39 protein-coding genes and 2 pseudogenes (1 of these 41 running past the window's edge) are annotated in these 57,671 nt (G+C 75.4%); 11 read left to right on the top strand and 30 right to left on the bottom strand.

The window, feature by feature from the left end:
• The 3 genes in view from ADK52_RS28120 to ADK52_RS28110 are tightly spaced (each overlapping or abutting the next) and all read right to left on the bottom strand, a layout consistent with a single transcriptional unit that may run on beyond the window.
• A protein-coding gene (locus tag ADK52_RS28120; RefSeq protein WP_053692646.1) for an amino acid adenylation domain-containing protein crosses the window boundary here: on the bottom strand, positions 1 to 878 show its 5' portion. 619 nt of this gene lie to the left of the window's left edge; the window shows 878 of its 1,497 coding nt (coding positions 1–878); its start codon is at positions 876 to 878; its stop codon lies off the left edge, out of view.
• On the bottom strand, positions 875 to 4,192 hold the full coding sequence (locus ADK52_RS28115; protein ID WP_053692645.1) for a non-ribosomal peptide synthetase: 3,318 nt from the start codon (positions 4,190 to 4,192) through the stop codon (positions 875 to 877). The genes ADK52_RS28120 and ADK52_RS28115 overlap by 4 nt, the downstream gene beginning before the upstream one ends.
• Positions 4,189 to 9,714 carry a non-ribosomal peptide synthetase gene (locus tag ADK52_RS28110; RefSeq protein ID WP_053692644.1) on the bottom strand — a complete coding sequence of 1,842 codons (5,526 nt, stop codon included), beginning with the start codon at positions 9,712 to 9,714 and terminating at the stop codon, positions 4,189 to 4,191. The genes ADK52_RS28115 and ADK52_RS28110 overlap by 4 nt, the downstream gene beginning before the upstream one ends.
• A 239-nt stretch (positions 9,715 to 9,953) precedes the next feature.
• Between ADK52_RS28110 and ADK52_RS28105 the strand changes: the two genes are divergently transcribed.
• Entirely contained in the window at positions 9,954 to 11,294 is a 1,341-nt protein-coding gene (locus ADK52_RS28105; RefSeq protein WP_053692643.1) for an MFS transporter, read from the top strand.
• Here ADK52_RS28105 and ADK52_RS28100 read toward each other — a convergent pair.
• The 13 genes from ADK52_RS28100 to ADK52_RS28040 form a co-directional block, all read right to left on the bottom strand.
• A complete protein-coding gene (locus tag ADK52_RS28100; protein WP_053692642.1) occupies positions 11,264 to 12,508 on the bottom strand; it encodes a tryptophan 2,3-dioxygenase family protein in 1,245 nt (414 codons plus the stop codon). The two genes, ADK52_RS28105 and ADK52_RS28100, sit on opposite strands and share 31 nt — an antisense overlap.
• A complete protein-coding gene (locus ADK52_RS28095) occupies positions 12,505 to 13,371 on the bottom strand; it encodes a tryptophan 2,3-dioxygenase family protein (protein WP_063783954.1) in 867 nt (288 codons plus the stop codon). Before ADK52_RS28095 ends, ADK52_RS28100 begins: the two co-directional genes overlap by 4 nt.
• Before the next feature lie 13 nt (positions 13,372 to 13,384).
• Positions 13,385 to 15,073, bottom strand: coding sequence for a condensation domain-containing protein (locus ADK52_RS28090; protein WP_053692641.1), 1,689 nt, complete (start codon positions 15,071 to 15,073; stop codon positions 13,385 to 13,387).
• Between the two features lie 8 nt (positions 15,074 to 15,081).
• The gene (locus ADK52_RS28085) at positions 15,082 to 18,456 is read right to left on the bottom strand and encodes a non-ribosomal peptide synthetase (RefSeq protein ID WP_053692640.1); all 3,375 of its coding nucleotides are present in this window, start codon (positions 18,454 to 18,456) and stop codon (positions 15,082 to 15,084) included.
• 36 nt (positions 18,457 to 18,492) lie between these two features.
• Complete coding sequence (locus ADK52_RS28080) at positions 18,493 to 19,854, bottom strand: M20/M25/M40 family metallo-hydrolase (protein ID WP_053692639.1); 1,362 nt, start codon at positions 19,852 to 19,854, stop codon at positions 18,493 to 18,495.
• Between the two features lie 16 nt (positions 19,855 to 19,870).
• Complete coding sequence (locus tag ADK52_RS28075) at positions 19,871 to 20,974, bottom strand: acyl-CoA dehydrogenase family protein (RefSeq protein ID WP_053692638.1); 1,104 nt, start codon at positions 20,972 to 20,974, stop codon at positions 19,871 to 19,873.
• Positions 20,971 to 22,137 carry an acyl-CoA dehydrogenase family protein gene (locus ADK52_RS28070; RefSeq protein ID WP_053692637.1) on the bottom strand — a complete coding sequence of 389 codons (1,167 nt, stop codon included), beginning with the start codon at positions 22,135 to 22,137 and terminating at the stop codon, positions 20,971 to 20,973. Before ADK52_RS28070 ends, ADK52_RS28075 begins: the two co-directional genes overlap by 4 nt.
• Positions 22,134 to 25,580 (bottom strand): non-ribosomal peptide synthetase, encoded by a 3,447-nt coding sequence (locus ADK52_RS28065; RefSeq protein WP_053692636.1) that lies wholly within the window; start codon positions 25,578 to 25,580, stop codon positions 22,134 to 22,136. The genes ADK52_RS28070 and ADK52_RS28065 overlap by 4 nt, the downstream gene beginning before the upstream one ends.
• A gap of 5 nt (positions 25,581 to 25,585) precedes the next feature.
• Positions 25,586 to 26,455, bottom strand: a complete 870-nt coding sequence (locus ADK52_RS28060; protein ID WP_053692635.1) for a [LysW]-aminoadipate kinase — start codon at positions 26,453 to 26,455, stop codon at positions 25,586 to 25,588.
• 156 nt (positions 26,456 to 26,611) lie between these two features.
• Positions 26,612 to 27,637, bottom strand: a complete 1,026-nt coding sequence (gene argC, locus ADK52_RS28055; protein WP_053692634.1) for an N-acetyl-gamma-glutamyl-phosphate reductase — start codon at positions 27,635 to 27,637, stop codon at positions 26,612 to 26,614.
• Entirely contained in the window at positions 27,638 to 27,862 is a 225-nt protein-coding gene (locus ADK52_RS44000) for a lysine biosynthesis protein LysW (protein ID WP_324615947.1), read from the bottom strand.
• 52 nt (positions 27,863 to 27,914) lie between these two features.
• The gene (locus tag ADK52_RS28045; RefSeq protein WP_053692633.1) at positions 27,915 to 28,967 is read right to left on the bottom strand and encodes a BtrH N-terminal domain-containing protein; all 1,053 of its coding nucleotides are present in this window, start codon (positions 28,965 to 28,967) and stop codon (positions 27,915 to 27,917) included.
• Positions 28,957 to 29,538, bottom strand: coding sequence for a hypothetical protein (locus ADK52_RS28040; RefSeq protein ID WP_063783953.1), 582 nt, complete (start codon positions 29,536 to 29,538; stop codon positions 28,957 to 28,959). The genes ADK52_RS28045 and ADK52_RS28040 overlap by 11 nt, the downstream gene beginning before the upstream one ends.
• Before the next feature lie 21 nt (positions 29,539 to 29,559).
• Between ADK52_RS28040 and ADK52_RS28035 the strand changes: the two genes are divergently transcribed.
• Complete coding sequence (locus ADK52_RS28035; protein ID WP_234344280.1) at positions 29,560 to 30,417, top strand: GNAT family N-acetyltransferase; 858 nt, start codon at positions 29,560 to 29,562, stop codon at positions 30,415 to 30,417.
• Between the two features lie 136 nt (positions 30,418 to 30,553).
• On the opposite strand, the gene ADK52_RS28030 is transcribed toward ADK52_RS28035, so the two are convergent.
• Genes ADK52_RS28030 through ADK52_RS28000 form a run of 7 tightly spaced genes read right to left on the bottom strand, consistent with a single transcriptional unit; the run spans position 30,554 to position 36,966 of the window.
• On the bottom strand, positions 30,554 to 31,576 hold the full coding sequence (locus ADK52_RS28030; protein ID WP_234344278.1) for a transketolase family protein: 1,023 nt from the start codon (positions 31,574 to 31,576) through the stop codon (positions 30,554 to 30,556).
• Entirely contained in the window at positions 31,573 to 32,505 is a 933-nt protein-coding gene (locus tag ADK52_RS28025; protein WP_234344276.1) for a transketolase, read from the bottom strand. The genes ADK52_RS28030 and ADK52_RS28025 overlap by 4 nt, the downstream gene beginning before the upstream one ends.
• Positions 32,502 to 33,857: a DegT/DnrJ/EryC1/StrS family aminotransferase gene (locus ADK52_RS28020; protein ID WP_053692630.1), complete on the bottom strand. Its 1,356-nt coding sequence runs from the start codon at positions 33,855 to 33,857 to the stop codon at positions 32,502 to 32,504. The genes ADK52_RS28025 and ADK52_RS28020 overlap by 4 nt, the downstream gene beginning before the upstream one ends.
• Complete coding sequence (locus tag ADK52_RS28015; protein WP_053692629.1) at positions 33,854 to 34,213, bottom strand: hypothetical protein; 360 nt, start codon at positions 34,211 to 34,213, stop codon at positions 33,854 to 33,856. Before ADK52_RS28015 ends, ADK52_RS28020 begins: the two co-directional genes overlap by 4 nt.
• The gene (lysX, locus tag ADK52_RS28010; protein ID WP_234344274.1) at positions 34,210 to 35,082 is read right to left on the bottom strand and encodes a lysine biosynthesis protein LysX; all 873 of its coding nucleotides are present in this window, start codon (positions 35,080 to 35,082) and stop codon (positions 34,210 to 34,212) included. Before lysX ends, ADK52_RS28015 begins: the two co-directional genes overlap by 4 nt.
• Entirely contained in the window at positions 35,079 to 36,179 is a 1,101-nt protein-coding gene (locus tag ADK52_RS28005; protein ID WP_053692628.1) for a M20/M25/M40 family metallo-hydrolase, read from the bottom strand. The genes lysX and ADK52_RS28005 overlap by 4 nt, the downstream gene beginning before the upstream one ends.
• Positions 36,180 to 36,195: 16 nt before the next feature.
• Positions 36,196 to 36,966: a 2OG-Fe dioxygenase family protein gene (locus ADK52_RS28000; protein ID WP_159046044.1), complete on the bottom strand. Its 771-nt coding sequence runs from the start codon at positions 36,964 to 36,966 to the stop codon at positions 36,196 to 36,198.
• A 150-nt stretch (positions 36,967 to 37,116) separates the two neighbouring features.
• On the opposite strand from ADK52_RS28000, the pseudogene ADK52_RS45110 reads away from it, so the two are divergent.
• From ADK52_RS45110 to ADK52_RS27990, 4 genes and pseudogenes are all read left to right on the top strand, one after another.
• Positions 37,117 to 38,574: pseudogene (locus ADK52_RS45110) on the top strand (condensation domain-containing protein); the annotation flags it as partial.
• Positions 38,554 to 39,243, top strand: a pseudogene (locus tag ADK52_RS45105) (AMP-binding protein); the annotation flags it as partial. The pseudogenes ADK52_RS45110 and ADK52_RS45105, both read left to right, overlap by 21 nt.
• Positions 39,232 to 42,387 (top strand): MupA/Atu3671 family FMN-dependent luciferase-like monooxygenase, encoded by a 3,156-nt coding sequence (locus ADK52_RS45100; RefSeq protein ID WP_420714940.1) that lies wholly within the window; start codon positions 39,232 to 39,234, stop codon positions 42,385 to 42,387. The pseudogene ADK52_RS45105 and the gene ADK52_RS45100, both read left to right, overlap by 12 nt.
• Positions 42,384 to 42,905: a flavin reductase family protein gene (locus tag ADK52_RS27990; RefSeq protein WP_053692625.1), complete on the top strand. Its 522-nt coding sequence runs from the start codon at positions 42,384 to 42,386 to the stop codon at positions 42,903 to 42,905. Before ADK52_RS45100 ends, ADK52_RS27990 begins: the two co-directional genes overlap by 4 nt.
• A gap of 116 nt (positions 42,906 to 43,021) precedes the next feature.
• Here ADK52_RS27990 and ADK52_RS27985 read toward each other — a convergent pair whose 3' ends face one another.
• Positions 43,022 to 44,026 carry a helix-turn-helix domain-containing protein gene (locus ADK52_RS27985; protein WP_053692624.1) on the bottom strand — a complete coding sequence of 335 codons (1,005 nt, stop codon included), beginning with the start codon at positions 44,024 to 44,026 and terminating at the stop codon, positions 43,022 to 43,024.
• A 315-nt stretch (positions 44,027 to 44,341) separates the two neighbouring features.
• Here ADK52_RS27985 and ADK52_RS27980 point away from each other — a divergent pair, with 315 nt between their 5' ends.
• A complete protein-coding gene (locus ADK52_RS27980; protein ID WP_147420151.1) occupies positions 44,342 to 44,551 on the top strand; it encodes a hypothetical protein in 210 nt (69 codons plus the stop codon).
• 46 nt (positions 44,552 to 44,597) lie between these two features.
• The gene (locus ADK52_RS27975; protein WP_053692622.1) at positions 44,598 to 45,521 is read left to right on the top strand and encodes a LysR family transcriptional regulator; all 924 of its coding nucleotides are present in this window, start codon (positions 44,598 to 44,600) and stop codon (positions 45,519 to 45,521) included.
• A gap of 7 nt (positions 45,522 to 45,528) precedes the next feature.
• Here the strand turns inward: ADK52_RS27975 and ADK52_RS27970 are convergent, their stop codons facing one another.
• From ADK52_RS27970 to ADK52_RS27945, 6 genes are read right to left on the bottom strand one after another with little or no spacing between them, the layout of a single operon-like run.
• Positions 45,529 to 46,566, bottom strand: a complete 1,038-nt coding sequence (locus ADK52_RS27970; RefSeq protein ID WP_199828560.1) for an oxygenase — start codon at positions 46,564 to 46,566, stop codon at positions 45,529 to 45,531.
• A gap of 5 nt (positions 46,567 to 46,571) precedes the next feature.
• Positions 46,572 to 47,675 (bottom strand): aspartate kinase, encoded by a 1,104-nt coding sequence (locus tag ADK52_RS27965; protein ID WP_053692621.1) that lies wholly within the window; start codon positions 47,673 to 47,675, stop codon positions 46,572 to 46,574.
• Positions 47,672 to 48,712, bottom strand: coding sequence for an aspartate-semialdehyde dehydrogenase (locus ADK52_RS27960; protein ID WP_053692620.1), 1,041 nt, complete (start codon positions 48,710 to 48,712; stop codon positions 47,672 to 47,674). Before ADK52_RS27960 ends, ADK52_RS27965 begins: the two co-directional genes overlap by 4 nt.
• Positions 48,713 to 48,734: 22 nt before the next feature.
• Entirely contained in the window at positions 48,735 to 49,730 is a 996-nt protein-coding gene (locus tag ADK52_RS27955) for a transporter substrate-binding domain-containing protein (RefSeq protein WP_063783952.1), read from the bottom strand.
• The gene (locus tag ADK52_RS27950) at positions 49,727 to 51,115 is read right to left on the bottom strand and encodes a methylaspartate mutase (RefSeq protein ID WP_053692619.1); all 1,389 of its coding nucleotides are present in this window, start codon (positions 51,113 to 51,115) and stop codon (positions 49,727 to 49,729) included. Before ADK52_RS27950 ends, ADK52_RS27955 begins: the two co-directional genes overlap by 4 nt.
• Positions 51,112 to 51,564 (bottom strand): cobalamin B12-binding domain-containing protein, encoded by a 453-nt coding sequence (locus ADK52_RS27945; protein WP_053692618.1) that lies wholly within the window; start codon positions 51,562 to 51,564, stop codon positions 51,112 to 51,114. The genes ADK52_RS27950 and ADK52_RS27945 overlap by 4 nt, the downstream gene beginning before the upstream one ends.
• Before the next feature lie 410 nt (positions 51,565 to 51,974).
• Here ADK52_RS27945 and ADK52_RS27940 point away from each other — a divergent pair, with 410 nt between their 5' ends.
• Genes ADK52_RS27940 through ADK52_RS42580 form a run of 3 tightly spaced genes read left to right on the top strand, consistent with a single transcriptional unit; the run spans position 51,975 to position 56,694 of the window.
• Positions 51,975 to 53,162: an ATP-grasp domain-containing protein gene (locus ADK52_RS27940; protein ID WP_053692617.1), complete on the top strand. Its 1,188-nt coding sequence runs from the start codon at positions 51,975 to 51,977 to the stop codon at positions 53,160 to 53,162.
• Positions 53,159 to 55,345, top strand: coding sequence for a phenylacetate--CoA ligase family protein (locus ADK52_RS27935; protein ID WP_159046043.1), 2,187 nt, complete (start codon positions 53,159 to 53,161; stop codon positions 55,343 to 55,345). The genes ADK52_RS27940 and ADK52_RS27935 overlap by 4 nt, the downstream gene beginning before the upstream one ends.
• Complete coding sequence (locus ADK52_RS42580; protein ID WP_053692615.1) at positions 55,345 to 56,694, top strand: MFS transporter; 1,350 nt, start codon at positions 55,345 to 55,347, stop codon at positions 56,692 to 56,694. The genes ADK52_RS27935 and ADK52_RS42580 overlap by 1 nt, the downstream gene beginning before the upstream one ends.
• Positions 56,695 to 57,671: the final 977 nt, after the last annotated feature.

Raw genomic sequence — 57,671 nt, 5'->3', positions numbered from 1 at the left:
GGCCCGTACTGGTTGTTGACGATCCGCGTCGGCGAGGACCAGCGGTCCGCCTGGAAGCGGCTCAGCTGCTCCCCGCCCACGTTGAGCACCCGCAGCTCGGGCAACCGCTCCGGGTCCAGCAGCGGCAGGATCGCCGTGGTGAACACCCCGATCGTGACGCCCTCGTCGTGCATCAGGGCGCCCAGCGCCCGCGGGTCGAGCAGGGTCAGCGCCGAGCCCTGCACCAGGCAGGAGCCCGTGGTCAGCGCCCCGAAGATCTCCAGGACGCTCACGTCGAAACAGGGCGTGGTCAGCTGGAGCCAGCGGTCGCCCGGCCCGATCGTGAACTGCCGCGCCATGTGCGAGGTCAGGTTGACCACTCCCCGGTGCGGCAGCAGCGTCCCCTTGGGGCGGCCCGTCGACCCCGAGGTGTAGATGACGTACGCCAGTTGGTCCGGGTGCGCCGGCAGCTCCGGGTCGGCCGCGGACAGCCCGGTCAGCATGTCCGCCGTGAACGGGTCGTCGACGCAGACCGCCGCCGCCTCCTCGGGGACCTGCCCGGCCAGGGCGGTCGTGGTGACGACCAGCTCGCAGCCCGCGTCCCCCATCAGGTAGCCCAGCCGGTCCACGGGCTGCGCCGGGTCCATCGGCAGGTACGCCCCGCCCGCCTTGAGGATCGCGAGCATCGCCAGCGGCAGCTGCGGGCCGCGCTCCATGAGCACGCCCACGACCGACTCCCGGCCCACGCCCATCCGGCGCAGGTGCGCCGCCAGCCGGTTGGCCCGCCCGTTCAGCTGCCCGTAACTCCACTGCTCGCCCTCGAAGCGCAGCGCGGGCGCCTCGGGGATCCGCCGCGCCCAGTCCTGCACGAGCTCGTGCAGGCATGCCTGTCCGTTCATTCCCGACCGCCTCCAGCGTCCGTGTCCGCCGGCCCGGATCCGTCCCGGCCGGCCAGCAGTTCCTCCACCTCGTCCTCGCTGAGCTCGCCGATCTCCAGGGCCAGGCGCGCGATCGCCGCGACGTCCACGCCCTGGTCCCGGCCGGCCGCCTCCACGAGGGCCGCCTGGCTCTCCACGTCGGTGGCCGCGAAGACCTCCCGCAGCGGGATCTCCACCCCGAACACCTCCGCGGTCAGCGCGGCGATCCGGGTCGCGGCCAGCGAGTAGCCGCCCAGCTCGAAGAAGTCGTCCCGTACGCCCACCCCGTCGACGTGGAGCACGCTGCCCCACACCTCGGCCAGCAGCGACTCCACCGGGGTACGGGGGGCCAGCCGCCCGGTGTCCAGGGCCGGCCGGGCGCTGCCGACGGGCGGCAGGGCCCCCCGGTCGGCCTTGCCGCTGACCGCGAGCGGCAGCCGCTCCAGCGCCACGAAGTGCGCGGGCACCATGTGTTCGGGCAGGGTCCGGCGCAGCTGCTCCCGCACTCCGCCCACCGGCAGTTCTCCGCCGCCCTCCGGTACGTAGTAGGCGGCGAGGGTGGTGTCGCCGGTCTCCCGCACCGCCTTGACCACCGCCTCCCGGATCCCGGGCAGGGCCGCCAGGGCCGCCTCGACCTCGCCGAGCTCGATGCGGAACCCGCGCACCTTGACCTGGTCGTCGATGCGGCCGAGGTAGTCCAGGCCGCCGCCGGCCGTCCAGCGGGCCAGGTCCCCGGTGCGGTACATCCGCTGCCCGGGCTCCCCGAAGGGATCGGGCAGGAACGCGGAGGCGGTCAGCGCGGGCCGCCCGTGGTAGCCGCGGGCCAGCCCGGCGCCCGCCACGTACAGCTCGCCCGCCACCCCGACCGGCACCGGCCGCAGCGCGCGGTCCAGCACGTACGCGCGGGAGTTGGCCATGGGCCGGCCGATCGGGACCGGGCCCGGGGCCAGCACCTCGCCGGGGCCCACCCGGAGGGCGACACAGCCCACGGTGGCCTCGGTGGGCCCGTACTCGTTGGTGACCACCGCGCCGGGGAAGCGCGCACGCCACTGGTCGAGGACCTCGGAGGTCAGCATCTCGCCGCCGATGACCAGGTCCCCGGTGGGCGAGTACGCCTCCGGCAGCCCCAGCAGGATCGGCAGGTGGCTCGGCGTGACCTTCAGCAGGGACAGCCGGCCCTCCCCGCCCGGCAGTTCGTCGGTGCGGCCGTCGAGCCCGCCCAGCACGATCCGGCCGCCCGCGGTCAGCGGCCCCAGCAGGGTGGTCACCGACAGGTCGACGGAGACCGGCGAGTGCAGCAGCGCCGACCCGGCCAGGCCCGGGTAGTCCCGGCGGCAGGCGGCCAGGTAGTCGGCGAGCGCGCGGTGGCTGATCAGGACGCCCTTGGGCTTTCCGGTCGAGCCCGAGGTGTAGATGGCGTACGCCAGGTGGTCGGGGCGCAGCGGGGCCCGCCGGTCGGCGTCGGTGACGTCGCCGGCGGCGCAGCGGGCCAGCGCGGCCCGGGTGCCGGGCGCGTCCAGGTCGAGGCGCTCGGCCGCGCCCGTCGCCGCCGCGGGGACGGCCGTGGTGGTGAGCACGGCCGACGGCGCCGCGTCGGAGAGCAGGTACGCGATCCGGTCGGGCGGCAGCACCGGGTCCACCGGGACGTACGCGGCACCGGACTTGAGGACGGCCAGCACGGCCGTCACCGTCTCGGCCGAGCGCGGCAGCATCAGCGCCACCGTCCGCTCGGGGCCCGCGCCGCGCTCGATCAGCAGCCGGGCCAGCCGGTTGGCGGCCTCGTTCAGCTCGCCGTACGTGAGGGTGCCCGCGTCGCCGACCACGGCCGGGGCGTGCGGGTGGGCGGCCGCGCGGGCCTCGACCAGGGCCGCGGTGAGCTCCGCGGGGACCTCGGCGGCGGTCCGGTTCCACTCGGTGAGCAGGGTGTGCTCGTCCTCGGGGCGCAGCAGCGGCAGTTCCCCGATCCGGTCCCCGGGGCGGGCCGCGGCCGCCGCCAGGAGGGTCTCGTACTGGGTCCACATCCGGGCGACGGTGGCCTCGTCGAAGAGGTCGGTGCTGTAGTCGACGACCCCCTCGAAGCACTCCCCGGAGTCCCACAGCTGCACGTTGAGGTCCAGGTGGGTGGCCTTGCGGCGGACCGGGACGGTCGACAGCTCCAGGCCGTCCAGCGCCACGTCCGGCAGCGGCGCGCTCTGCAGCAGGAACATCACCTGCGCCAGCGGCTGGTGGCTCAGGTCCCGCTTGGGAGCGAGTTCCTCCACGAGCCGGTCGAAGGGCAGGTCCTGGTGCTGGAGGCCGTCCAGTACGGTCTCGCCCACCTGCGCGGCCAGTTCGGCGAAGCTGGGGTCACCGGCCAGCGAGGCCCGCAGCAGCAGCACGTTGATGAAGCAGCCGATGACCTGCTCCACCTGCGGGGTGCGGTTGGCGACCCCGCTGCTGACGGTGATGTCCTCGCCGCCGGTCCAGCGGCCCACCGCCGCGTGGAAGGCGGCCAGCAGGGCGGTGAACGGGGTGACCCCGAGGGCGCGGGCCGTCTGCCGGACGGCGGCCGAGGTCCGCGGGGACAGCCGTACGGGAAGGGTCGCCCCGCGGTAGGACTGCACGGGGGGCCGCGGCCGGTCGGCGGGCAGCTCCAGCACCGGCTGCATCCCGGCGAGCCGCTCGCGCCAGTAGCCGAGCAGCTCCCCGGTCCGCGCCCCGTCGAGCTGCTCGCGGTGCCAGGCCGCGTAGTCGACGTACTGCACCTCCGGCTCGGGCAGCTCCGGCCGCCCGCCGGCCCGCAGCACCGGGTAGGCGGCGGCCAGTTCGCCGACGAAGATCCCGCAGGACCAGCTGTCGGAGACCAGGTGGTGCATGGTGACGGCCAGGACGTGGTCCTCGGCGGCCAGCCGCAGCAGCTCGACGCGCAGCAGCCGTCCCGTGAGGTCGAAGGGGCGGGCGGCCGCCTCGGCCACCAGGGCGGCCAGCGCCTCGGCGTCGGCCGCGGCCGCGTGGCCGGTCAGGTCCCGCACCGGCACCCCGACGAGGTGGTCCTCCTCGACGATCTGGCCGAGGACCCCGTCGACCGTGCGGAAGACGGTGCGCAGCGACTCGTGCCGGCGCACCACCTCGCGGACGGCGCCGGTCAGGGCGGTGGTGTCGAGCGGTCCGCGCAGCCGTACCGCGAAGGGCACGTGATAGGCGGAGCCGCCCGGGTACAGCTGCTCGATGATCATGATCCGCTGCTGGGCGTGCGTCGCCGGGAACATGATCTGCTCGGGGTGCATCAGGGCCATCGGATTCTCCACGTACGTCATGAGCCGCTCTGGCTGCCGATCCGGCGTGCGGCCCGCAGGGCCCGCAGCGCGTCCTTGCCCCCGCCCGGCGCCGCTCCCGGCGCGACGAGGCTGACCTGGCGGGTGCGGTCGATCCGGGTGATCCGGCCCGCCCCGCCGCCCGGCTGCGGCGGCGCGTCCGCCGTGGCGAGGGCGTCCACCGCCGCCGCCAGGTGCTCCAGCGTCGGCGTCTCGAACATCACCCGCAGCGGCAGCTGCGCCCCCAGCGACTCCCGCACCCGCACCGCGAAGCGGGACATCAGCAGGGAGTGGGCGCCGTGGTCGAAGAGGTTGTCGGTGCGGCCGATCGCCCCGGTGCCGAGGAGCTCGGCGAGGATCCCCGCCAGCTCCCGCTCGGTCGCCGTGGCCGGCTCGTCGCGGGGCGCGTCCTGCTCCGGCGCGGGCGGCTTGAGCGCCGCCCGGTCCACCTTGCCGCTGGTGCCGAGCGGGAAGCCGTCCACCCACACGAACCGGGCGGGCACCATGTAGGCGGGCAGCACCCGCGCCAGCTCCTCGCGCACGGCGCGGGTGGTGGCGTGCTCGTCGAAGTCCCCGCCGCCCGCTCCGCCGCCGCTGCGGTCCGGGCGGACGTACGCGACCAGCACCGCCGGGGCGTCCGGCGCGGACCGGTGCACCACGGTCACGCCCTGGCTCAGCGCCGGCAGCCGGCTGAGCGCGGCGTCGATCTCGCCCAGTTCGATCCGGTGGCCGTTGACCTTGACCTGGTTGTCGACCCGCCCGAGCAGCTCGGTCCGGCCGTCCGCGGTGGTCCGCGCCAGGTCTCCGGTCCGGTACAGGCGGACGCCGGGGGTCTCCCCGTACGGGTCCGGCACGAACGCCGCCGCCGTCAGGCCCGGCCGGCCCAGGTAGCCGCGGGCCAGCCCGGCGCCGCCGATCAGCAGCTCGCCGGCCGCGCCGGCGGGTACCGGCTCCAGCGCCGCGTCGAGCACGTACACCTGCGTGTTGGCGATGGGCGCGCCCAGCGGGGTGGCGGCCCCCGGCACCGCGGTGACCTGCGTGCCGGTCGACCACACGGTGGTCTCGGTCGGCCCGTACAGGTTCCACAGGGTGCCCGTACCGAAGGACAGCAGCGTGCGGGCCAGTCCGGGGGAGAGGGCCTCGCCGCCGCTGGCCATCGCCAGGCCCGGGGTGCCGGTCCAGCCCGCCTCGCACAGCAGCCGCCAGGTCGCGGGGGTGGCCTGCATCATCGAGAAGGCGCCGGACTCCAGCCGCACCCGCAGCTGTTCCCCGGCGGCCGCGATCCTGCGCGCCGCGATGTGGGAGCAGCCGCCGGTGATCAGCGGGAGGTAGGCCTCCAGGGCGGAGATGTCGAAGGAGAAGGTGGTCACGGCGAGCAGCCGGCCGCCCTCGGCGGGCCCCAGCAGCCGGACCATGGCGGCGAGGAAGTTGGCCAGGGCCCCGTGCGGGACCTGCACCCCCTTGGGGCGGCCGGTCGAGCCGGAGGTGTAGAGCACGTACGCCGCCTGGTCGGGGCGTACGCGGACGCCGGGCGGCGGGGAGGCGGGCAGCGCGGCGAGTTCCCCGGCGAGCTCGTCGAGGAGGAGCCGGACCGGTCCGGCCGCGGGGGCTTCGGCCGCGCCGGGCTCACCGGCCGTGCCGGCCGCACCGGCGGTATCGCCCGCACCGGCGGTATCGCCCGTACCGGCCGTGTCCACGGACGAGTCGGTGAGCACGGACGAGTCGGTGAGCACGATGCGGGCGCCGCTGTCGGCCAGCAGGTACGCGATCCGCTCGGCCGGCAGGTGCGGATCGACCGGCAGGTAGCTGCCGCCCGCCCGCAGCACCGCGAGCATCGCCACGACCGTCGTCTCGTCGTGCGGCAGCCGCACGGCCACGGTCTCCTCGGCCCGCAGCCCCCGCGCGAGCAGCAGCCGGGCGAGCCGGTTCACGGCCGCGTCCAGCTCCCGGTAGCTCAGCGTCCGGGTGGCGCGCACCCGGTCCGCGTCCGGGGCGGGCCCGGCCGGGCCGAGCGCGTACTCGGTGTCGTCGAAGGCCAGGGCGGGCGCGTCGGGCGTCCGGGCGGCCTGCGCGGCCACCAGCTCGTGCACCGGGACGTCCGAAGTCCCCGGCACGGACGTGTCGTTGCGGCCGTGCAGGACGGCGGCCCGCTCGGCGGCGGGCATCAGCGGCAGCAGGGCGGCGGGGCGCTCCGGGTCCGTGGCGACGGCGTCCAGCAGGGCGCACAGCCCGGCGGCCATCCGCTCGGCCGTGGCGTCCTCGAACAGGGCGCGGTCGAACTGGAGCAGCCCGCTGAGCGTGCCGTCCACCTCGGCGAAGGTCAGCTGGAGGTCCATCTGGGCGTGCGGCTGGTCCAGCGGCACCGGCCGCATCTCCAGCCCGCCCAGGTCGAACCGGGAGGCGGGATCGCCCAGGACGAACGCCGCCAGGGGGCCCGACTGGAGCGTGAACAGCGCCTGCACCAGCGGGGTGCGGCTCGTGTCGCGCGCCACCCGGCTCCGCTCGACCAGCAGCGACAGCGGCATCGCGCTGTGCCGCAGGGCGGCCGGTACGCTCCGCGCGGCCCGCCGCAGCAGGGCGGTGAACGACTCGCCCGGCACCAGATCGGCGCGCAGCACCGCGGTGTTGAGGAACGGCCCGACCACCTCCGCCGTGTCGGCGTGCTCCCGGCCGTGTACGGGGGAGCCCACGAGCAGGCTCGCCTGCCCGGCCGTCCGGCCCAGCATCAGCTGGTACGCGCTCAGCAGGACCGTGTAGAGGGTGGTCCCCTCGGCGCGGGCGAGGGCGCCCAGCGCGGCGGCGGTCCCGGGCTCCAGCCGGAAGCGCCGCACCCCGGCCGGGGCGCGCCGGCGGGCCGGGCGGACGTGGTCGGCGGGCAGTTCCAGTACGGTCGGGGCGCCCTCCAGCTCGCGCTGCCAGAACTCCCACAGCCGCTCGCCCTCCGCCCCGGCGAGCCGTCCGGCCTGGCGGCGCACGGCCGCGCCGAACCCGGGCACGGCCCGCGCGTCGGGGGCGGGGCCGCCGGTCTCGGCCCGGTAGTGCGCGCCGAGCTCCCGCAGCAGGACCTCCAGGGACCACAGGTCGCAGACCAGGTGGTGCAGGGAGACGACCAGCCGGTGGCGGCCGGGCCCGCAGCGCAGCAGGGCCACCCGCAGCAGCGGACCCGCCTCCACGTCGAAGGGCCGGTAGGCGAGCGCGGTCAGCTCGGCCCGCATCCGCTCCGCGGGCCACGCGCTCGCGTCGGTTGCGGTGAACTCCGGCTCCAGGACGGCGTGGACGCGCTGCACGGGGCCGTCGCCGACCTCGGGGAAGGTGGTGCGCAGGGCCGCGTGGCGGCGTACGACGGCGGCCAGCGCGCGGCGCAGCGCGGCCGCGTCCACCTCGCCGGACAGCTCGGCGGCGGCGGCGAGGTGGTAGGCGGAGCTGTCGGGGTCCATCCGGTGCAGGAACCACATGGCCCGCTGCCCGTGCGCGAGTTCGCCGTCCCCGGGCGGGGCGTCGTCGAGCAGTGCGGGAGCCGTGCCCGGTGCCCCGGCGACGGTGCCGGCGCCGGCGACGATGGCCTCGGCCAGTTCGGCCAGGGTCAGCGAGAAGGCCTCCTCCGGGCCGAGCTCCAGCCCGAACTCCCGCTGGAGCCGGTGCAGGAGCCGTACGGAGTCCAGCGAGTCCAGGCCCAGGGCCGCCGGGGAGGCGTCCGCGGGCACCTCCTCGGGCCGGGTCCGCAGCAGCACGGCCGCGGCCCGCCGCAGGTGGGCGAGGACCGCCGCGTGGTCGCCGGCGGCCGGTACGGGCACTTCCGCGGCGGCGGCCGCGTCCCCGGCCGCGGCGGCCGGCTGCTCCTCGTCGGCGTGGACGGCGGTCACCAGCAGTTCGCCCGCCAGGTAGGCGGCGCGGCAGGCGTGCCGGGCCACCTTGCCGCTGGAGGTCCGCGGCAGCGAGGCCGTACGGATCAGGACCACGGCGTGCGGGCGCACCTCGTGCTGCTCGGCGACCTTGGCCTGCACGGTGCGGGCCAGCTCCGCCGGATCCGCCAGCCCGTGGCCGTGGATCAGCTCCTGGACCACGACCAGCTGCTCGGCGCCGTCGGCGCCGGTGACGGAGAAGGCGGCGCCGCCGTTGCCGCGCAGCGCGGGCGAGCAGCGCTCGGCGGTCAGCTCGATGTCCTGCGGGTAGTGGTTGCGGCCGCGGACGATGATCAGGTCCTTGCGGCGGCCGGTCACGTACAGCTCGCGCGCGTCGCCGTCGCCCGAGAGGAAGCCGAGGTCGCCGGTGCGCAGGAAGCCGGTGCCGTCACCGCCCTCGACGAGCGCGCCGAAGGTGTCCGCGACGGCGTCGGTGCGGTTGAAGTAGCCGCGCGCCACGCTCGGGCCGGCCACCCACACCTCGCCGATCTCCCCGTCGGCCACGGGCAGCCGGGTCTGCGGGTCGACGATCTCCAGCCGCTGCTCGGGCGGCAGCACCCCGGAGGCGACCAGTTCGCCGGCCACGCCGGAGCCGGCGGGCGGCTCGCAGGTGCGGAAGCCGGTACCCGCGGGGCCGCCCGTCACCAGCAGGGAGCCCTCGGCCAGCCCGTAGCAGGGCAGGAAGGCCTCGGGGCGGAAGCCGGAGACGGCGAAGGCCTCGGCGAAGCGGTGCAGCGAGGCCGGGCGGACGGGCTCCGCCCCGTTGTACGCCACCTGCCAGGACGATAGGTCCAGGGCGGCCCGCTGCTCCTCGGTGGTGCGTTCGACGGCAAGGTCGTAGGCGAAGTTGGGGCCGCCGGTGACGGTCGCCCGCTCCTCGGCGACCACGCCCAGCCAGCGCAGCGGGTCGCGGGCGAAGGTGCTCGGCGCCATCAGCGACATCGTGCCGCCCGCGCGGACGGTCCCCATGACCGAGCCGATCAGGCCCATGTCGTGGTACATCGGCAGCCACGACACCCCGCGCATCCCGCTGTCCAGCCCGAACACCCGGCCGATCATCGCGGTGTTGTGCAGCAGGTTGCCGTGGCTGAGGACGACGCCGCGGGGCGTCGAGGTGGAGCCGGAGGTGTACTGGAGGAAGGCCGTGGCGTCCTCGCCGATCCGCGGGGCGTGCCACGTCGGCGCGTCCTCGGCGCTCATCGCGTCGGTCGCCACCAGCCGCAGCGGCGGCACCCCGTCGGCGGAGGCCAGGCGCGGGGCGAGCCGGTCGCGGATCACCGCGGTCGTCAGTGCCACCTCCGCGCCGCTGTCGCGCACGATCGCGGCGAGCCGCTCGGTGGAACGGACACCCCGGCTCGGCGGGTACGCGGGGACCGCGACGACCCCCGCGTACAGGCAGCCGAAGAAGGCGGCCACGTAGTCCAGTCCGGCGGGGAACAGCAGGACGGCGCTGCGCCCGGCCAGCCCGAGGTCCGCCAGGTGCGCCGCGACGGCCCGGGCCCGGGCGTCCAGCCCGGCCCAGTCGAGCGCCTCGGGCTCGCCCGGCTCCTCGGAGTGGAAGCGGAAGGCCGTCGCGTGCGGGCGTTCCTGCGCCGTACCGGAAAGTACGTCTCGCCAGTTCATTTAACGACCTCACCTCGATCACACCGTGGTCAACGGTGCACACCTTGGCCCAGCCGCCGTCCCCGGCTCGATCGGGACTTTCCCCGACTGCCCCGTGCGCGTACGGGCTGTGAGAGTCCGTCAGGGTGCCCGGACCCCGGTCTCCCGCAGTCCGCCGTCAACGGCGTCTCGTGGCCGCGGCGTTAACGGCGTTAACGCCGTTAACGCCGCGGGCGCCGAGAACCCGTGGAAAGGTCACCATGACGAGCACCGAGCCAGGTACCGAGTCACGCACTGGGCCACGCACCGAGACCGGCCCCGGGACGGCCCGCCCCCGCCACCCGCTGCGCACCACCCGCGACTACCGGGCCCTGTGGGCGGGGGACGCCGTCTCCCAGTTCGGCTCCAAGATCACGGAGTTCGTGCTGCCGCTGCTGATGGTCACCGGCCTGCACGCCAGCGGCACCCAGGTCGGCCTGCTCCAGACCCTCTACATGGCGCCGTTCTTCCTGCTGCCGCTGTTCGCCGGGGTCTGGCTGGACCGCCGGCCCGCCCGCCCCGTGATGATCGCCGCCGACCTCGCCCGCTTCGCCCTCGTCCTGGCCGTCCCCGTCCTCGCCCTTCTCGACGGCCTCGCCCTGTGGCACGTGTGGCTGATCGCCCTGCTCGGCGGCTCCCTCAGCGCGGTGTACGACATCGCCGCCACCGCCTACCTGCCGCGGCTGCTGCCGGCCGCCCAGCTCCCCGCCGCCAACAGCCTGGTGACGGCCAACCAGGCCGTCGGCGGCACCGCCGGGCCCGGCCTCGCCGGCTGGCTCGCCGCGCTCTTCGGCCCCGCCGCCACCCTCGTCTTCGACGCCCTGTCCTACCTGGCCTCCGCCAGCGCCCTGATGCTCGTACGCCACCGGGAGAAGACCGTCCGCTCCGCCGCCCCCCGCGACCTGCGCCGGGAACTGGGGGAGGGGCTGCGCTCGGTCCTGGACAACCCGCCGCTGCGCGCCGTCGCCGTCCACGCAGGCATCTACAACGCGGGCATCGCCCTGCTCAACCTGGCCTTCCTGATGCGCTTCGTCCGCGAACTCGGCCACGACAGCGCCGACTTCGGGCTCGTCATGGTCGCCGGCGGGCTCGGCGCCGTGGCCGGGGCGCTCACCGCCCCGCAGCTGCTGCGCCGCCTCGGCTTCGGACCGGCCTTCCTGACCGTCCTGGCCTTCTCGACCACGCCCTACCTGCTGCTGCTCACCGCCGACGGCGGCGGCGCCGACCTGCCCGTGAGCGCACTCGCCTACCTGCTGGGCACCGGAGGGGCCTCCGCGGGCAGCGTGATCGCGGTGACCATGCGGCAGCGGCTCACCGCCCCGCACCTGTACGCCCGGATGACCGCCACCTACCGGCTCATCAGCTTCGGGATGCTCACGCTGGGCACCACCTGCGCCGGGCTGCTCACCCAGTACGCGGGGGCCCGTACCGCCCTCGCCGTCGCACCGGTCCTGCTGCTGCTCTCGATCGCGCCGATCGCCGGCCGGTCCGTACGCACGCTGCGCGCCATCCCGGAGCGGGAGGCCACGGATCAGGCCGCGGAGGTGGCTTCCGACTCCTGAGCGCGGTGCACGGAGTCGAACACGGGGATCTTCCGCACCTCACCGAGGTAGGGGGTCCCCTCCGTGTATCCGGTGCCGCTGCGGCTGCCCAGCATCCGTACGGCGAGCCGGTAGTGGGTCTGGCGCCAGCGGCGCAGCGCGGAGGCGAACTCCTCCATCGCGGCGGCCGCCGGGAGCACGCGGCCGCGTCCGGCGCGCGGCCCGGCCAGGGCCTCCGCGTACGCGTCGTCCAGGGTCCGCTGCCCGGCCAGCACCTGTTCGCGGACCTCGGGCACGGAGCGGTAGGCGTGCGAGTGGAGCCGCTCGGCGTCCGGGGTCCGGCACAGGGACTCCACCAGCTTGTACGAGCGCGACTGGATGGCGCTGGCCCCCTCGGTGAACTCCCGGAACACCCGGAAGGCTTCGGCCTGCATGGTGGCGAGCAGCGAGAACAGCGGCGCGGACTCCGTCAGGGCGGTCGCCGCGCGGCGCAGCCGGTCCGCGGCGGCCGGTCCGCGGCCCGCGTCGAGGGACTCGATCGCCGACCGCAGTTCGGCCGCCAGCAGGGTGAAGGTGGCTTCGAAGGCCTGGAGCACGCGGATGAACAGGTACTCGTCGTGCGTGACGTGCACCGGCAGCATGCTCAGGTCCAGCACCAGCCGCTCCCGCCCGGTCATCGAGGCGTCGGCCGTCTCCCACAGCCGGCGCGCCGCCTTCCCGGGCTCCTCGCCCGGTACGGGGCCGGGCAGCCCGAGGCGGGCCAGCGCCGGGGCGGCCACCCGCAGCGCCAGCCGGTGGCGCTTGCCGACCAGCAGCGGGGACGGGCGCAGCTCCGGCAGGAGCGCGGTCTCCCCGGCCACGGCGGCCAGTTCGAAGCGGGCGAGGTCGCCGAGGAGGTGCACGACGAGCCGGTCGCGGTGCCCGCGTATCTCCTCGGGGCCGGCCCCGGCGGGCGGGGCCAGCAGGGACAGCGCGGTGTAGGTGGGGTAGTCGTAGCGGCCGTCGTACTTGTCGAGGGCGGTGTCCAGGAACCGGTCCAGCACCTCGCGCGCGGCCTCCTGCCCGGCCCCGGCCGGGGCGGGCGCGGCGGTCAGCTCCCCGCGCGCCCGGTCCAGCAGGGCCAGCAGCGGGTCGGAGACGAAGTGCTTGCCGCCCTCCCGGTAGGCCGCGACCACGCCGGCGTAGGGGAAACGGTCCGGCTCGGGCGCTGCGAGCCAGTCGGTGAGGGCTTTCATGTGCGGGCGTTCTCCTCGGGGAGCGGGGCCGCCGGGGACGGGGCCGCGGGGGTCGGAGCCGGGGTGGTGGCCGGGGCGGCGTCGCCCATCGGGCCGGTGCGGGTGAGCTCGGTGCGCACGAGCCACAGGCGCGGGAAGAACTGGTGGCCGATCAGCTTGGTCAGCACGCCGATGGGGATGCCCTTGGTGCCCAGGACGTCCTCGCCCAGCAGGCGGAGCGCCATCTTGCAGTGCTCCACCCGCCACAGGGAGATCCCCTCGTCCCAGCCGATCAGGGCCTCGGCGAGGCGGTGCACGGGAGTGTCGGGCTGCGTGCGGTAGACCTCGGCGAGGTCGATCCCCCGCTCGTCGACGACGCGGTCGAAGGCCTCGCCGAGCAGGGCGGTGGCGCGGCGCGCGGCCGCCCAGCCGGGGGATTCGAAGCCGGAGCCGTGGCCCAGGACGGTGCGGATCGTCTGGAAGTCCCAGGGCGAGAGCCGGCGCATCATCTCCAGCTGGTCGGTGGCCAGCCGCACGCCGAGCCGGGCCCGCTCCAGGAGCCGTACGGCCGTGTCGAAGGCGCCCTCGCCGATCAGCCGGGTGCTGTCGGTGAGTTCCTGGCAGGCGAGCTTGAGCCACAGCTCCGTGGACTGGTGCACCACCTGGAAGAGCAGCTCGTCGCGGTGGATGACCTCCTCCGGGCGGCGCTGGAGGGACAGCAGGGTGTCGGTCCGCATGTAGCGGGCGTAGTCCGTGTCCCCCGTACCGGGCAGCACCGGTACGGAGTAGTCCTTGCCGGTGGGCGCGGTGGGCGCGGTGGGCGTGTCGGCTGCTGCGGGTTCCGCGGTGGCGGTGGCGGGCGCGGGGGTCTGGGTGGTGGTCACGGGGTGTCTCCTGTCAGGCGGCCGCGGCAGCGGCCGTGGTGGTGCGCTGCCCGGCCGCGGTGGCGGCCTCGGTGTGGGCGATGACCTCGCGGATGGTGTGCTGGCCGAGCATCCGGTCCAGGGGAAGTTCCAACCCCTGCTCCCGGGCGGCGGTCACGATCCGCACGGCCCGCATCGAGTTCCCGCCCAGGGCGTAGAACTCGTCGTGGACCCCGACCTCGGAGACCTCCAGCACCTCGCGCCACAGCGCGACCAGCAGGTGCTCGCCGGGGGTCTGCGGCTTCCCGCCGCCGGCCGGGAGGGCCGCGGGGGCCTCTTCGTACGCCTCGTCGGACACCTGGGCGCCGCCCGCGGCCGCGCGGGCGTCGGCCACCGGGCAGGGCAGCGCCGACAAGACGGTGCCGGGAGCCGCCGAGGCGGCCCGCAGCACCGCGGACAGCGAGCGCGCCACGAGGGCGGCGGTCTCGGCGGTGAAGAGGTCCGCGGACAGGGACACGTGCCCGGTCACCGCGTCGCCCTGCTCCACCAGGTCCGCGACCGCGTCGAACTGCAGCGCGGTGTCGGGGAGTTCGACGGGCTCCAGCGTCACACCGGTGATCGCTGCCAGGCCCAGCGGTACGGACTGCTGCACGTTCAGCAGCGTCTGCGCGAGCGGCAGCCGGCCGGCCCGCCGGTCCGGGTGCGCCCGCTCCACCATCAGCTCGAACGGCACGTCGGCCCGGGAGTACGCCTCCACGCACCGGTCCCGGACCTGGGCCAGCAGCTCGCCGAAGGACGGGTCCCCGGACAGGTCGACGCGGATCGGAAGGGTGTTCACGAAGAATCCGACCAGCGGTTCGAGGTCCACCTCGGGCCGCCCGGCCACGGGCAGGCCCACCACCAGGTCGCTCTGCCCGCTCCACCGCGACAGCACCACCGCGTACGCGGCCAGGGCGACCATGGAGGCGGTCACCCCGCCGCCGGGGGCGGTCAGCCGCAGCTGGCGCACCACCGGCGCCGCCGCCTTCACCGGCGCCGACACCGCCGACCACGCCCGCACCGCGGGGCGCGGCAGGTCCGCGGGCAGCCGCAGCTCGCGCACCCCGGCGAGCCGCTCTCCCCAGTAGGCCAGCTGCTCCTCCAGGGCGCCGGAGGCCACCTGCTCGCGCAGCCAGACGGCGTAGTCCGCGTACTGGAGCGGCAGTTCCTCCAGCGGGTGCGGGGTGCCGTGCAGGCAGGGCTCGTACAGGGCCGTCAGCTCGCGCAGCAGCACGCCCAGCGACATGCCGTCGCAGACGCTGTGGTGGACCAGCGCCAGCAGTACGTGGTCTTCGTCGGCCAGCCGCAGCAGCGTGCAGCGCAGCAGCGGGCCGGCGGCCAGGTCGAAGGGCTCCCGGCTGAGCTCCGCGGCCAGGGCCACGGCCGCATCCGGGCCGCCGGGCACGTCCACGACGGGCAGGGCCACCGGGCCGGGGGCCCGCACCACCTGCGCGATGTCGTTGCCGTCCAGCCGCAGCACGCTCCGCAGCACCTCGTGCCGGGCGACCACCTCGGTCAGGGCCCGCTCCAGCGCCCCGTGGTCCAGCGGGCCGCGCAGCCGCAGGGCGGCGCGCATCGCGTAGAGGGCGGTCCCGCTGCCCGCCTGCTCCAGCAGCCACATCCGCTTCTGCCCGAACGAGGCGGGCAGGGAGAACAGTTCCTCGGACATCTCGGTCTGGGTCATGTCAGGGGTCACTCCGCAATCGAAGGGGCGGGTACGCGGTAGGCGGACCGGTCGATGCGCCGCAGGGAAGGGGCGGACGCCGGGCGGCGCCCGGCCGCGGCCAGGGCCTCGGCCGTCGCGCGCACCGTCGGCGCCGCGAACAGCCGGCCCAGCGGCAGCTCCACCCCGTACCGCGCCCGTACCCGGGCGAGCAGCTGGGTGGCGAGCAGCGAATGCCCGCCGAGGTCGAAGAAGTTGTCGGTGGCGCCGACGGCGGGCACGCCGAGCACCTGCGCCCAGATCGCGCACAGCTCGCTCTCCACGGGCGTCGCGGGCGCGACCCGGCCGGCCTCGGGGGCGGCGGGCTCCGGGTCCGGCAGCCGGCGCCGGTCGAGCTTGCCGTTCGGGCCGAGCGGCCACTCGGCGACGGCGGCGAAGGCCGTCGGCACCATGTGGGCCGGCAGCAGCTCCCGCAGGTGCGCCCGCAGTACGGCGGCCAGCCCGTCGGCGGCGGGCGCGTCCGGTCCCTCGGCGGGCGCGTCCGGGGCCTCGGCGGGGCGGACGTGCGCCACCAGCACCGGGGTTCCGGAGCTGCCGGTGCGCACCGAGACCACCGCCGAGTCCACGCCCGGGTGGGTGCGCAGCGCCTCCTCGATCTCGCCGGGCTCGATGCGCATCCCGCGCAGCTTGACCTGGTCGTCGATCCGGCCCAGGTACAGCAGAGTGCCGTCCACCCGCCACCGGCACAGGTCGCCGGTGCGGTAGAGCCGGGCCCCGGGCGCGCCGAAGGGGTCCGGTACGAACCGCTGCGCGGTCAGCCCGGGCCGGCGCCAGTAGCCGCGGCCCACGGCCGGGCCGCCCAGGAGGAGTTCGCCCGCCACGCCGACGGGGACGGGCCGGCCCGCGCGGTCGACGACGTACACGTGCGCGCCGTCGATGGGGCGGCCGATCGGCACCCGGCCGCCGTACCCCTCGGCGCACGGGTACCAGGTCACGTCGACGGCGGCCTCGGTGGGCCCGTACAGGTTGAACACCCCGGTGTCCGGGAGCGGTCCGGCGCATTCGGTGACCAGCGCGGCGGGCAGCTCCTCCCCGCTGCACACGATGCGGCGCAGGGTGTCGCGTACGGCGGGCAGCCGGCCGGCGGTGGTGAACGCGGCCAGCATCGAGGGCACGAAGTGCACGGTGGTGATCGCGGCCGAGGCGATCAGGTCGCACAGGTACTCGGGGTCCTGGTGGCCGCCGGGCCGGGCGAGCACGCACCGGCCGCCCACCATCAGCGGCCAGAACAGCTCCCACACGGAGACGTCGAAGCCGATGGGCGTCTTCTGGAGCACGCCCTCGCCCTCGGCGAGCCCGAACGCCCGGTGCATCCACAGCAGCCGGTTGACGACGGCGCCGTGCTCGTTCATGGCGCCCTTGGGCCGTCCCGTGGACCCCGAGGTGAAGATCACGTACGCGAGGTCGCGGGCCCCGGCGCCGGCCTGCGGGCGGTGCCCCGGACGGGCGGCGACCACGTCCGCGTCCCGGCGCAGGCACAGCACCTGCGCCCCCGCGGCCCCGGCCGCGGCCGTCAGCTCCGCGGGTACGGCGTCCGTGTCGGCGACGACGACCCGGGCCCCGGCGTCCTCCAGCATCATCTCGATCCGGGCCGCCGGGTAGCCGGCGTCCAGCGGCAGGTAGGCGCCGCCGGACTTGAGCACGGCGAGCAGCGCGATCATCAGGTCCAGGCCGCGCGGCAGCGCCACCCCGACCAGCGAGCCCGGGCCGACCCCGCGCGCCCGCAGCTCCCACGCCAGCCGGTTGGCGCGCTCGTCCAGTTCGGCGTAGCTCAGCCGCTCCTCGCCGTACTGCACGGCGGTGGCCCGCGGGGTGCGGTCGGCCTGGGCCTCGATGTGCCCGTGCACGGTGGCGGTGTCCGTCGCCACGGCAGGCACGCCCGCCCCGCTCCACCGCTCCAGCAGCACGGCGCGGTCCGTCTCCGTCATGACCGGCAGCCCCGACAGGGCGGCGGCCCGCGCGGGCCCGGCCTCCTCCAGTACCAGCCGCAGCGCGGTCGCGATCCGCTCCACGGTGGCCGGGTCGAACAGCTCGGTGCTGTACTCGACGAGCCCGTCGAAGCCGCCGTCGGCGCGCGGGGAGAGGTCCACGGCCAGGTCGAACTTGGCGGTGCCGGTGTCGAGCCGGACCGGCAGCATCTCCAGGCCGCCCACGACGACCGGGTCCTGGGCCTGCTCGTCGGACTGGAACAGGTAGCGCACCAGCGGGGTGCGGCCGCCCGCGTCCCGCTGCGGGCGCAGCTCCTCGACCAGGTGGTCGAAGGGCACGTCGGCGTTGGCCCGCGCGTCGAGCACCTCGCCGTGCGTCCGCCCCACGAGCTCCTCCAGGGTGGGGTCGCCCGACAGGTCGATGCGCACCGGGAGGGTGTTGACGAAGAACCCGGCCAGCGCGGCCGTCTCGGCCCGGCCGCGGCCCGCCACCGGCGTGCCCACCACGAGGTCGTCCTGGCCGGTGAAGCGGGCGAGGACCGCGGCGAACGCGGCCATGGCGACGGTGAAGGGGGTGGTGCGCAGCCGGTCGGCGAGCGCCCCGATCCGGGCGCCGGCCGCCGGGCCCACCTCGAAGCGGGCGTGCGCCCCGGAGAAGTCGGAACGGGCCGGCCGGGGCCGGTCCGTGGCCAGGTCGGCGAGGACGGCCCCGTCGAGCCGCGCCCGCCAGTGCTCCAGCTGCGCGGCCGCCGCCGGGGAGGACAGCCACTGCGACTGCCACAGCGCGTAGTCGGCGTACTGGACCGGCAGCTCGGGAAGCCGCGGCTCCCGCCCCTCGGCCTGCGCCCCGTACAGCTCGACCAGTTCGCGGATCAGCACCTGGAGCGACCAGCCGTCGGACACGGCGTGGTGCATGGCCAGGACGAGCAGCCGGGCATCGCCGGCGCCGTGCAGCAGGGTGCAGCGCAGCAGCGGCCCGGCGGCGAGGTCGAAGGGCTCGGCGGCGATCCGCCCGGCCCGCCGGACGAGCTCCTCCCCGGCCTCACCGGGGGCGTCCACCGTGCGGACGGCGACGGGCGCGGCGGGCAGGACCACCGCCCGTACGCCGCCTTCGCCATCGGCCCGCAGGACGCTGCGCAGCACCTCGTGCCGTTCGGTGATGCGGGTCAGCGCCCGCTCCAGCGCCGGCCGGTCGAGTCGGCCGCGCAGCCACACGCCGCAGGCGATGGTGTACGCGGCGCTGCCCGGCTGGAGCTGGTCGAAGAACCAGAGCCGGCGCTGCCCGGAGGACGGGGCGGCGGGGGCGGCCGGGTCGGGCCGGCGCGTGATGCCGCCGGGCGCGGAGCCGAGGCCGCGCCCGCGGCGCAGCTGCGCGAGCAGCGCGGCGCGCTGCGGGGAGAGGAACTCGGAGGACATGGCGTCACTGGCCTTCGTCGTCAGGGGACCGGCGGTTCAGGGGTAGGTGCGCAGCAGTTCGGTCAGGCAGCGGGTGCCGAACTCCAGGGCGGTCACGGGGATCCGCTCGTCGGCGCAGTGCAGCAGTCGGCGGTGCGGGGCCCCGGCGGGCAGCAGCAGCGGCAGCCAGCCGTAGCAGCGGATGCCCAGGCGGGCGAAGACGGTGGCGTCGGTGGTGGCCGGGCTCATCACCGGCAGCGGTACGGCCTCGGGGTCGGCCTCGCGCAGGATCGCCTCCAGCCGGTCGTAGAACGGCCCGAACTCGGGTTCCGCGATCAGCTCGGGGCGGACCCGGGGGTCCTCGTGCAGCAGCTCGATGCCGATCGCGTCGGTGTCCTCGCCCTCCCCGCCGATGAGGGCGCGGATCTCGGCGACCAGGTCGGCGACCTCGAACTCCCCGGGCAGGATCCGCCCGTCGACGTCGACGGTGATCTCCGCCGGCATCATGTTGATCTTGTGTCCGGTGCGCACCACCGTCGGGTTGACGGTGTGCCGCAGCACCGAGTCCAGCTGGAGCGCCTCGTTCAGCGGGAGCCCCGCCGGCGGCGCGTCGCCCTCGCGGTCCTCCCGCAGCCGGGTCACCGCCCCCGCCAGCGGAGCCGGCAGCGCCCCGGCCAGCGCGGCCAGCATCCGGTCGGCGGCCGGCATCTGATGGCGCGGCAGCCGGGCCCCGCTCAGCGCCGTCAGCACCGCGCCCAGGCGGGCCGTCGGATTGCCCGGCGCGGCCAGCCGCGAGGCGTGCCCGCCGGGCCCGCGCAGCGTCAGCCGCAGCCAGCCCGGCCGCTTCTCGGCCACCACCACCGGGTGGAAGCGGATCCCGGCCAGCTCGATCCCGGCTCCGCCCTCCTCGCCGATGGCGTACCGCACCCCCTCGAACAGCTCGGGGTACTGCTCGACGAGGAACGCGGCGCCCGCCCCGCTGCCGTCCTCCTCGTCGGCGACGACCGCGAGGACCACGTCCCCGGCGGGCCGCTCCCCGGCCGCGCGCAGCCGGAAGAGCGCGGACAGCATCATCGCGAGGCCGCCCTTCATGTCGATCGCGCCGCGGCCCCACACCTCCCCGTCCACGAGGCGGCCCTCGAACGGCGGGTGCGTCCACTCCTGGCCCGTCACCGGCACCACGTCGGAGTGCGCGTGCAGCAGCAGCGGCGGGGCCTCGCCCCGGCCGGGGAAGCGCACCACCAGGTTGGTGCGCTCCGCGCTGGGGCCGACCACCTTGTAGTCCGTGATCCCCTCGGCGATCAGCAGCCGTTCGAGGTGGGCGACGAGGCGGCCCTCGTCGCCGGGCGGGTTGACGGTCTCGATCCGGATCAGGTCCCGCAGCAGCGGCACCGGGTCCAGCAGGGGGGAGTCGTGCATGGCGCGGCCTTTCGGATCAGCTCGGGTTCGGGGTGGGAGCGAGCGGCGCCGCCGCCTCCCGCAGCAGCTCGGTGCCCGTGCCCAGCCACTGGGAGTCCACGGCGGCGCGGCGCAGGAACAGCTGGGCGTCGCAGGCCTCCGTCATGCCGTACGCGCCGTGCAGGTGCACCGACTCGGCGGCCGCCCGCCGGGCCAGATCGCCCGCCAGGTACAGGGCCTGCGCGCCGGTGCGGCGTACGTCCTCCCCGCGGTCGGCGGCCGCGGCCCCCGAGCGGGCGAAGGCCGCCGCGGTCGCCGCCTCCGCGGCCAGCGCCGCCAGCCGGTGGGCGGGCGCCTGCTGCCGGGCCAGCGGCTGCCCGAAGGCCTGCCGGGACCTCAGCCGCTCCGCGGCCAGCTCCACCGCGGCCCGCGCGGCTCCGGCCAGCGCGGCGGCCTGCCGGATCCGGGCCGCGGCCAGCACGGCCGGCCAGGCCGCGCCCACCGGGTGGACCGCCCCGGTCACCGCGGCCCGGTCCAGCTCCACCGCGTACAGGTCTCCGCGGCCGATGTCGTCGCGGCGCGTCAGGCGCACCCCGGGCTGCTCGCGCGGTACGAGGGCCAGTACGGGCTCCCCGTCGGGCCCGGCCCCGACCACCGCCAGGTGGCCGCAGTCGGCCGCGAAGGCGGTGAAGGGCCGGCGGCCGGTGACCGCGTACCCGTCCGCCTCGCGGTGCACGGTGAGGCGGCCGGGCCGGGCGGGCCCGGTCAGCCCGTCCTCGCGGACCGCGAGGACGAGACGCTCCGCGCCGAGGGCGACCCGGTCGAGCAGCGGTCCGTACGCCGGATCCCCGGCGGCGGCCAGCAGCGCGGCCGCCGTCACGGTGTCCGGGTACGGGCTCTGGTAGAGCGCGGCGCCCATCAGCTCGGCGATCGCGACCCGTTCGGCCTCGCGGTGCGGGCCGAAGGCGCCCAGTTCGGCCAGGGTGGCCCACACGGCGTCCCGGGTGCCCGCGTCCTCCTCGCCGAGCCGGGCCGCCGGCCCGTCCGCGGCGCCGCGCGGGCGCTCCCCGAGCCGGCGCAGCACCGGCGCCAGCTCCTGTCCGAACAGTTCCCTCAGCTCGTCGAGCACGGCCGTCGTCACAGCAGCCCCAAACCGTTGGTGGCGATCAGAGTGAGCATGACCTCGGAGGTCCCCGAGGCCAGCCGGTGCGAGGGGCCCATCCGCAGCCCCGCCTCCAGCACCCCGCCGTCGGGCGCGGCGCCGTCCCAGGCGGTGAGGACCGCCTCCAGCCCGCAGACCTCCAGGGCGAGGTCGAGCACCGGCCGGATCTGCTCGGTGACGTACCACTTGGCCATCGCCGAGCCGACCGGGTCCGGACGGCCCGCGCCCAGGTTGCGCACCTGCTGCCAGGCCATGGCGTGCCCGGCGCGCAGCCGGGCGTCGAGGGCGGCCAGCGGCAGCGCGTACGCCGGGTCCGCCAGCCGGCCCGCGGCCGCGGCCCGCTCGGTCACCAGGTCCAGCAGGCGGCGGGCCTTGGCGTGGAAGTCGACGCCGGTGCGCTCCAGTTGGAGCAGGTCGTTCATCAGGGCCCAGCCGTTGTCGACCTCGCCGAGGACGTCGGCCTCCGTGAGGCGCACCCCGTCGATGACGACCAGGTTGAACCGGTCGTTGCACAGCGTCGCAACGGGCTCCACGTGGACGCCGGGGGAGCGCAGCGGCAACAGGAAGAGGGTGATGCCGTGCATCGCCACCGGTGACTCGGTGGTGCGGGCCGCGCACAGCGCCACTTCGCCGTACTGCGACTTCATGTTGTAGATCTTCTGTCCGTACAGCCGCCAGCCGTCGCCGTCGCGGCGCGCGGTGGTGCGCAGCCCCGACAGGTCGGATCCGGCGTCCGGCTCGGTGAACAGCACGGTGGCGATCTCCTCGCCGGCGGCCAGTGCCGGCAGGTGCCGCTTCTTCTGCTCCTCGGTGCCGACCTCCAGCAGGAACCGCCCGACGATGTCGATGCTGAGGACGTGCACGTCGTCGGGGATCCCGGCGAGCGTCATCTCCTCGGTGACGATCGCCGCCTCGGCGGCGCCCAGGCCCGCCCCGCCGTACTCCTGCGGCCAGTTCGGGGCCAGCCAGCCCCGCTCGCCCAGCCAGCGGTGCACCGGCAGGTGCGTCGCCTCGGTGTCCGGCGGGTACGCGGCGATCCCGGCGGCCAGGGCGCGTACGCGCTCCTCGGCCAGCAGGGCGCGCACCTGCCCGCGGAACTCCTCCTCGGCGGGGGTGAGGGCGCCCGGGTGTCCGCCGGTCACAGCGCACCGTCCCGTCCGGCTTCGGCAGCTTCGGCGGCTTCGGCCGTCTCGGCGGCCTCGGCGCGCTCCAGCAGGGCCAGCAGCTCGGCGTCGTCGGCCGAGGCCAGCTCCCGCTCCTCGACCAGGTCGGCGAGCTGCCCGAGGGTGCTGTTGACGAACAGCTCGCGCAGTTCCAGCTCCACCCCGAAGCGCTCGCGGATCCGCGCCGCGAACTGGGTGATCTTGAGCGAGTTGCCGCCGACGGCGAAGAAGCCGTCGTGGGTGCTGAAGCCGCCCCGGCCCAGGATCTCCTCCCAGATGCCGGCCAGCGCGATCTGCGTGGGCGTCGAGGGGGCCTCGAACTCCACGGCGGCCGCAGCCTGTTCGGGTTCCGGCAGCCGGGCCCGGTCGAGCTTTCCGCTCGCCGCCCGCGGCAGCTCGGCGAGCACGGCGAAGAGCGCGGGCACCAGGTGCGCGGGCAGCCGCCCGCCGAGGCGGCGGCGCAGCTCCCCGTCGTCCGGCGCATCCGTCCCCGGGACGGGGACCACGTACGCCACCAGCCGGGCGTCGGCGCCCTCGCCGTGGGCGACGACGACCGCCTCGGCGATCTCCGGCTCCGCGGTCAGCGCCTGCTCGATCTCGCCGGGCTCGATGCGCAGCCCGCGGATCTTGACCTGCTGGTCGACGCGGCCGCGGAACTCCAGGTTCCCGTCGGCCCGGCGGACCACGAGGTCGCCGGTGCGGTAGAGCCGTCCGCCGCCCGTGCCGCCCCCGCCGCCGTCGCCGTCCGCGCCGCCGTCCCCGTACGGGTCGGGTACGAACTTCTCGTCGGTCAGCTCCGGGCCGTTCAGGTAGCCGCGGGCCACCCCGGTGCCGCCGACGAGCAGCTCGCCCGGCACCCCGACGGGCACCAGGGCGCCGAACCGGTCCACCACGTGCGCCCGGTAGTTGGCGAGGGGGGTGCCGATGGGCGGCATCGAGTCGTGCACCGTCCGCGGGCACTTGTAGTCGATGCAGGCGACCGTGGCCTCGGTGGGCCCGTAGCCGTTGTGGAACTCGCGCCCGCCGGTGTTCCAGCGGTTGACCAGCTCGCCGGGGAAGGCCTCCAGGCCGACGAAGAGCATCCGCAGCTCCGGCAGCGCCGCCGGGTCGAGCGCCCCGAGCACCGCCGGCGGCAGGTCGGCCACGGTGACGTGCTCGTCCTGCATCAGCGCGGTCAGCCGGCCGGGGTCCAGCAGCGTCTCGCGCGGCGCCTGCACCAGGGCGGCGCCGCTGGTCAGCGCGGAGAAGAAGTCGAACAGGCTGACGTCGTAGGACGGGTTGGCGAACTGGAGCACCCGGTCCCCGGGGCCCATCCGGAACAGCTCCGTGATGGCCCGCGCGAAGTTGACGATCGAGCGGTGCTCCACCTGCACGCCCTTGGGGCGCCCGGTCGAGCCCGAGGTGAAGATCACGTACGCGAGGTTCTCCGGCCCCGCCGACGCCGGTAGCCGGCCGGGGGCGGGCCCCTCCGCGAGCGCCGGATCGTCGGCGAGCACGGCGGTGACCGAGGCCGGCAGCTCCCCGGCCAGGTCGGCCGTGGTGACGGCGGTACGGGCGCCGGCCTCCTCCAGCAGCAGCTCCCAGCGGGCGGCCGGGTGGTCCGGGTCGAGCGGCAGGTAGCCGCCGCCCGCCTTGTGCACGGCGAGGAAGGCCACCGGCAGCGCCGGGCCGCGCCGCGCGAGCACGCCCACCACCGACTCGGGCCCGACCCCCTGCGCGCGCAGCGCGCGGGCGAGGCGGTCGGCCCGCTCGTCGAGCTCCCGGTAGGTCAGCGCCGTCCCCTCGTACACCACGGCCACCGCGTCCGGGTGGGCGTCGGCGACGGACTCGACGAGCTGGTGCAGGCACAGCTCCTCCGTGCCGTAGGTGCGCGCGGTGTCGTTCCAGCCGTGGACCAGCTGCCGGTGCTCGGCGTCCGTCAGCAGCGGCAGCTCGCTCAGGCGCAGTTCCGGGTTCTCGGTGACGGCCCGCAGCAGCCGCGCGTAGTGCCCGAACAGCCGCTCGATCCGGTCCGTGTCGAACAGCTCGGTGGAGTACTCGGCCCACAGCCGCAGGCCCTGCCCGGGCACCTCGGTCAGCTGCACGGCCAGGTCGAAGCGGGCGGTGCCCGGGTCGGCCGGGTACGGCTCGGCGGACAGACCGCCCGCCTCGGCCTCGGCGGCCGCCGCGTGCTGGAGGGTGAAGCAGGTCTGGAAGAGCGGGTTGCGGCTCGGGTCGCGCTCGGGGGCCAGCTCGTCCACCAGCGTGCCGAAGGGCAGGTCCTGGTGGAAGTGGGCGCCCATCACGGTCTCGCCCGTGCGCCGCAGCAGCTCGCGGAAGGTCGGGTCGCCCTCCGTGGAGGTGCGCAGGACCAGCGTGTTGGAGAAGAAGCCGATGAGGTTCTCGATCTCCGGCCGGGTGCGGCCCGAGAACACCGAGCCGAGGACGATGTCGTCCTGGCCGGTGTAGCGGGACATCAGCGCGGTGAACGCGGCGAGCACCACCGTCAGCAGGGTGGCGCGCTCGGCCAGGGCCGTGCGGTGCAGTCCGCGCAGCAGCTCGTCCGGCAGCATCTCGGTCAGCGTCGCGCCGTCGCGGGTGGGGTCCGCGGGCCGGGGCCGGTCGGCGGGGAAGTCGAGGGTCGCCGCGCCCGCCAGCCGCTCCCGCCAGTACGCGAGCTGCGTGTCCAGCACCTCGCCGGTCAGGTGGCCGCGCTGCCACACCGCGAAGTCTGCGTACTGCACGGGCAGTTCGGGCAGCTCGGGGGCGGAGCCGGCCGCCTCGGCCCGGTAGAGGGCGACGAGCTCGCGGGTCAGGATGTCCGTGGACCAGCCGTCGGTGGCGATGTGGTGCATGGCCAGGACCAGGACGTGTTCCCGCGGCCCGAGCCGGACCAGCGACACCCGCAGGGCGTGCTCGGCGGCCAGGTCGAAGGAGTGCCGGATCTCGGCCCGTACGTGGGCCTCGACCGCGGCCTCCTGCTCCGCGCCGGCGAGCGCGCCGAGGTCGGTGACGGGCAGCGCGACCTCGGTGGGGGCCGGGTCGACGTGCTGGTAGGCCACCCCGTTCAGCTCCGGGTAGCGGGTGCGCAGGATCTCGTGCCGCCCCACCAGGGCGGTCAGCGCCCGCCGGAACGCCGGCAGGTCCAGCGGCGCCCGTAGGCGCAGCACGGACGGCGCGTTGTAGACCGGCCTGCCCTGGGACCACTGGTTCAGGAACCACAGCCGCTGCTGGGTGAACGACAGCGGCAGCGCCCGGTCCCGGGCCGCCGGGGTGATGGAGGTGCTCGTCGCCCGCACCGTGGTGCGCTGGCGCTCGCGCAGCGCCAGCAGGGCCTTGCGGGTGTCGGCGAGGCTGCGCGCACCCGCGCCGGCACCTGCGCCGGCACCCGCGCCGGCCGCCGTTCCCGCTCCGGCCGTCGTTCCGGTCGTCGTCTCGGCCATCGCCGTCAGCTCCCCGTCGTCGTCAGCGGCGCGGCGCCGCCCGTCTCGTGTACGGCGGCCAGCCGTACGGTGGTCCCCGCGCCGCCGAGCGCGCCGGAGACCGGGTCCTTCACGCGGCCGTCGGCCACCACCACCTCGGCCACGGAACCCAGCAGGGCCTCCCGGGCCGCCTGCAGCTTGGCCTTCATGCCGCCCACGGCCGCGTCCCCGACGGGCCCCTCGGCGGGCACCCGGTACTCGGGCAGCAGCGAGGACTCGTCGCGGTGGTCGGCCAGTACGCCCGGCGCCCCCGTCAGCAGCACCAGCCGCTCGGCCCCCAGGGCAGCGGCGACCGCGGCGGCGGTGCGGTCGGCGTCCACGTTCACCGCGGTGCCGTCCTCGGCGAGGGCCGGCGGCGAGAGCACGGGTACGACGCCGTGCTCCAGCAGCAGGGTCAGCAGGGCCGGATCCACGCTCCGGATCCGGCCGTTGTGGTCGTCGCGGATCATGACGGTGCGGCCGTCGAGCACCGCGCGGTGCGCGGCGGTCCGCCGGGCCCTGACCGTGGCCCCGTCCAGGCCGGTCAGCCCGGCGGCGCGGGCTCCGTGGCGGCCCAGCGCCGCCACCAGGGCGGGCTTGACCTTGCCGGCGAGCGCCAGCTGGAGGACCTCCAGCGTGGCGGGGTCGGTGTAGCGGCTGGAGGAGCCGCTGGGCGTGGTCAGCCGGCGCTGGGGGACACCGAGCCGCTCCGCCAGCAGGTCGACCTCGGCGGCCCCGCCGTGCACCAGCACGACACGGCGGCCCGCGGCGGCCAGGGACGCGATGTCGGCGCACATCGCCTCCCGGTCGATCGCCGGGCTGCCACCGCATTTGACGACGGTGACGGGGTGAATCATGTGTCGCTGCCTCTCGGATCGGAACGGCGCTCTCGAATGTGCACGGGGCCGGCCGCTGCGGCCGCGTGGGCCGGGCGGGGCCCGGCGCCGCCGGGGGAGTTCCGTCGGCGCCGGTGCAGGCGTACGGGGCCGGGGCCCGGCGCGGGCCCGGCCCGGTCAGATCGGGTGCAGGCCCGGGAAGCCCAGGGCGGTCCGCTCGTCCCAGCCCATGCGGATGTTCATGCTCTGCACGGCGTTGCCCGCCCCGCCCTTGACGAGGTTGTCCAGCGCCCCGATCACGAGCAGTTCGCGGCTCGGCGCGTCGTAGGCGAAGCCGACGTCGCAGTAGTTGGAGCCGAGCAGCAGCTTCGGCTCCGGGAACCGGTAGTTGCCGCGCTTCTGAGCGACGACGCGGACGAAGGGCTCCGCCGCGTACGCGGTGCGGTAGGCGGCGCGGATCGCCGCCTCCGTGACCCCCGGCTGCGCGGTCGCCCGGATGACGACCTGCACACCGCGGACGGCGTCCACACCGGTGGCCGTCATCAGCGCGTCCAGGCCGGTGGCCTGGCTGATCTCGGCCTGGTGGCGGTGGCCCAGCGGGGCGAACACCCGCAGCACGTTGCTGCGCTCGGAGTGCAGGTTCATCTCGCCCGCCGAGGCGCCCGAACCGCTGGAGCCCACCCGGCCGTCCACGGTGACCCGGGACTCGATCAGGCCCGCGGCGGCGAGCGGGTTCAGCGCCAGGATCGACGCGCTCGCCATGCAGCCGGGCACGCTCACCAGGTCGGCGGTGCGCAGCCTCTCCCGGTGCAGCTCGGGCAGGCCGCTCACGGCGTCCGCGAGCAGCTCCGGCACCGGGTGCTCCCGGCCGTAGTGCTTGCGGTACAGCGCGGGGTCCTTCAGCCGCAGGTCGGCACTGAGGTCGAAGACCACCTTGCCGCGGGCGGCGAGCTCGGGCCGCCCGGCGGGGTCGTCCAGGCTGGACGCGGTGAAGAAGAGGACGTCGCACTCGGGCAGTTGCTCCGGTGCGACATAGCTGAGGTCGGTCAGACCCCGGAGGTTGGGGTGGCTGCCGTCGACCCGCCTGCCGGACAGGCGGGTCGACGTGGCGGCCACGACCTCGACCTCGGGGTGGCCGAGCAGCATCCGGAGCAGTTCGCCCCCGATGTACCCGGCCCCGCCGACGATCCCGGCGCGGATCACTTACTCACCCCAGTCCTCTTCGGCCTCGGGGGCCAGGGCCATGATCAGCGGCTCGCGCGAAACGATTTCGAGTTCCGCCATGCATTCCGCACACTCGACGATTTCGTTGAGTTCCACCTCGGGTGCGACGGAGACGTCTCCGGTGCATTCCGGGCATGCTTCCTTGAGCAAGACAGCATTCCTTTCCATGCGGTATTCGGCATGTTTTTCCGCGGGCGTTTCCACCGCAGGTCGAGCCTGCCGGGCGGGGCCCCGCGCAGTCAGTCGGGGATAACCCCTACGCGCCCCGAGGGGCGTGCCCGCGGGCTTCCAGACGGCTCTGGAGACCGTCCAGGGCCCGGTCGTACGCGTCGAGCAGCGCGGCCGTGCGGCGCAGCAGCCCCGGCACCGCCCCGGCCCGGTCCGGGCCCGCCGTGGCCACCGCGATGCGCAGCGCGGACCAGTGGTGGGCCACCCGGTCCACCTCGCGGGCCAGTTCGGCCAGCCGCAGTTCGCCGAAGCGCCGGCCGGCCTCGCGCAGGAACTCCGCGTGCAGCCCGGTCACCGCGAGGACGGGGCCGATGACGACGAAGACCTCGTCGCCCACGGCCGGGTCCTCGGGCAGCCTGTCGAAGGCCTCCGTCAGGAAGGTGCGCAGCCCCGCGAGCCCGCGCAGGTGCCCCGCGGCGGCGTCGGCGGGGGCCGGCTCCGCCCGCAGGGCGCGCAGGTTCGCGGCGGTCACCCGGTCCACGAACTCCGCGTCGAAAGCCGGCTGGTGCTCCCCGATCCGCAGCTCCAGCCAGCGGTTGCCGATCGGGTTCGCGGTGAAGAACAGGTCCCGGTCGTGGTGGACCGGGTTGCCGGAGTCCCGTGCGGCGCCCAGCGCGGCCAGCGGGATGGTCCCCTGGAAGGCGGGCGGCACCGGGTCGGCCACGAACACGTCGCCGGTGGTGTCGTCGAAGCCGTACAGCACCATCAGGTGGTTGGTGTGCACGTCGCGGTAGGCCGGCCGGAACGGCAGGTGGAAGTTGTCGGCGGCCACCGCCACCGGGGTGCCCGCCGACAGGGCGGCCCGCACCTGCTCCCAGCCCTCGCGGGCGCCGGCCGGCTCGTGCCAGCGCGAGTGCACGTCGTGGAAGGGGGCGAGCCCGCCGAAGAGGTCCTCGGCCGCGCCCGGGAAGTAGTACTCCTCGCGGCGGATGTCGCCCGCCGGGTAGTCGAAGCCCCAGCCGGCGCCCAGCGCCTGCACCGGATCCAGCCCGTGGAAGCCCAGCAGGACCCCGGCCGTCGTGTGCAGGCAGTGCGACAGCTCGTGCCGCCAGTAGCCGACGGGTCCCAGTTCAACTCGCAAGACGGCTCTCCTCGTCCGCTGTGACGGTCATCGCGAAGACGTGCATCGCCGGGTTGTCCGGCAGCCGCACCGCGGCCAGCGGCGCGGGCACGCGCACCGGCACCCGCTGCTGCCAGATCGACGGCGCGTGGTGCGGGTGGGTGTGGCGGGGGTAGCGCATGCCGCCGGTGACGAAGGCCCGCGGCTCCCCGAAGTACGCGGCGGTCTGCGGCCAGAAGTCGCTCATCCGCAGCCACTCCCGGCGCACGGTGCCGTCCGCGTAGTGCAGTTCGACCTCGTCCTCGGTGCGCCGCTCGGCCGCGCCGACCAGGCCGATCCAGTCCCAGCGGCCGCCCGGCAGCTCCACCAGCTGCCCGCGGCAGCGGACGTTGTCGCCGGCGGCGCTCGCGCGGGCCGGGAACTCGAAGACGGCCCCCACGAGGTCCACCAGGGAGCCGGGCTCCGGCAGTTCCTCCGCCGGAAACGTATTGCGCCAGATATTGAACCCGTAGTCGCCGGGGGTGTCCGGCGGCTGTATTCCGCGATTGTTGAAATGCGCGGACAGATTGACGACGGTGTTTCCCAATCCCATCACATCCACTATGTTGCGGCTGTGCTCACCACAGAAAAGGCGGCCACTGCCGTCGATATCCAGATCCGATTCCTTGACTCTGTTTCCGCCGCCCCGGAAGACCTCTGCGGGCAGGTGGCGGCGGTCACCGCGGCCGCGTACGCGGCGGGCGACCTGGTGCCCGGCCTCCCCGTCGCCGACGGAGCCCGCGAACGGGCCGGGGACGTACGGGAGGACCTCGCCGCGGGCCGCGGACTGTGGGTCGCCTCCCTCGGCGGTGAGACCGCCGGATCGGTGCGGGCCGTGGTCCGCCCCGACGGGGACTGGGAGGTGCGCCGGCTGGCCGTCTCCCCCCGGGTGCGCCACGCCGGGCTCGGCCGGCTGCTGCTGCGCCGCCTGGAAGCCGCGGCCGCGGCCGCGGGCGCCCGGCAGGTCGTGCTCGACGCCGTGGTGGAGCGGGGCAACCCGGCCTTCTACGCCCGGGTCGGCTTCCGTACGGTCCGTCACTTCGGCGCCGCGGACAAGCCGCTCTCCGAAGTCCACATGGTGCGCGACCCGCGCGCCCCGCAGGAGCCCGGAGCGCCCTACGCCCCCGGCGGGGACGGCTGGGCGGTGTCCTGGTGGGCCGGTCCGTGCGGCACCCGCTGCCGCACCGGGGCGCCGCTGCCGGCCGCCCCGGAGGAGGCACTGCTCGGCATCGACTTCCTCCCCGGCGCCACGGCATCCCAACGGCAAGCCGTGGAAGGGGCGTTGGCCGCCGCGGCGGACCGGCGCACCGAGGACGGGCTGTTCTTCGCCCGTCCCGCCGCGCGGATCGCGGCGTTCGCCCAGCCCCGGCTGATCCACACCAGCCTGCTGGCCTGGTGGCGCAGCCCGGCCGCCCGCGCGCCGCGCCCCTGAACGGCGTTCCGGCGGCTCGCGTTCCGGCGGCTCGCGGCGAGGCTTCTCGTCGCCGGGCTGCTCACCGCCGGGCTGCTCACCGCCGGGCTGCTCACCGCCGGGCCGGTCACCGCCGGGCCCGTCACCGCCGGGCCCGTCACCGTGGGGCGGCGGCCAGCCGGGCCGCCGCCGCGGCGATCTCCGCCGGGCTGATGCCGGCCAGCTCCAGCAACTGCCGCTCGTCGGCGACGTGGTCGAAGAACCGGTCCGGCACCCCGATCCGGTGCACCCGGCACGGCGCGTCCTGCGTCACCACCTCGCAGACCGCAGCCCCCAGGCCGCCCGCCACCAGGTGGTCCTCCACCGTGACGATCCCGCCGGTCTCCCGCGCCGCCGCGAGCACGGCCTCCCGGTCCAGCGGCTTGATCGTGTGCATGTTGAGCACCCGGGCGAAGACGCCCCGCCCGGCCAGCTCCCGCGCCGCCTCCAGCGCCATCGACACCGGGTACGGGCCCGTCGCCACGATGGTGACGTCCGTACCGGCGCGCAGTTCGCGCGCCTTGCCGACCGTGAACTCGTACGGCTCCGCGTGCACCAGCGGCGTCGCCGCCCGGCCCAGCCGCAGGAACAGCGGCCCCGGCAGGTCCGCCGTGGCGCGCACCGCGTACTCGGTCTCCACCGCGTCCGCCGGCACCACCACGGTCAGGTTCGGCAGCGTCCGCAGGATCGCCAGGTCCTCCACCGCGTGGTGCGTGGGCCCGTAGTGCCCGGCCGACAGCCCGGCGTGGGTCGCCACGATCCGCACCGGCAGGTTGTTCCCGGCGACGTCGATCTTCACCTGCTCGCAGGCGCGGGCCGCCGCGAACCCCGACAGGGTGTTCGCGTACGGCAGCAGCCCGGTCGCCGCCAGCCCCGCCGAGACCCCCATCAGGTTGGCCTCGGCGATGCCGACGTTGACGTACTGCCGCGGCAGCTCCTCGCCGAACAGCGTCTCCAGGCCGCCCATGTCGGAGTCCACGCAGATGATCCGCGGGTCGGTCCGGGCCAGCTCCAGCAGCGTGCGGCGGTACACCTCGCGCGCGGGGACCGCGTACCGCTCCTCCCAGGACGGCTCTGCGGGCTCGGCTGCTTTGGCGGTTTCGGCCGGCTTCGCGGCCGTCTCCGGCATCGTGGCGGTCATCGTGCCCTCCTCGCGTTCAGGCCGGTCAGGGCCCGCTGGAACAGCCGAGGCGTCAGCTGCACCGAATGGGACTTCTTCTTGCCCTCGAACAGGGGCACCCCGCGGCCCTTGACCGTCCGCGCCAGGACCACCGTCGGCCGCCCGGCGGTGTCCGGCAGAGCCGCGAACACCTCCCGCAGCGCGCCCAGGTCGTGGCCGTCCACCTCCGCCACCGCCCAGCCGAAGCTGCGCCAGCGGTCGCCCAGCGGCTCCAGGCTCACGCACTCCTCCGTGGAGCCGGAGATCTGCAGCCCGTTGCGGTCGACGACCGCGACCAGGTTGTCGAGTCCGTGGTGCCCCGCGTTCATCGCGGCCTCCCACACCGAGCCCTCCTGGAGCTCGCCGTCGCCCAGCAGGGCGAAGGCCCGCCCCGCCCGGCCCTGGCGGCGCAGTCCCAGCGCGACCCCCGAGGCCAGCGACAGGCCGTGGCCGAGCGATCCGGTCGGGAACTCCACCCCGGGCAGCCGGCGCAGCGGGTGCCCGGCGAGCCGGCTCCCCGGCGCGCCGTACGTCGCCAGCTCGGCGCGGTCGATGAAACCGCGCTGGGCCAGCACCGCGTACAGGGCGGCGCTCGCGTGCCCCTTGCTGAGCACGAACCAGTCCCGGTCCGCCCAGTCGGGCTGCTCCGGCCGCAGCCGCAGCACCTCGTGGTACAGGACGGTCAGGAGGTCGGCCGCGGAGAGGCTGCCGCCGACGTGGGTGCCGTGGGCGGTGGTGCCCATCCGCAGGACGAGCTCGCGCACCTCGTGCGCCAGGTCCGCCAGACCGGCAGGGGCCGCGGCCGGGGCCGTGGCAGGGGCCGTAGCAGGGGCCACGGCGGGGACCACGGCGGCGGCAGCGGCGGCAGCGGGTCCGAGCGCCGTCGCGGGCGGGTCGAGCAGGGTGCTCACGCGCTCTCCTCAGGGGTGTTGACCGCGGCGTGCCACGGCGGGCGGTACTCCATGGCCCGCGCCAGCGGCAGCAGGTCCTCGATCCGGTCCCAGACCTTCTCGAAGGCCTGCGCGCACCGGTCGAGGACGGGGCCCGCCGCCGGGTTGAGGTGGATCCGCTGGATCGTCAGCGAGTCCTCGATCACGGCCAGCGAGACCGGGAACTCGGAGATGTCGTGGCGCGGCCGCGCCGCCCCCTCGATCCGCCACGGGTAGCCGCCGAAGCCGGACAGCTCCCGGAAGGCCCGCTGCCCCGGCAGCGGTACCACCTGGTACGGGGCCACCGGCACGCCCTCCGCCTTCAGCGCCCGCTGGAGCACCGCGCGCAGCGCCCCGTCGGAGACCTCGGGGTGGCCCAGGCCCGCCGCGGAGAAGCGCAGCCGCAGGATGTGCCAGGCGTGCGTGCGGTCGGCGGGGACCTGCGGGGCGAGCAGCCCCGGCAGCCGGCCGATCCGGTCCAGGAAGGACTCCACGTTCTTGGCGCGCAGCGCGTGGTATTCGTCGAGCCGGGCCAACTGGCGCCGGGTGAAGGCGGCCTGCACCGCGCTGAGCTTCTCGTTGCCGGCCAGCACCCGCGAGATGTAGTCGCGGTCCTTGCCGGCCCGCAGGTCCTCGCCGAACTGGCGGCGCAGCACGATCCGCTCGTACAGCTCCTCGTCGTCGGTGGTGATCAGCCCGCCCTCGCCGCAGGTCGGCAGGTTCTTCACCACGTTGAGGCTGGTGGCGTTCACGTCGCCGATCGAGCCGGCCCGGCGGCCCTGGTACTCGGCGCCCTGCGCCTGCGCGGCGTCCTCGATCAGCTTCAGCCCGCGGCTGTCGGCGAGCGCCCGCAGCGCCGTCATGTCGGCGGGCAGGCCGTGCAGGTGCACCACGACGATCGCCCGGGTCCGCTCGGTGACCGCCGCGGCGGCCGCCTGCGGGTCCATCGTGAAGGTGACCGGGTCCACGTCGACGAAGACGGGCACCAGCAGCCGCTGCACCACCGGGATCGCGGTCCCGATGAAGGTCAGCGCGGGCACCAGTACCTCGGAGCCCGGCTCCAGGTCGAGCGCGGCCAGCGCCAGCTCCAGCGCCGCCGTCCCGTTGGAGACGGCCGCGCAGTAGCGGGTGCCGGTGTACGCGGCCCAGTCGCGCTGGAGCGCGGACACCTCGCCGCGCCCCGCGTCGTTGGAGGTGAACAGGCCGCCGTCCAGCACCCCGCGGACCGCGGCGTGCTCCTCCTCGGTGATCACCGGCCAGCCGGTGAGCTCCTTGCCCATGTCCTGCCGGCGCAGCGACTTGGCGCCGCCGAACATCGCCAGTGTGCCGCTCATGTCGTCACCAGACCGCTCTCGTGGGGATCGGGCAGGCCGGCGGGCGCCGGCACCACCGTGGTCAGCGCGAGGAGTACGAGCCCCGCCCGCTCGGGCAGCCGTACGCGCTCCAGTTCGTCGCGGCGGGTCACCGGCACCCGCAGCCGTACGGCCGCACCCGCCGGGATCTCGGCGGTCTCGGGGTCCGTGCCCCCGGCGAAGTGCAGCCACAGCGTCGCCTCGGCCGCCTCGGCGGCGCGCACCTCCAGGTGCAGCCAGTCGTAGCGGCCGCGGGGCACCTCCAGCACCCGTCCGTCGAACGGCACCGGGCCGCCCAGCGGTACGGCGGCCAGGCGGCCCGGCGCGGCGGCGCTCACTCGGCGTCCCAGGCGGCGAGCCGGGCCTGGACGTAGTCCACGTACGCGCCCACCAGGTCGGTGCCCAGGACCTCGATCGCCCCGTGGAACTCGGGGGTGTGGTTGACCTCGTTGACGACCATCCGGCCGTCCTTGTGCTCGATGACGTCGACGCCGAGGACGCCCTCGCCGATCGCCTCGGCGGTCGCGGTCAGCAGTTTGACCAGGTCGTCCGTGAGCGGGCACACCTCGGTGCGGCCGCCGAGCGCCGTGTTGGTGCGCCAGTTCTCGGAGATCTTGTAGATCGCGCCGACCACCTCGCCGCCGAAGACGTACGCCTTGATGTCGCGGCCGGGCTTGTCGATGTACTCCTGGACGTAGGTGATCTGGTGGTGCGGTCCGGGCAGCGCCGCCCGGTGCTCGAAGATCGCCTCGGCGCCCTCGTGGTCGTGCAGCCGGGCGCCCATCCGGCCCCAGGAGCCGGTCAGCGGCTTGACCACCGCGGGGTAGCCGAAGGCGTCCAGGGCGTCCAGCGCCGCGTCCGGGACCAGCCCGACCATCGCGCGCGGGGTGGGCAGTCCGCCCTCCCGCAGGGCGAGCGTGGTCAGCAGCTTGTCCCCGCAGAGGTTGATGATCCGCGAGCTGTTGAGCACCGGCACGCCCAGGTGCTCCAGCAGCCGGCTCGCGTACGCGTTGCGGGTGTGCGAGATCTCCCGGCTGAGCGCGCCCCGGTAGGGCAGCGCGCCCGGCCCGTCGAGCTGGAACGTCAGGCGCCGGGTGTCGAGCTGTTCGAACTCGATGTCCCGCTTGCGCAGTTCGGCCAGGAGCAGGCGCTCCTCCAGCCGTACGCGCGAGGTCAGTACCGCCAGCGGTCGTCGTGCTGTGTTCACGGCGTGGCGCCTCCCATTCCGTTGAGGGCACCGGTCGTGGTGCCGAGGGCCACCGACCGCGCCAGCCGCGGCAGAGCCGCCGTCAGGACGTCGATGGCAGTGAGGTATTCCGGCAGAGCGATGTGCTCGTCCTCGGTGTGGCAGTAGCGGGAGTCGCCGGGGCCGTACGCGGCCGTCGGCACCCCCCAGACCGGACCCACCACGTTCCAGTCGGCGGTGCCCAGCTTCAGCTTCGGCACCGGCCGGGCGCCCGTCTGCCGGATGGCGGCCGACAGCGCCTTGACCACCGGGTCGGTGCGCGAGGACCGCACCGCCTCGACGTGTTCGACGACGGTGATCCGCCGCCCGCCCGCCAGTTCGCCGAGCGCCGCCCGGAAGGCGGCCGCGTCGAAGTGCACCGGCACCCGGCACGACACCTCGATCCAGGCCTCCTCCAGGCCGCCGCCCATGGCGACCACCGAGGGCAGCGCCTGGTCGAACAGGGCGCTCGCGGTCCCCGGCCCGTAGCGCCGCAGCAGCCACTCCCGTACGCCGAACCAGAAGTCCGCGACGATCTCCGCGGCCGTCGCCTCGGGCGAACTGGTGTGCGCGGCCGGCTGCTCGGCGGTCATCCGGAACCGGAAGACGCCCTTGTAGCCGATGCCCACGCAGGTGGCCCCGCTCGGCTCGCCGATGACGACGGCGTCCGGGCGCATCAGGCCGGCCAGGTGGCGGGCACCGGCCGAGGTGCGCTCCTCGTCCACCGCGCCGACCACCGTGATCCGCGCTTCGGAGGTGTCCGCGAGACGGGCCGCCGCGCAGACCATCGCGGCCAGCGGCCCCTTCGCGTCCACCGTGCCCCGCCCGTACAGGACGTCGCCCGACAGCCGGATCGGCACCTCGCCCGGCACGGTGTCCATGTGGCCCAGCAGCAGCAGGTGCGGCCCGTCCGCCGGGCCGACCGAGCCGTGCACGTTCCCGGCCGCGTCGACGTGCGTGTCGAAGCCGAGCCGGTCCATCGCCCCGGCCAGGAAGGAGCCGACCGCGGCCTCGGTGCCCGAGACGGAGGGGATGTCGACGAGCGAGCGCAGCAGCGCGGTCTCGCCCGTACGGTCCATGGCGCTCACGCCCGACTCACCCGCCGGCCGGGGCGGCCGGGTTGAGGTCCACCAGCAGCATGTCGCGCACCGCCGTACCGTCCAGCGGGCTGATCGGGGACACCTCGTGCGTCACCCGGGCGTCGTCGACGAACATCGAGTCCAGCGGGTCGAGCAGGGTCAGCCGGACCGGCTCGCCGCCCTCCGGGTGCACCGTCGAGAGCCCGCCGCCGCACCGGTCCCGGCGCAGCAGGTGCATCCCGACGTACGCGTGCCCGTCGCGGTGGCGGCCCTCCGGGGTCGGCTCGCCCTCGCCGCCCGGCTCGGCCAGGATGCGGATCAGGTGGACGCCGACCTCCCAGGAGGTGGTGCCGCTCAGCTGCGCGGCGGCCCGGGCGTCCAGCCCCACGAGCGCGAGCATGCCCTCGTGCAACAGCACCTCGGGGGCGATCGGCGCGAACACCCGGTCCTGCCCCCGCCACATGTGGATCACGTCCTGGCGGAACGAGGTGTGCGGCAGCGGAGCGAACGAGGCCGTGCCGTCCGCCTCCACCTCCACCCGCAGCCGCCCGTAGCGGCGCAGCCGGAACAGCTTCCCGCCGGGGATGCCGGTGTCCAGCTCCAGGTCCTCCCAGGCCGCGCGGAAGTCCTCCAGGGCGTCCGCCGGCAGCAGGTGCCGGATCCGGTCGCGGCGCAGGCAGGTGAAACCGGCCCGGGCCGTCTCCCGGGCCAGGCCGTCGGCGCACGCGCCGGCCGGCGGTCGGGTCCGGACTGCGTTGTCCGGCGCGGTCACTCCCGTACTTGTCACGATCGCCCCTTCAGCAATGATGCGTATGACCGGCGATCACGCTGCCGGTCCGGGCCGGGCCGAAGGAGTCCGGATTAACCCCGACTCCACTCGCGCGCCCGCCCCGGGGAGGCTTCGGACCAGACACACACGTCGACGAGGAGCCCCGGCATGCCGCGAAACGTCAACGACCGACTGGCACAGCTCACCCCGCAGCAGCGCGCCGCGCTGTTGCGGGAGCTGCGCGCCAACCGTGAGCCGCGGCAGGACAGCGACCGCATCGCCGCCGCCGGCCGCGAGGAGCCCCTGCCGCTGTCCTCCGTACAGCAGAGCCTGTGGTTCCTCGACCAGTGGTCCGACGGGCTGGCCTTCTACAACACCCCGCTCGCGCTGCGCCTGCGCGGCCCCCTCGACGTCCCGCTGCTGCGCTCCGCCCTGAGCACCGTCGTCGCCCGGCACGAGACCCTGCGCACCCGCTACCTCGCCACCCCCGACGGCCCCCGCCAGATCGTCGACGCGCCCGCGCCCGCCACCCTGGAGCTGCTCGACCTCTCCGCGCTGCCCGCCGCCGAACGCGAGGCGCGCACCCGCGAGACCGCCTCCCGCGAGGCCCGCCGCCGCATCGACCTGTCGGCCGGCCCGATGCTGCGCGCCACCCTCGCGAAGCAGGGCCCCGACGAGCACGTCCTGGTGCTGTCCATGCACCACATCGCCACCGACGGATGGTCCACCACCCGCATGGTGCAGGAGCTCACCGAGTGCTACCTGGCCGGGCGGGCCGGCCGCGTCCCCGTCCTGCCCGAACTGCCCATCCAGTACGCCGACTACGCCGTCTGGCAGCGCGACCGGCTGGCCGGCGAGGCCGGCGCCCGCTCCCTGGCCTACTGGCGCGAGCGCCTGGACGGGCTGCCCGCCCTCCAGTTCCCGTCCGACCGGCCGCGCCCCGCCGACCCGAAGTGGACCGGCGCCGAGGTGAGCGCGTACCTGGAACCCGCGCTCCACCGCGATCTGGAGGCCCTCGCCCGCGGCGAGCGCACCCGGCTGCTGCCGGTGGCCGTCGCCGGACTCGCCGCCCTGATGTCCCGCTACACCGGCCAGGACGACATCGCCCTCGGCTCCGTCTTCTCCGGCCGTACCCGCACCGAGTTCGAGCCGCTCATCGGCTACTTCGCCAACACCGTCGTGCTGCGCACCTCGACCGCCGGCGACCCCACCTTCCGCGAGCTGCTGGCCCGTACGGGCGACGCCGTCTCCGACGCGCACAAGCACCAGGAGCTCCCCTTCGACCAGCTCGTCGGTGAGCTGCGGCCCGAGCGCGACCAGAGCCGCAACCCCCTCTTCCAGCACGCGATCTACCAGCTGGGCACCCCGGTGGAGACCGTCCGCATGGGCGACATCGAACTCACCGGCCTGCCGCTGCACATGGGCACCACCAAGTTCGACTGGACGATCGGCCTCTCCGAGCGCTCCACCGGCGGCGTCGACCTGATGACCGAGTACGCCACCGAACTCCACGACGGCGACCGCATCGAGCGGATGCTCGGCCACTACCGCCGGGTCCTGGAGAGCGCCGTCTCCCGCCCCGACGCGCGCCTGTCCGAACTCGCCGTGCTCACCCCCGCCGAGCACGAGCGGATCCTGGTCCGCTGGAACGACACCGCCGTACCCGTGGAGACCGCCGGCGGGGTCCCCGCCGCCTTCGCCGCCCAGGTCGCCCGCACCCCCGGGGCCACGGCGGTCGTCCACCGGGGCGCGGCCCTGGACTACGCGGCCCTGGACCGGCGCGCGAACCGGATCGCCCACCGCCTGTGCGCCCTCGGCGCCGGCCCCGGCACCCTGGTCGGCGTCTGCCTCTCCCGCGGCCTCGACATGCCCGCGGGCCTCCTCGGCGTCCTCAAGTCCGGCGCCGCCTTCGTCCCCCTGGACCCCGACTACCCGGCGGCCCGCCTCGGCCACGTCCTCGGCGACGCCCGCCCCGCCGCCGTCCTCGTCGACGCGGACAGCGCCGCCCGGCTGACCGCCGCGGCCGCCCTCGCCGAGGGCGCAGGGCCCGTCCTGCTCGACCTGTCCGCCGACGCCCTCGACGACGCCCCCGACACCGACCCGGGCGTCACCGTCGGCGCGCACGACCTCGCGTACGTCACGTACACCTCCGGCTCCACCGGAAAGCCCAAGGGCGTCATGGTCGAGCACGCCCAGCTCCTCAACCTCTTCCGCGGTCTCGACGACCGGGTCGGCGAACACTCGCCGGGCACATGGCTCGCGATCAGCAGCATCTCCTTCGACATGTCCGAGGTCGAGATGTTCTGGACGCTGACCCGCGGCTTCAAGGTGGTCGTGGCCTCCGGCCGCCCGCACGAGCTGCTGCGCTCCGCCCCCGCCCCGCGCACCCGCCCCATGGAGTTCGGCCTCTTCTACTTCGCCAGCGACGCCGGCGACGACGCCCCCGGCGGCAACCGCTACCGGCTCCTGCTGGAGGGCGCCAAGTTCGCCGACCGGCACGGCTTCTCCGCCGTGTGGACCCCCGAACGCCACTTCCACGCCTTCGGCGGCCTCTACCCGGCCCCCTCCGTCACCGCCGCCGCCCTCGCCATGGTCACCGAGAACATCGCGATCCGCTCCGGCAGCGTGGTCATGCCGCTGCACCACCCGGTGCGGGTCGCCGAGGAGTGGTCCGTCGTCGACAACCTCTCCGGCGGCCGCGTCGGCATGGCCTTCGCCTCCGGCTGGCTCCACGACGACTTCGTCTTCGCCCCCGAGAACTACGAGGACCGCAAGCAGGTCATGATCGACGGGGTGCAGACCGTACGGTCGCTGTGGCGCGGCGAGCCGGCCACGCTGACCGCCGGCAACGGCAAGGACGTCGAGGTCCGCATCCGGCCCCGCCCCGTCCAGGGCGAACTGCCCGTCTGGCTCTCCTCCGGCGGCACCCCCGCCACCTTCAAGGCCGCCGCCGAACAGGGCGCCAACATCCTCACCCACCTGCTCGGCCAGGACCTCGACCAGCTCGCCGAGTCCATCCGGCTCTACCACGACACCTGGCGGGAGAAGTTCGGCACCGAGGGCGGCAAGGTCACCCTCATGCTGCACACCTTCCTCGACGAGGACCGTGAACGGGCCCTCGCCCTGGTCCGCGAACCGTTCATCGACTACCTGCGCACCTCCCTGGACCTGGTCCGGGTCCTGGGCCAGCGCATGGGCGTGGACGTCGACCCCCGCAACATCGGCGAGGACGACCTCGACGCCCTCCTCGGCCACGCCTTCGACCGGTACGTGCACACCAGTGGCCTGTTCGGCACCCCCGAGGACTGCCTGGAGCTGATCGACAAGCTCTCCGCCATCGGCGTGGACGAACTCGCCTGCCTCGTCGACTTCGGCATCGACGCCGACGACGTACTGGGCGGCCTGGAACACCTCGACCGGCTGCGCGTCCTCGCGAACGCCCCGCTGGGGCAGGCCCGGCAGGAAACCGGACCGTCCGCGACCCCCGGCCACAACGCCTCCCTCGCCGAGCTGATCGCCGAGCACGGCGTCACCCACCTGCAGTGCACGCCCTCCCTCGCCCAGCTGATGCTCGACGACCCCTCCGGAGCGGCCCGCGAGGCCCTCGGAGCCCTCGACGTCCTGCTCGTCGGCGGCGAGGCCGTGCCCACCGCACTGGCCCTGCGGCTGCGCGAGGCCGCCGGCGCCAGCTTCCACAACATGTACGGGCCCACCGAGACCACCGTCTGGTCCACCGCCGCGGTCATCGACGGCTCCGACACCGGGGCCCCCACCGTCCCCGTCGGCACCCCCATCGCCAACACCGCGGTCTACGTCCTCGACGCGCACGGCGCCCCGCTGCCCGTCGGCGTCCCCGGCGAGCTCCACATCGGCGGCGACGGAGTCTCCCGCGGCTACCACAACCTGCCGGAGCTGACCCGCGAGCGGTTCCTGCCCGACCCGTTCCGCCAGGACCGGGCACCCGGCGCCCGCATGTACCGCACCGGCGACCTCGCCAAGTGGCTGCCCGACGGCCGCCTGGAATTCCTCGGCCGCGGCGACGACCAGGTCAAGGTCCGCGGCTACCGCGTCGAACTCGGCGAGGTCGAGACGGCCCTGCGCGACCACCCCGGCGTCGGCTCCTGCGTGGTGGCCGCCCGCGGCCCGGCCGGCGCCCAGCACCTGGCCGCCTACCTGGTGGCCGCTCCCGGCCAGGGCGCCCCCGGCGCCGACGTCCTCCGCGCCCACCTGCGCGAGCGGCTCCCCGAGTTCATGGTGCCCGCCCGCTACACCGTGCTGGACGCGCTCCCGCTCAACGCCAACGGCAAGGTGGACCGGTTCAAGCTGCCCGACCCGTCCGCCGCGGCCGCCGACGGCCCCGCCCAGGCCCCCGCCACCCCCACCCAGAAGATCCTCGCCGAGGTGTGGCAGCAGCTCCTGGAGGTCCCCTCGGTCGGCATCCACGACAACTTCTTCGACCTCGGCGGACACTCCATCACCGTCATCCGGGCCGTCGACTTCGCCAACAAGCGCGGCGTGCGCATCACCGCCCGCCAGCTCTTCCAGCACCAGACCGTGGCCGAACTGGCCGCCGTCGCCGACCAGGAGGCCGCCTCGGCGTCCACGGCCGGCGCCGTGCCCGCACCGGGCGGCACCCTCACCCTCCTCAAGTCCGGCTCCGGTCAGCTGCCCCCGCTGTTCTGCGTCCACTCCAGCACCGGAACCTCCGCCTCCTACTTCCCGCTGGCCCAGCACCTCGAAGAGGACCGGACCGTCTACGGCATCGACGCCGCGCCCATCGTCCCCGGCGCCCCCGAGGAATCCCTCGACGAGCTCGCGCAGCGCTACCGCGACGCGATCCGCGAGGTCCGGCCCGAGGGCCCGTACCACCTGCTCGGCTGGTCGCTGGGCGGCGGCATCGCCTGGGCGCTGGCCTCGCTGCTCCAGGCCGAGGGCGCCGAGGTGGCGCTGCTGGCCCTGGTGGACACCCAGCCGCCGGCGCAGCTGCCCGAGCCGCTCGGGCACGCCGAGTCGGTGTGCGCCTTCGCCGACAGCTTCGCCCTCTCCATGGGCCGGCCCCCGCTGCACACCGACCCGGACACCGTCCGCGCCCTGCCGCGGGAGGCCGCGTACGAGGCGGTGCTCGGCCGGCTCGCCGAGGCGGGCCTGGTCCGCGACGGGGAGGACGGGGAGATCCTGGCCCGGGCCCGGATGTTCACCGCCATGACCCGGGCGGCCTCCACCTGGCGGGCCACCCCGTACCGCGGTCCCGTGGAACTGCTCGTCGCCGACGACCCGGGCGATCTGGACTGGTTCCGCCGGGGCTGGGAGCGGCACGCAGACGGCCCGGTCCGCACCCGGCTCGTGCCCGGCACCCACTTCACCGTCATGCAGGGCACCGGCGCCAAGGACATCGCCGCCGCGCTCGGCGAACTGCTCCCGGAAAGCCGCCTCGCATGACGGTCATGGAGACGCCGCCGACCGCGCGGCCCGCACTCGACACCCTGCTGCGGTCGGTCTTCCGCCAGCACGCCGCCGGGGTCGCGGTGATCACCGCTCGCGGGGCGGACGGCCGCCCCCACGGGTTCACCGCGACCTCGCTGATCTCGGTCTCCGCCGACCCGCCGGCCCTGGCCTTCGCGATCTCCGACGGAGCCTCCAGCTGGCCGGCGGTCGCCGCCGCCGAGCACGTCGCGGTGCACCTGCTGGGCGAGGACCAGGCAGCGCTGGCCGCGGTCTTCGCCCGCAGCGGCGCCGACCGGTTCGCCGCGGCCGACTGGTCGACCGGCCCCCGCGGGACCCCGGTGCTCTCCGGGGTCCTCGCCTGGCTGGTGTGCCGGGTGACCGCCCGGGTCCCGGCGGGCGACCACCGCATCGTGGTGGCCGAACTGGTCACGGGGGACCCGGGCCCGGCGGACCGCCTCCCCCTGCTCTACCGCGCGGGCGCCTTCACGGCACTGCGCCCCACCACCCCCTGACCGCAACCCGGGCCGGGACGGGTCCCCCTCCCGCCCCGGCCCGGCGGCCGCCACCCCCGAGCGGGGGCCGGAGCCCCCTGGCCGGTACCGGCCAGAGGGCTCCCGCCCCCGGCGGGCTACGGCTCGTACGGGAGCCAGCCGCAGCGGACCGCACGGACGCCGGCCTCGAACCGGCTCCGCGCGCCGAGGCGCTCCATCAGGACCGTCGCGATCCGGCGGGCGGTACGGTGCGAGACCCCCAGCCGCTTGGCGATCCCCTCGTCCGTGTGCCCCTCGGCCAGCAGCCGCAGCACGGCGGCCTCCTGCCGGCTCAGGGCCTCGTCGCTGCCGCGCGGCGAGGAGGCCTCGCCGAACGGCTGCGCCTGGTCCCACACGCTCTCGAAGAGCGTGCACAGCGCGGTCAGCGTCCCGTGGCCGGTCAGCACCACCGCCCCCGCCAGGCTGTCCTCGCTGTCGAGGGGGATGATCGCGGTCTTGCGGTCCAGGATCGTCATCCGGGTCGGGAGGACGGCCACCGTACGCACCTGGCCGCCCTGGCCGGTCAGCCAGTTCACGTGCTCCACCGTCGGCGGGCTGTTGCGGACCGCGTCGACGTAGATCGTGCGCATCACCACCCCGCGCTTGAGCAGGCGCTCGTTCAACGGCCGGGCGGCGGCCATGTTCTCCTCGCTCTGCCCGCCGTCGGGCACGAAGGCCATCACCTCCTGTTCCACCTCGTTGGTGAACCGGGCCAGCCGGGCCCGTATCTGCTCCACCCCGTTGAGGTGCTCCACTCCCGTGTGCGCGGCGGCCGGCTGCAGACCCGCGTACTCCGAGATGAGCTGGGAGGCGGCCGCCCGCGAGGCGGCGATGCGCTGCCGGTGCGCCGCGAACTCCGCCTGCTGGCGGGCCAGCAGGTGCTCCAGCCCCAGCTCGGGGCTGACCGCGCGCGGATGGTCCGGGAAGTCGGCCCGGTCGTGGACCACCAGGCACAGTTCGGCCAGCCGCCCCCAGGCGCGGCGGATGTCCTCTTCGGTCCAGCCCAGCCGTTTCGCCAACGCGGTCGCGTCGTCCTCCGGATGGGCGAGCATGGTGCGGTAGACGGATTCTGTGGGCCCGTCCAACCCCAATGACTCAAGCACTGGATCCCCCTGCTGAACAGAGCGGCGGGCTGGTCGCTCCGCCCTGATCATGCCAAACGGCAAGCTGCCGATCGAGGGGATGAAACCACCCAGCACGGCCCGGCGCCACCGGGATCGCGCCAGTGGACTGAAGGGGCCAGGGCCCAATCAGGCCACCCGGTTTCCCTTCACCTGCACCCACCGCTCGAAGGATGCTTGAGCCACGGCGGAGAACAGCCGCCGCACAACTCGGCACAAGCCCCCCGAACCACGTCAACCGCGGGACGTGAAAGGGGAGTTCGAGAACCTCACCCCGACTCCTGGATGGGACCGCTCATGCTCCGCGCCCGCTTCGCCCCGATCGCCGCCAAGACCGCCGCTCTCGCCCTCGCCGCCCTGTTCGTCCTGCCGGCCGGCGGCGCCGCGACCGCCACGGTCCTGGCCGACGGGCCCATCGCGCCGGCCGCCACCCAGCCGGCCCCCGGCACGGGCACCGGCGGCACCGGCACCGGCAGCGGCACGGGCGACGACATGGGCTGGGGCTGACCGGAACGCACACCGGGGGACCGGCCTCGAACCCGCGGGAGACCACGTGGACATCCGACAGCTGACGACTTTCCACCGGGTGGCGACACTGCTCAGCTTCACGCGGGCGGCCACCGAGCTCAAGTACGCCCAGTCCAGCGTCACCGCGCAGATCAAGGGACTGGAGATCTCCCTCGGCGTCGAGCTCTTCGAACGCCTCCGGGGCAAGATCCAGCTCACCCCGGCCGGTGAGCGCCTGATGCCGTACGCGGAGCAGATCCTCTCCCTCGCCGACGAGGCGCGGGGCGTGACGGCCGGCCTCGGAGATCCCTCCGGGGTCCTGACCATCGGCACGATGGAGAGCCTGATCTCCTACCGGATGCCCCCCGTCCTGGAGTACTTCCACCACCGCTACCCGCTGCTCCAGCTGGTGCTCCGCCCCAGCCTGTGCGCCGAGACCTGCCACTCGCTGCGCCAGGGCTCCTTCGACCTCGGCTTCCTGATGGAGGCCGAGACGGAGCACTCCGGGGTGCAGACCGCCGTCCTGGGCTCCGAGCCGCTGGCCGTCGTGGCCGCTCCCGACCACCCCCTCGCCCTGGCCCGCGGCCTGACGACGCAGGACCTGCGCACCGCGGCCGTCCTCGCCCCCGAAGCCGGCTGCGCCTACCGCGAGCTGTTCGAGGCCGAGCTGAACGACGGCTCGGGGGAGCCGGTCTCCTTCCTGGAGTTCGGCAACATCGAGTCCATCAAGCGGGGCGTGGCCGCGGGCCTCGGCATCAGCCTGCTGCCGACGATGACCGTCACCGAGGCGGTGGAGAGCGGACAGCTCGCCGTCCTCGACTGGGAGCCGCCCTTCGAGGTGTTCACCCAGCTCGCCTGGCGGCGCGGCAAGCAGCTGTCGCGGGAGATGCGCCTGTTCGTCGAGCAGACCGTCGCCTTCATGTCCGAGTACTACCGGCCAGCGGCCGCGGCCGCCGCGGCCGCCGCCTGAGGAGGGCTCACAGGTGGACGCGGCGGGCGGTCGGCGAGGCGCGGTGGCGGATGGTCCACAGGCTGCGCCGTACGTAGGTGCGCTGGACCCAGCGGTCCAGCCCGTCGTAGCGGGGCGTGAACACCGAACGGGCGTGCACCCCCTTGCGGTTGTTGACCAGCAGGGCCTGGCCGGGCCGCAGCCGCACCGGCTGCGCCACCGAGCGGCAGACCTCCTGGAGCCGCAGCAGCGCCGTGCCCGCCGCGGTGGTCATCGGGCGCACCCCGTTGGCCGCCACGGTGATCTCCGGGAAGGCCGCCGCGCCCCCGATGAGGGGCACCGGGTCGGAGAGCACCTCGCGGCCGCCGGCGTGGGCCCGGGTGTAGCCGCCGGGGGCGTTCAGCCGGAACAGCGGGCTGCGCAGCGTCGTCAGCACCTCGTCGCCCAGGGAGGCCGCGATGTCGCGGGCGTCCGCGTAGTACGTCACGGCCTCGCCCTCGTGGTCCGCGCGCAGGCAGTTCAGCACCAGGAAGTCGGGGTTGGCCAGGTCGTAGCGGCCCGCCGGGTCGTGGACGATGTCGCTGTGGAAGTTCAGGAAGGCCCGCGAGCCCTGGTTGGTCTGGGTGTGCTCGCCGCCCGGGACGGGCACCACGTCGTGGACGATCCGGCCGTCCTTCTCGGTGAGCATCCCCACCGGCTCGCCCAGCAGCCCGCTCAGCCCCAGCAGCACCCCTTCGGCGACGAAGGTCCCCTTGTCCGTGCTCGGCCCGCCGTCGAGCGGGGTGGGCGGCAGCAGGGCGTCCTGCGGCAGGTTCCCGACCAGCGCGACCCCCGGGGTGTCGGGGTGACGGCCGAAGTCCAGCAGCCGGCGCAGCAGTTCGGTCGGCAGCTGGGCGAAGACCTGGTGGCAGCGGGCCGTGGCCCAGTCGAGGTCCGCGGCCGGGTCGGCCAGCAGGGCCAGGTCCCGGCCCACCGCCTCGCGCACGGAGTCGGGCAGGTCCCAGACGGCGAGCGCGGAGCCGCTGTCCGGTCGCACGCCCAGGATGTCGGCGACGGTCATGGTCATGTGCATCACACTCCTGCGAGTCTCAGGGGCCGGGCGCGGGGCGCCGGGCCGTTCTCGAACGTGCCGTGCAGCCGCCGCGCGAGGGCCACGGCCCCCTCCGCGTCGGCCGCCAGATGCGTGGTCGCCACCGGGCCGCGCAGCACCGTCACCGGTACGCCCGCGCCCGCCCCGGGGGCCAGGCCGCGGCGGCGGTGGAACTCTGCTAGGTCCAGGAACCCGCCGACGGCCACGACCAGCGGGCCCTCGCCCAGCCGTACGGCGTCCGCGTTCGCCGCGCGCAGCGCCGCGTACGCCCGGTCGGCTTCGGCCTCGCCGGCGTACCGCAGGGCGACCGAGCGCCGGTTGAGGACGACGGCGGACACCGGCTCGCCCGCCGCGCCCACCCGGGTGCCGTGCGCGAACGGCGGCCGGCCGTACCGCAGTACGAGCTCCACGCCGTACCTGCGGGCCATCTCGACGGCCCGCCGGTGGATCACCTTCGCGCCGTGCAGCGACAGCAGCGAGGCCGTGTCGTACGAGACCAGCGGCAGCAGCCGAGCCCCCGGCACCAGGTGCGGGTCCGCGCTGTAGATGCCGTCCACGTCCGAGTGGATCTCGCACGCGGACGCGCCGACGGCCGCGGCCACCGCCACCGCCGACAGGTCCGAGCTGTTCTTGCCGAGCCAGGTCGGCCGGCCCCGCGCGTCCACGGCCTGCCCGCCCGGTACGACGACCACCTCGTGGCCGGCCAGGGCCGCGGTCAGCGCCCCCGGGTCCGTGTGCACCAGCCGGGCCCGCGCGAACACCGAGTCCGAGACCAGCCCCAGCTGCTGCCCGGCCAGCACCGCCGAACCGATGCCCGCCCGGTGCAGGGCCGCGGCCAGCAGCTGGGCGCCCGCCGTGTCGGCCAGCGTCAGCAGCCCGGCCAGGTTCTCGTCCTCGGGATGCGGGTCGATGCCCAGCAGCCGCTCCCGCAGGGCCTCCGTCTCGCCCGGCCCCGCGCTCACCACCACGGCCAGCGGGCCGCGCCCCTCCCGCAGCCGGCGTCCGACCGCGTCCGCGACGCGCTCGTACCCGTCCGGCCCGGCGAAACTCGACCCGCCGAACTTCAGGACCCGCGCCGCGCTCACAGCGTGCCCCGGGCGAGGAGTTCCTCCGCGATCTGCACCGCGTTCAGCGCCGCGCCCACCCGCAGGTTGTCCGCGACCAGCCACAGCCAGAAGCCCCGCGGATCGTTCGGCGAGACCCGGATCCGGCCCACGTGCACCCGGTCCGGGTCCTCCAGGGAGGCCGGCACCGGCGGCTGGGCCTGCGGCCCGTCGTACACGCTCACCTCGGGCAGCGCCCCGAGCAGCGCGACGAGTTCACCGCGCTCGACCTCGCCGGCGCACTCCACCCACACCGACTCCGAGTGCCCGTTGACCACCGGCACCCGTACGCACGTCGCCGTCACGTCCAGCCCCGGCAGGTCCAGGATCCGCCGCGACTCGTGCAGCAGCTTCTCCTCCTCGCGGGTGAAGCCGCTCTCCAGCACCTCGTCGATCTGCGGCAGCACGTTGAATGCCAGCGAGGGGGCGAACCGCTTCGACAGCGGCTCGGCGCCCGGGTCCTGGAGCGCCAGCGCGCTCGCCTCCTGGAGCTCCTCGATCCCCGAGTGCCCCAGCCCCGACGCCGCCTGGTACGTGCTCACCACGACCCGGCGCAGCCCCCAGCGCCGGCCGACCGCGTCCAGCAGCCGCACCAGCGGGATCGTGGAGCAGTTCGGGTTGGCGACCGTACCGCTGTCCGGCCGGCGGTCCAGCTCCGCGCCGTTGACCTGCGGGACCACCAGCGGGGTCGCCGGATCCATGCGGAAGGCGCGGGTGTTGTCGATGACGAGGGCGCCCGCGGCCGTGGCGCGCGGCACCCACCGCTCGCTGACGGCCGTACCGGCCGAGAAGAACGCCAGGTCCACCGAGCCGAAGTCGAACTCCTCCAGGTCCCGCACGGTGTAGTAGCGGCCCGCGACGCACACCTCCCGGCCGGCGGAGCGCGGCGAGGCCACCAGGTACAGCTCGCGGTAGGGCAGCCCCCGCTCCTCGAACAGCTCGACGAGGGTGCCGCCTACCGCGCCGGTCGCCCCGATGATGGCGATGCGGGGCGCTGAGGGGTCGCTGACGAGGGTCACACGAATCTCCGATCTCGATCGTTCAGTACAGGGGAACCGGGTAGTGCAGACCACCACCGGTCCACAGCTCGTTGAGGCCGCGCGGTACGTCCAGCCCGGAGGCCGGGCCGAGCGCGCGCTCGTACACGTCCGCGTAGGTGCCGACGGCGGCCAGGACGCGGGCGGCCCACCGCGGGTCCAGCCCGGCGGCGGGCCCGTGCCGGCCGGCCGCCCGGGCCACCCGCTCCAGGGCCGCGGCGCGGTGCCCGTCCCCGGGCCCGGTCCGCGCCACCTCGTGCTCGGCGGCGAGCAGCAGGTTCACCACCCACCGGCACAGCCGCAGCCAGCCCGGGTCGTCCTCGCGGACCGCCGCGGCCATCGGCTCGCGCGAGATCGTCTCCGCGAGGACCGTGTGCTCCGCGGGTACGGGAAGCAGCGCCCGCTGCCCGGCCAGCGCCACCCGGTCCAGTACCAGCGCGGCGCACCCTCCGTCGGCGTACCCGGCCAGCGCGGCCGCGGGCGTCGGGTACTCCCGTACACGGACCACGAGGCCCCTCGGGCCGTACCAGGCCGCCAGGTTGGCGGCGCTCGTGGTGCCCGCCTGCACCGCGAGCCCGCGGCCCGCCAGATCGGCCGGGCCGGTGATCCCGTCCGCCGTGCGGACCAGGAAGCCCTCGCCGTCGTAGCAGGTCACCGCGGCGAACAGGACCGGCCAGGCCGCCTCGCGGCCCATCGTCCAGGTGGTGTTGGCCACCGTCAGCTCCGCGCCGCCCGCCGCGAGTACGCCGAGCCGGTCCGCAGGGTCGGCGGGCACCCACTCCACCGCCCCGGCGTCGCCCAGCGCGGCCGCGGCCACCGCCCGGGCCACGTCCGTGTCCAGGCCCGACCACACCCCCCGCGCCGAGCGCGCCGACAGCCCCGGCACCCCGCGGCTGACCACCGCGCGCAGCGCCCCGTACGACCGCACGGCGGCCAGCGTCGGCCCGGCGGCGGGCACGGAGCCCGCCCGGCCCGCAGCGGGCGCCCGGTGCGCGCTCATGCCGCCGCCCCGTCGCCGAGCCGGCGGCCCAGCACGTCCTCCGCGTCGAAGCGGCGCGCGTTGAAGCCGAGCATGTCCAGCAGCTGCCGGGAGCCGACCGCCGCGCCCGCGCCAGCGCCCGCGAACGCTGACGCGGATGCGGATGCTGACGCGGATGCGGACGCACCGCGCCGGGCCCGCCGGGGGAGCGGGACGCGCCCCGGGTCCGCCCAGCGCAGCACCCCCCAGGGGTCCACCACGGCCCGCGCCCGGTTCGCGTTGTCCGGGTGCAGGCAGTACGGAACGTCCAGCAGCCCCGTCGCGAAAGAGCGCAGCAAGGCTTCGCCCACCGTCGGCGCCTGCTCCAGCACGCAGTCCACCAGCAGCGCGGCCTCCTCGTACACGCCGTACGGGCCGTACGGCCCCGGGACGGGCGCCGGCCGCAGCCGCGCACGCGTACGGCCCCGCTCGTCGGCGGCCACGGCCGCGGCGAACTCCAGCGCGGCCACGTTCTCGTCCAGGGTCGGGATCCGGTGCGCCTCCGCGGGCGTCTTGACCACCAGCCGGGCGGCCCCGCCGCGCACCGCGAGGCGCGCGCTCTCCTCCAGGAGCCGGAAGGCGCCCGCCGCCGAGCGCGGGAAGACCCCCATGAACGTGTAGAGCACCACGTGCCAGTCCGGGCCACCGTCCGGGCCGCCGTCCAGCCGCTCCGCGGCGAGCCGGTGCAGCGCGGCGAGCGCCTCCAGGTCCTGCCCGGGGTGCGTCTGCTGGGCGTAGCTGAGGGAAACGGAACGCACCCCGTGCTCGCGGAAGAACAGGGCCTCCAGCACACTGAGCGCCACCAGCACCGAGGGCGGGCACAGCTGGCCCAGCATGCCGCCGCCGAAGGTCTCCAGGTGCATCGGCTCCTCGCGCGCCGCGATCAGCTCGCAGCAGTGCGCCCAGGCGCGCACCGAATCCCGCAGCGGTACACGGCCGTAGGGCAGGCAGTACGAGACCGGGCCGCCCTCGGTGGCGTCCGCGCCGGCCGCGCAGGCCGTCGCCACCACGCGCCCCGCCAACGCCGAGCCGTGTCGCACCTGGACCGGGAAACCTTCCGAAGCCAGCCCGTTCAGTACCTCACGCGTACCCTCCGCCCCATGGGCCAGGAGCGGGAAGCCGTTCAACTCCGCCCCGGAGCGCAGCGCCTCCAGCGCCCGCGCGTACTCCCCGACCCGGGTGTAGCTGTCCACGGTGACGGTGCCCGCCGTGGGCGCCGCGACGTCACGGACCGCCCGCAGCCCCTCGCGCATCCGGCGCGCGCCGGCGAAGCCCATCCGCGGCTGCACGACCAGCGACCCGGACTCCCGGGCCCGCCGCACGTGCGCCGCGAACCGGCCCGGGCCGGCGGTGCCGGGCCCGCTCATGCGACCGGCTCCGCGGGCGCGCGGCGGCGCGGGCGCAGCTCCCGGAGGAAGTCCGCGAACTCCTCCAGCCCGTGCTCGGAGGCGAAGACGGCGTCGTAGCCCGCCGCCACCAGCGCGTCCACGTGGCTGTCGGCCGCGCCGTCCACCCCGAGCTTGCCGCCGATCACCGCGCGCAGCTCCGCCAGGTCCGGGTGCGCGCGCAGGGTCCGTACGAGCCGGGCCCCGTCCATGTGGCCGTGCCCGTTGACGGTGCTGACCACCAGGGCGTCCGGGCGCTCGCGCAGGCATGCCTCGACGACCTCGTCGTCGGGCGGGCAGGCACCGAGGTTGACCACCTCGTGGCCGCGCTCCTCCAGCATCAGCTGGAGGAAGACCAGATTCCAGGTGTGCGCGTCGGACGAGACCCCGGAGACGACGAACTTCCCCGAGCGGCTGCGGTACTTCGGCATGGGACACCCCCGGGTGGCGGATCGGCGCAGGCGGTACACCGATCCTCGTGGCGCTGCCCGCGCCGATTCAACGCGCCGCCGATGGAGAACCGCTATCGCCGCCATCGAACAATTCGATGTTCCGAGGTCAGGGGCGTGGCCGGGGCGTGGCCGGGGCGTGGCCGAGGCGGCGCCGCGGCGGCGCCGGATGGCGTCGGAGCCGGGCCGGGGTGGCCGACCGGGCGGCCGGGGCGGCCGGGGCGGCCGATCGGGCGGGCGATCGGGCGGGCGATCGAAAAGGGCGATCGAAAGGGGTGATCGCCCGCATCGCCATTCCCGCACGCCCCGCGTTGACCGGGCCCCGGCGGCTGAACAAGGGTTTTTCCCGCCGTCCCCGCGCCGCGGACGGCAGTCCCCTTGGAGCGTCAGGCATGAAGATCCTCGTCCTTCACCAACTGCCGTACCGCAAGGCCGGCTACGACCGGGCCATCGACCACCGGCGCCACGACGTGACCTACGCGGGACACGCCGACCGGCTGGCCGACCTGCCCGCCGGTCTGCCCGCCCGGCGGCTGCCCGTCCCGGCCGACGAGGACTTCGCCGCGGGCGTCATCGCCCGCACCTCACCCGCCGACGGCTACGAAGCGGTGCTGTCCCTCTCCGAGTTCGGCGTCCTCGCCGTCTGCCGGGTCCGCGGCCACCTCGGACTGCCCGGACCCACCCCCGAGCAGGCCGAACTGGCCCACGACAAGGTCCGCATGAAGCAGGCGCTCGCCGGCTCCGGGATCCGCACCCCGCGCTTCGCGGCCGCGCCCGCGCAGGGCGCCCTGCTGCCCTGGTCCGGGGCCACCGTCCTCAAGCCGCGCCGCGGCACGTGCAGCGAGGGCGTCCGCGTCTTCCCCAGCGCCCGCCGCGCCCTGGCCGCGCACCGCGCGCTGGCCGAGCCGGCGGCATACGAGCTGGAGGAGTACGTCGAGGGCGACATCCTGCACACCGACGGCCTCGTCCGGGACGGGGTCCTCGTCCACAGCGTCACCAGCCGGTACGTGGGCAAGCCCGCCGACTATGCCGCGGGCGTCCCGCTCGGCTCCCACCAACTGCCCCCCGAGGAGCGGTACGAGGACCTCGCCCGCCGCACCGTCACCGCCCTGGGCATCGACTGCGGCACCGTCCACCTCGAATTCTTCGAGACCCCGCGGGGAGAGCTCGTCTTCCTGGAGGTGGCCAACCGGATGGGCGGCGCCGGGGTCGTCGACGCCCACCTGCGGCACACCGGCATCCACCTGCCCTCCTACGAGATCGCCCTGCGGCTGGGCCTGCCGCGGCCCGCCCCGGACACCCCCAGCGGGCGCTACCACGGCTGGCTCGTCGTTCCCGGACACCACCTGCCCGCCGACCGCCCGCACCCCGTGGCCCTCCCCGCGCACCTGCTCGACCACCCGTGCGCCGACCGGGTCCACACCCTCCCGCCCGGCACCCCGGCCGCCCGTCACATCACTTACCAGGAGTGGCTCGTACCGCTGGCCGTCGAGGCCTCCCACCCCGATCCGGACGTCCTGCGCGCCTACCTCCGCTCCTGCGCCGAAGCCACCGCAACCCCCTCCGAGGAGGCCGCATGACCGCCCCCGCCGCCCTTGCCGCGCCCGCCAGGCCCGCGCCCCCCGCCGCACCGGCGCCCGCGGCGCCCGCGGCGCCCCCGGCGCGCGCTGCCGCGCCCGCGGGGGGCGGAGACGGGGCCGGGCGGGCCGTGCGGTACTACCCGACCGACCTCCTGCTCGCGCTGGAGGAGGCCGACCGGCCCGGATCCGGGCTCGACGAACTGCTCGACGCGCACGGACTGACCGCCCTGCGTCCGCTCTTCGGGGCCGGCGAGGAGTTCGCCGACGGGCTGGACGAACTCCTCGGAGGTCTCGCCCAGTACCCCTGGCAGCCCCTCACCGACACCAACGACGTCGACGAGCTGCGGCCGGTCGGCGCTGTCGTCCTCGACGACGATCGCCCCGGCACCACCCTGCGCGGCCTCCTGCTCGCCTGGGCCACCGGCAACCACGTCACCGTGCGCACCGCGGACCCCGGTTTCTGGCGGGAGCTCACCGCCCTCCTGCGCCGCCCCGGACTTCCCCTGCCCACCGCCCGCACCACCCCCCGCGACACCCCCGCGGACGCGGCCGGCACCCCGCTGCGCGTGCCCGACCTGCTGCCCCTCGCCGCGCGGGCCGGGGCCGAGGCCCCGTACGACGCCCCGTACGACGCCCCGTACGACGCCCCCTACGACGCACCCGCCCGGAGCACGGCCCGGCACGCGGCTCCCGCCGGGGACGCGGCCCCGTACGGAAGCCCCGGCTGGGACCCGGCCCTGTACGCCACGCCCGGCACCGCCGGACCCGACCCGCTGGAGACGCGGTTCCCGGCCGGGCGGCCGCTGCCCGGGCAGGACGCGTTCACCGCCGGGGTGCTGCGCGGAGACTGCCGCTCCGCCTGGACCGCCGCCCTCAGCCGCCGCACCCGCCTGTACGGCACCACCCTCGCCGCCGCCCGCGCCGCCGAGGACCCGCGCCGCACCGGCCGCCTCGACGCCCGGCTGCGCCACACCGCCGCCCGCGCCCGCAGGTCCCCGTACTACCGCGACCTGCCGCCCGTACGCACCCTGGACGACCTGCCCGGCCTGCCCGTGCTCGACAAGGCCGCCCTCGCCGCGCACTCGCTGCCCGCCGGCCGCGGCTTCGCCAGCGGCGCCCGCCCCACCGGCGAGGTGCTGCGCAGCGGCTCCACCACCGGCACGCCGCGCTACATCGTCTACGCCCGCACCGACTGGGACAACATGGTCCGCGAGGCCGTCCCCCTCTTCTACGCCATGGGGCTGGAGCCCGGCGACCGCCTGGTCAACACCCTCTTCGGCGGCGACCTCTACGGCGGACTGACCACGACCGTCACCGAGTTCAGCCGGATGCCGCTCGAATGCTGCACCACCGCCCAGGCCGCCACCCCCGAGTCCCTCCTGATGCTCGCCCGCAGCTTCGGCGCCAACGCCGTCATCGGCGTACCGACCATGATCCTCCCGCTGCTGCGCGAGGCGTACCGGCAGGACCCCCTCCTGCGCATCGAGAAGGTCCTCTACCTCGGCACGGCCATGGGCCGCGCCGACCGCACCTGGCTGCGCGAGCACCTCGGCACCCGCATCGTCTCCAGCGTCCTCGCCGCCAACGACGGGGCCCAGCTCGGCTACCAGTGCGCCGCCCTCGACGGGATGCTCCACCACGTCAACGACGACTACAACTACCTGGAGGTCGTCGACGAGCACGGCCGCCCCCTGCCCGACGGCACCGCGGGCGAGCTGCTGACCACCACGTTCCAGAAGGGCGAGGGCCCGCTGATCCGCTACCGCATCGGTGACCGCGGCCGCTTCGTCCACCACGACTGCCCCTGCGGGATCTCCGGCCGCACCCTCGAATACCACGGCCGCTCCGACGGCGTGGTCCGCCTCATGGGCGCGGCCCTGCTGCACGCAGAACTCCTCGACGCGGTATCCGGGTTCGGGGTGTCCGAGCTCCAGGCCGAGATCACCTCGCAGGGCGGCCGCGACACCCTCACCCTGCGCACCGAGTCCCCCCGCCCGCTGCGACCCGAGGCCCTGCGCGCCCACCTGGCCGACCGCTTCCCGCTCCTCGCCGGCACCCGGATCTACGAGGACGGCGCCGGCCCGGCCGACTTCCACGTCGAATGCCACGCCCCCGGCGCCCTCGCCCGCCACCCGGTCAGCGGCAAGATCCGCCCCGTCGTGGACCGCCGGGTGGAGGCCTGATGCCGCGCGACCGCACCGCCGGCCTCGCCCCCGGCCGCGCCGCCGGCCTCGCCGCCGGCCTCGCCCCCGGCCTTGCCCCCGACCGGATCGTCCCGACCCTGCTGACTTCCCTCGCCCTGCTGGGCATCGGCATGGGCGTCTACCTGCTCGCCCTCGGGCAGCTCCTGTACCAGCTCACCGGCAGCCCGCAGGCCTTCGCGCTCGCCCTCACCCTCCAGGGCGCCGCCGCCGTCTGCGTCCTGCCCTTCTCCGGGCCCCTCGTCGACGCCCTCGACTCGCGGCGCGTGCACACCGCGTGCAGCCTCGCCCGCGCCGCCACCGTCGCCGGGCTCGCCCTGACCGGGCTGACCCGGCCGCCGGGCGCGGTGGCGCTGATCGCCGCCGGCGTCGTCCTGCTGGCCTTCGTGGACAACGTCCAGCGCGCCGCCCTGTTCAAGTACACCGCCTGGCACGTCGCGCCCGCCCGCCGGGCCCGGCTCAACGCCCTGATCAACGTGGCCGTCCAGGTGGGGGCGCTGACCGGCATGGCCCTGCTCGGCCTGCTGCTCCTGTGGACCTCCCTGGCCGGCGCCCTGCTGGCCGACACCGCCGTCGCGCTGGCCGTCGCGGCCCTCGTACGCAGCCTGCCGGCGACGGCCCCCGAGCCGCGCGGCCCGGCCGCCGGGGTGCTGCGTACGGCGCTGCCGCTGGCCCTGCACGACTGGCGGGCCATGTTCCACCGCTACCGCGGCGACCTCGCCGTCCTCGGCGTGATCGTGCTGTGCGCCGCCGACTTCGTCTTCCAGTCCTGCGTGAGCACCCTGGTCGTCCCGCTGGTGGCGGAGCACTACGGCGGCCGGGGCCAGTACGTCTCCCTGCTGGAGGCGGTCTTCGCCCTCGGCATGATCGCCTCCTCCTTCTTCACCCGCCACACCCAGCGGGCCGCGCTGCTGCCGCTGTGGTGCGCCCTCCAGGCCGCGGCGGCCCTGGCGCTGGGCCTGTCCGCCGCGCCGGCGGTCCACCTGGCAGCCCTGCTCGCGGCCGGCTTCGCCAACCTCTCGGCCCTCACCTGGCTCCTGACGAGCCTCCAGAACCGCGCGGGTGACGGGGAGAAGGCGAAGATGGCCAGCCTGCGCATGCTGTCCATCGGCGTGGCCACCACCGTGCTGATGCCCCTGGTCGGCCACTTCGCCGGGGTCTCCCTCACCGCCGGCTTCCTGGCCACGGCCGCCGTCATGCTGGCCTTCACGGCCCTGGCGGCCGCGAGCACCACCCGCCGCCCCGCCCCCGGGCCCACCGAGTCCGCACCCCCCGAACCGGCCCGCCGACCGCGCGTTCACGGACGACGAGGCGCCGGCCCGGTCCGCTGACCCGGACGGAACGTCTCGGGAACGCTGATGGCCGTCCATCCGTTCCGGCTCCCGATGCGCGGAGGGACCGGCCCAGCGGGGTGAACGTGAACGCTTCCGGAAGCAGTGTGCCGCCGACCCGGGCGGCGAGCACGGCCGGCTGCGGGCGGCCGGAGTCGTGGTCGTTCCAGAGGTGCACGACGAGCATGGGGTCTTCCGGCTTCTCGGTGGCGTAGGCCACGGCCTTGCTCGTGTGAGGGTTCTGGCCGCCGAAGACGACGGAAGGTTCGCCGAACGCCGCCGTAACGTCGCGCCACTCCCGGTCCACCGCGCACCAGCCGGGCAGTGCGTCCCGCACGGCCCGGTACTCCGTCTCCGACAGTGCGCGGCCGAGGGTGAGCCAGCCGCGGCGGTGGGCGAACTCGGCGTAGACGGAGGCGGTGTGCGCGTCGCGGGCCGGGTCCGACGGCAGCAGCTTCTCGAAGGCGCCTGGACGCCGTCCGCGTACCAGGCGCCGGACTCGGCGAGCCGGGACTGCTCCTTCTGCCACGCTCCGGCGTCCCGTTCCAGGACGAGCAGATGGTCCATCAGGAACCAGACGGCAGTGTCGAGGTCGCCGTACGCGGACGGGCGGCGCAGGACGGCGTCCAACTGTTCGACGAGGTGTGCTCGCATCTCATCGGTTGAGGCGAGGCGCGGAGCGTTCGGCATGGGTACGAGTGTGCCCGTTCGCCCCACGAGTGCAGCCTCGCCCCGTCTTCGGACGGCCCGACGCGGCCGCCGGGCCTCGCGCGGAGCGTTCACTCTCCATCCAATGCAACGATCCATGGGCTGACGTTGCGTTATCTGCATATCCATTGCAACGAAATCTAGGCTTTGACCTGCACTGATGGAGGAAGTGCGCAACGAAGGCGTTGCGTGATTCTTGAACGCTACGTAGCTTTTCCCTCATCGGAAACATCGAGTGAGTCCAACAGGAGCCTGTCATGCAGAAGTTC

It is taken from the genome of Streptomyces sp. WM6372, from assembly GCF_001279655.1.
Classification (GTDB): domain Bacteria; phylum Actinomycetota; class Actinomycetes; order Streptomycetales; family Streptomycetaceae; genus Streptomyces.
Note: the sequence above shows the minus strand (reverse complement) of the source record. Positions and strands in the feature narration are given on the sequence as shown.

Bases quoted from the DNA above. Each gene is read 5' to 3' on its own strand.
- ADK52_RS28115 (WP_053692645.1), bottom strand. From the start codon at position 4,192: ATGACGTACGTGGAGAATCCGATGGCCCTGATGCACCCCGAGCAGATC.
- ADK52_RS28110 (WP_053692644.1), bottom strand. From the start codon at position 9,714: ATGAACTGGCGAGACGTACTTTCCGGTACGGCGCAGGAACGCCCGCAC.
- ADK52_RS28105 (WP_053692643.1), top strand. From the start codon at position 9,954: ATGACGAGCACCGAGCCAGGTACCGAGTCACGCACTGGGCCACGCACC.
- ADK52_RS28100 (WP_053692642.1), bottom strand. From the start codon at position 12,508: ATGAAAGCCCTCACCGACTGGCTCGCAGCGCCCGAGCCGGACCGTTTC.
- ADK52_RS28090 (WP_053692641.1), bottom strand. From the start codon at position 15,073: ATGACCCAGACCGAGATGTCCGAGGAACTGTTCTCCCTGCCCGCCTCG.
- ADK52_RS28085 (WP_053692640.1), bottom strand. From the start codon at position 18,456: ATGTCCTCCGAGTTCCTCTCCCCGCAGCGCGCCGCGCTGCTCGCGCAG.
- ADK52_RS28080 (WP_053692639.1), bottom strand. From the start codon at position 19,854: ATGCACGACTCCCCCCTGCTGGACCCGGTGCCGCTGCTGCGGGACCTG.
- ADK52_RS28065 (WP_053692636.1), bottom strand. From the start codon at position 25,580: ATGGCCGAGACGACGACCGGAACGACGGCCGGAGCGGGAACGGCGGCC.
- ADK52_RS28060 (WP_053692635.1), bottom strand. From the start codon at position 26,455: ATGATTCACCCCGTCACCGTCGTCAAATGCGGTGGCAGCCCGGCGATC.
- ADK52_RS28040 (WP_063783953.1), bottom strand. From the start codon at position 29,538: ATGGGATTGGGAAACACCGTCGTCAATCTGTCCGCGCATTTCAACAAT.
- ADK52_RS28030 (WP_234344278.1), bottom strand. From the start codon at position 31,576: ATGACCGCCACGATGCCGGAGACGGCCGCGAAGCCGGCCGAAACCGCC.
- ADK52_RS28020 (WP_053692630.1), bottom strand. From the start codon at position 33,857: ATGAGCGGCACACTGGCGATGTTCGGCGGCGCCAAGTCGCTGCGCCGG.
- ADK52_RS28005 (WP_053692628.1), bottom strand. From the start codon at position 36,179: ATGGACCGTACGGGCGAGACCGCGCTGCTGCGCTCGCTCGTCGACATC.
- ADK52_RS45100 (WP_420714940.1), top strand. From the start codon at position 39,232: ATGTCCGAGGTCGAGATGTTCTGGACGCTGACCCGCGGCTTCAAGGTG.
- ADK52_RS27990 (WP_053692625.1), top strand. From the start codon at position 42,384: ATGACGGTCATGGAGACGCCGCCGACCGCGCGGCCCGCACTCGACACC.
- ADK52_RS27980 (WP_147420151.1), top strand. From the start codon at position 44,342: ATGCTCCGCGCCCGCTTCGCCCCGATCGCCGCCAAGACCGCCGCTCTC.
- ADK52_RS27970 (WP_199828560.1), bottom strand. From the start codon at position 46,566: ATGACCATGACCGTCGCCGACATCCTGGGCGTGCGACCGGACAGCGGC.
- ADK52_RS27955 (WP_063783952.1), bottom strand. From the start codon at position 49,730: ATGAGCGCGCACCGGGCGCCCGCTGCGGGCCGGGCGGGCTCCGTGCCC.
- ADK52_RS27950 (WP_053692619.1), bottom strand. From the start codon at position 51,115: ATGAGCGGGCCCGGCACCGCCGGCCCGGGCCGGTTCGCGGCGCACGTG.
- ADK52_RS27945 (WP_053692618.1), bottom strand. From the start codon at position 51,564: ATGCCGAAGTACCGCAGCCGCTCGGGGAAGTTCGTCGTCTCCGGGGTC.
- ADK52_RS27940 (WP_053692617.1), top strand. From the start codon at position 51,975: ATGAAGATCCTCGTCCTTCACCAACTGCCGTACCGCAAGGCCGGCTAC.
- ADK52_RS27935 (WP_159046043.1), top strand. From the start codon at position 53,159: ATGACCGCCCCCGCCGCCCTTGCCGCGCCCGCCAGGCCCGCGCCCCCC.
- ADK52_RS42580 (WP_053692615.1), top strand. From the start codon at position 55,345: ATGCCGCGCGACCGCACCGCCGGCCTCGCCCCCGGCCGCGCCGCCGGC.